We start from the raw sequence: 57,671 nt of genomic DNA on the forward strand, positions 1-57,671 counted from the left end.
CCCATACCGAACACGGAAGTTAAGCTCTTTAGCGCCGATGGTAGTTGGGGGCTTCCCCCTGTGAGAGTAGGACATCGCTAGGCACAAACAAAGGTCTGAGAATTATCTCAGGCTTTTTTCTTTTGCTATTATAAAATTATCTATATAATAAGTGTGAAATTCTTCCGATTTTATGTTGAAATATCGCTGAAGTGTAAAATATCGTCATGTATGAGGAGAACAATATGAAGAAGCTACTAACAGGAATCCTAATAATGGTTATTGTATCAACCTTAGTAGGCTGTGATCAAAAATCAGCCCCCAATGATAAATCTAAAGAAGAGATAGAATTTATCGAACCAGAGTCATCCTCTTGGGTGAACTATACTAAGCCAATTAGAGAGTATATGTATTATAGAACCCAGGCAGTCATAAATGATGATATCAATATTTTATGGAAAAGATACCCTGAATTAAAGAATAGTATAGACCGTAATCTAGGGATTAATGTAGAAAAGTATGAGGTTGAAACTTTAAATAAAGATTTTGAATTAATTGACGCTAATTACAATATAGAAGCGTATGAACGAATTAAAGTACAAACAATAAATGAAAATGAGATAATAGTTCTTGTTCACGGAGCGGTTACGTATTTACGAAATGATTTTGATGAGTCTGGGGGAGAACATCTAATTAAGATTTTCTTAAAGCGAATAGAGAATCAATGGACTGTTGTGAAAACGGACGAATATACACAAGAGGAATACAAGGAATGGTTAAAAGATAACTAAAATGGAAACCTTTTCGTAAGAACCTACTACAAAAGTGTAATCAAATATATATTTGATTATGCTTATTTTTTTATAAATCAGGCTCTTGATGCATGGAATGAAAATGTAAAATTAAAATGATTAGTCGTTTCATATTGTTTTTATGCCTTTTAGGAGAGTAAGCTATAGTAAAAGAGACTGGAGGGGAATGAAATGAAAGCGGTAATTCAGCATGAGTTTGGTAATGTAGATGTTCTCTTGTATACGGACATTGACAGGCCAGCTATAGGTGAAAACGAAGTACTAATAAAAGCAGCATACACAAGTGTAAATTATGCAGATATTAAAAAACGTATCGGTAATAAGGGAAAGGGTCAATTCCCACTCATATTAGGTTTAGATGTTGCTGGAACAGTTGAAGAGACGAATGAAAATAGCTCATTTAAAAAAGGTGATCGTGTAATTGCCTTTCCGAAGAATGGATCGTATGCGGAATATGTTGTTGCGTCCGAGCAATTAGTCTATAAAATACCGGATAGTTTAACATTCGAAAGGGCAGCAACCTTTCCAACGGTTTCGATCCTATCATATATGCTTATCCATGAAATAGGGCAGATAAAACCAACGGATGTAATTGTCATTCATAGTGGGGCTGGCGGTGTAGGCTCCATGCTTGTGCAACTGGCAAAGCTTGCCCGTGTGAAACAGATTATTACAACAGTAGGCAACTTAGAAAAAGCACAATATGTAAAAGATTTAGGAGCAGATGTCGTATGTACGTATGACACATTTGTTGAGGAAGTACTGAAACTCACGAATAATGAGGGGGCAGACGTTATATTTGACTCTGTTGCAGGTGATGTTACATCAAAAAGCTTACAATGCCTGGCTCTCTACGGGACTCTTGTGCAATTTGGAAATAGCAGTGGTAGAGCAGGGACCTTTAAAACAAGTGATGTGCATAGCAGCTGTCAGAATGTAAAAGGCTTTAGCTTAGGAACGACAAGAAAGCATGATCCCAACCGATTGGCTCCCGTTGCAGAAAAAGTCATTGAGTTGTTTACTGAAAATAAAATTATGCTTCCTGTCGCAGCCATTTTTGATTTAAGTAATATAGCACAGGCTCATCAATTAATTCAAAGCCGAAGTTACGAAGGAAAAGTGTTAGTTAAAATATCGGAAATGTAAACGGGGGAATGTGAGAATGGAATTTTTTGAGCTACGAAGAGGCGAAGGGATTCAAGTTACACATTTTAATTCAAACTTTTGCATAAATCAATTTATTCAACTAAAAGAAGAAGCCAAAATTAGTTTGATTACTTTAAAGGAAAATGGCATTATCGGCTATCATCAAGCAGTTGTTCCGCAATTATTGTATATCCTCCAAGGAGAGGCGTTAGTCAGAAATGAGGATAATAAGCTAATACCTTTACACGAAGGTGAGGCTGTTTTGTGGTGTAAAGGAGAATGGCACGAAACGGTATCTAAAAAAGGAATAACAGCTATAGTAATTGAGAGTAAGGAGTTAAATACTAGCCATGTATTACTACCGAGCATGGAAATGAAAAAGTGAAAAAATATTTTATTGAATAATAGATAACTGTGACGAATCGTTCACAATTTTCTCACTATAATTTATTACGATTTAGAGAGAACATGTTATAGTAATAGCAACCTTTAGTGTGAGGAAGGATGGGCATATTTGTCAAAGAAACAAGTTTGGTATGAAGTACAAGAAAATGAAACAATCGAGCAATGTTTGGAACGAATGAAGAAGGACGGTTATATGGCATTCGGTCGAAAAGAGGAGCCGGTGTTTCACCTTGTGGACGGAGAACCGACGTACCTTCGTCAAAAAATTAAATTTAAGGCTATATTAATAGAAGATTAAATGTAAATGAATGAAAATCCGAACAATACCGTTTTCTGAAAATTTATCGTTCGCATTTTAACATTGATTTTATTGGGTTCCCTTGTTAAAATGTGAAAAGGAAAAACATTTATAACCCACATATATGCTAGAGAATATGGCTCTAGTGTCTCTACCCGGTACCGTAAATTCCGGACTATGCGGGAAAGCAACTTTAGGAATGATGAGAAAAGGGTGTGGAATCGGATGCTTTTGTCTACATATTCTTTTAATTTAAGTCCTCGAGTAAACTGCTTTCTTATGCATAGAGAGTAGTTTATTTGGGGACTTTTTTCATTATTAAATGAAATAATGCGCAATGAAGAAGATGTTTAAAAGGAGCGAAACCTATGAATCCGAAAATTGGCGTTATAATGGGCAGTTCTAGTGACTGGGAAACAATGAAGCATGCATGTGATATTTTAGATGAATTAGAGGTACCATACGAAAAGCAAGTCGTTTCAGCACACCGTACACCTGATTTAATGTTTGAGTATGCTGAGGCTGCTCGCGGTCGAGGTATTAGAGTAATTATTGCAGGTGCTGGAGGTGCGGCTCATTTGCCAGGTATGGTTGCAGCGAAAACGACATTACCTGTCATTGGTGTTCCAGTTCAATCTCGAGCATTAAACGGTTTGGATTCACTTCTTTCAATCGTACAAATGCCTGGTGGAGTTCCAGTAGCAACAGTAGCTATCGGAAAAGCAGGTGCAACAAATGCAGGCTTACTGGCAGCACAAATTTTATCGACGACAGAAGAGGGATTAGCCTCAAAGCTAGACGCTCGTCGGGAAGCAACGAAGCAGCAAGTATTGGAAAGCACAGGTGACTTAGTGTGACGAAAATGATTTATCCAGGTCAAACAATAGGGATTATCGGTGGCGGTCAGCTTGGACGTATGATGGCAGTTGCTGCGAAGGAAGCAGGCTATAAAATTGCCGTACTAGAGCCAGCGATGGATTCGCCATGTGGACAAGTTGCAGATATTCGTATTGTCGCACCATACGATGATGAAGCAGCCCTAGAGGAATTAGCAGAAGTAAGTGATGTTATTACTTACGAATTCGAAAATATTGACTATGAAGGCTTGAAGCGTTTAACAGAAATAGCGTATGTGCCTCAAGGTGCTGAATTAGTTCGTATAACACAAAACCGTGTGACAGAGAAAGCGGCGATTGTCGAGGCTGGTTGTCCAGTAGCTCCATATGTTGTAGCGGCGAATTATGAGGAGCTTGTTGCGAAAATTGACGAAATCGGTTTCCCATGTATTGTTAAGACAGCACGTGGTGGCTATGACGGTAAGGGACAGCAGCTACTAAAAGCAAAAGAAGATTTACCGTTAGCACAAGAGCTTTTTGCACATTCTATATGTATTGCTGAAGGCTTTGTACCTTTTACAAAAGAAATATCGGTGATTGTTCAACGAAACGGAAATGGCGAGACATACTGCCTACCAGTAGGGGAGAACATTCACGTACATCATATTTTACATGAAACAATTGTACCGGCTCGTATTGGAGAGCAAACGGCTGCCCAAGCAGAGCAGGAAGCAGCGAAAATTGCGGATCACCTCGATTTAATCGGTACATTAGCGGTAGAGATGTTTGTGCTAGAAGATGGCAGCATCGTCATCAATGAATTAGCACCACGACCACATAACTCAGGTCATTATTCTATTGAAGCTTGTAATATTTCACAATTTACACAGCATATCCGTGCTGTGTGCGGGTGGCCACTACGCAAGCCAAAGCTATGGGCACCATCTATTATGGTGAACGTACTAGGGCAACATGTAGTGCCATTGACAAACTCTATTTCGAAGTATCCTGATTGGTCGGTTCATTTATACGGAAAAGCTGAAGCAAAGGTAAACCGTAAAATGGGTCACGTCACAATTATGACGGATGATGTAAATACTACACTAAAACAAATCAAGGATTCTGGTATCTGGCCAGAGTAGAAGGAGCACATACTATGATCGAACGTTATACACGACCTGAAATGGGTGCTATTTGGACTGAGCAAAACAAGTTTCAAGCATGGCTGGAAGTCGAAATTTTAGCTTGTGAGGCTTGGGCGGAAATCGGTGACATTCCGAAAGAGGACGTAGCGAAAATTCGCGCGCATGCATCCTTCGATGTAGACCGTATTTACGAGATTGAGCAGGAAACTCGCCATGACGTTGTTGCGTTTACACGTGCAGTATCGGAAACACTTGGTGAGGAGCGCAAGTGGGTGCACTACGGCTTAACTTCAACTGACGTAGTTGACACGGCGCTGTCATACTTAATCAAACAAGCAAATGATATTCTTCGCAAAGATTTACACAACTTCATAGGCATCATTCGTGAAAAAGCCTTAGAGCATAAATACACAGTAATGATGGGCCGTACACATGGCGTACACGCAGAGCCAACAACATTTGGCTTAAAGCTTGCCCTATGGTACCAGGAGATGCAGCGTAACTTAGAGCGCTTTGAAGGGGCAGCGAAGATTATTGAAGCAGGTAAAATGAGCGGCGCAGTTGGCACATATGCAAATATTGATCCTCGTGTAGAGGCATACGTATGTGAGCACTTAGGTTTAGAAGCAGCACCCATTTCAACGCAAACATTACAACGTGATCGTCATGCACAGTACATGAGTACACTTGCATTAATTGCGACATCGATTGAAAAGTTTGCAACAGAAATTCGCGGTCTTCAAAAGTCAGAGACACGCGAAGTCGAGGAAGCGTTCGGTAAAGGTCAAAAAGGCTCTTCTGCTATGCCGCATAAACGTAACCCAATCGGCTCTGAAAATATGACGGGTATGGCTCGTCTAATTCGAGGTTACATGATGACGGCATTTGAAAACGTAGCCCTATGGCATGAACGTGATATTTCACATTCATCTGCAGAGCGCGTTATTATTCCAGATGCAACGATTGCTTTAAATTATATGTTAAATCGATTTGGTAACATCGTGAAAAACTTAACTGTATTCCCTGAAAATATGAAACGTAATATGGATCGCACATTTGGACTTATTTATTCGCAGCGAATCCTACTTGCGTTAATCGATAAAGGTTTAGTACGTGAAGAAGCGTATGATACTGTGCAGCCATTAACAGCGCGTGCATGGGACGAGCAAACACAATTCCGACCATTAGTAGAGGCGAATGAAAAAATTACATCGCTGCTATCAAAAGAGGAACTAGACGATTGCTTTGATTACAACTATCACATCCAAAACGTCGATCTTATCTTCGAACGTTGCGGTCTAAACTAATCTAGGGGGAACATGTCATGAATAAAGGTCAACTTTTGTACGAAGGTAAAGCGAAGCGATTATACTCTACGGAGGATCCAGAAATCCTTTTTGTAGAATATAAGGACAGTGCAACAGCATTCAATGGTGAAAAGAAGGAAGATATTGCGGGTAAAGGTGTGCTAAATAACCGCATTACAACGCTAATATTCGAAAAATTACAAGGAGCCGGAATTGTGTCACATTTCGTGCAACGCATTTCTGATCATGAGCAGCTTGTCAAAAAAGTCGATATCATTCCAATCGAGCTTGTCGTTCGTAATATTGCGGCAGGCTCACTCGCAAAACGATTAGGGCTAGAAGAGGGCACACCACTGAAGCGTCCGATTGTAGAGTATTACTACAAAAATGATGATTTAGGGGACCCACATATTACGACAGAGCATATCGATGTGCTCGGTCTTGCGACTCAGGAAGAGGTACAAGCACTATACGACGGAGGTCTTCGCGTCAACGAAGTGCTCCGCCCAATCTTTTCTGAGGTAGGGGTAGAGCTCATCGACTTTAAACTTGAGTTTGGTCGTGATGCCAATGGAAATGTGTTACTTGCTGATGAAATTTCACCAGATACTTGTCGTCTTTGGGATACCAAAACGAAGCAAAAGCTTGATAAAGACGTGTTCCGCCGTAATCTTGGCAGTTTAACAGAAGTTTATGAAATCATACTTACTAGACTTGGAGGAAAATAGACAATGAAAAAAGTTAAAGTTTACGTAACATTAAAAGAAAGTATTTTAGATCCACAAGGTTCAGCAGTAAAAGGTTCATTAGAGAAAATCGGTTATGGTGAAGTAGCAGATGTTCGTATCGGTAAATACCTTGAAGTTACAATCGCTGATACAGACCGTGATATCGATACAATCGTTAAAGAAATGTGTGAAAAAATGTTAACAAACACGGTTATTGAAAACTATCGCTACGAAATCGAGGAGGCATAATACTATGAAATTTGCAGTACTCGTTTTCCCAGGGTCTAACTGTGATATCGACATGTATCATGCGATCAAAGACGAATTAGGTGAAGAAGTAGAATACGTTTGGCATACAGAAAGTAGCTTAGAGGGCTTCGACGGTGCATTAGTACCTGGTGGCTTCTCTTATGGTGACTATCTACGCTGTGGCGCGATGGCTAACCAATCTAACATTATGACGGCATTAAAGAAATTTGCAGCAGAGGGCAAGCCAGTACTTGGTGTTTGTAATGGATTCCAAATCCTAACAGAGGCCGGTTTATTACCAGGTGCACTACTACGCAACAAAAACTTAAAATTCATGTGCCGTACAGTACAGTTAAAAGTTGAAAATAACAACACATTATTCTCAAATCAGTACGAGCAAGATGAAGTGATTAATATTCCAATCGCACACGGTGAAGGTAACTACTACTGTGACGAAGAAACGTTAGCAGCTTTAAAAGCAAACAACCAAATCGTATTCACTTACTCAGGTGAAAATCCGAACGGTTCTTTAGAGGATATTGCAGGAATTATTAACGAGCAAGGTAACGTGCTTGGTATGATGCCTCACCCAGAGCGTGCAGCGAACGAAATCGTTGGCGGTGCTGATGGTCTAAAATTATTCAAATCAATTGTGAAGCAGTGGAGGGAACAACATGTCAACAAATAATTTCGAGCCAACTCCGGAGCAAATTAAAGTCGAGCGTCTTTATGCGGACATGGGTATGACAGATGAGGAATACGATTTAGCGGTAGAAAAATTAGGGGGACGCAAGCCTAATTGGACGGAAATCGGTTTATTCTCAGTAATGTGGTCAGAGCACTGCTCATACAAAAAATCAAAGCCAGTCCTACGCAAATTCCCAACAAAAGGTCCTCAAGTCCTACAAGGTCCTGGTGAGGGTGCGGGTATCGTGGATATCGGTGACGAGCAAGCGGTAGTATTCAAAATGGAATCTCACAACCACCCATCAGCAATCGAGCCTTACCAAGGTGCAGCAACAGGTGTTGGTGGTATTATCCGTGATGTGTTCTCAATGGGTGCACGCCCAATTGCGATGCTAAACTCCCTGCGCTTTGGCGAGTTAAAATCAGCTCGTGGTAAATACTTATTTGAAGAAGTTGTTGCAGGTATCGCAGGTTACGGTAACTGTATCGGAATTCCAACAGTAGGTGGCGAAATTCAGTTTGACCCTTGCTACGAAGGCAACCCACTTGTAAACGCAATGTGTGTAGGTTTAATCGACCATAAGGACATCCAAAAAGGTGTTGCTGCTGGTGTAGGTAACACAGTAATGTACGTTGGGGCAAAAACAGGTCGTGACGGAATTCACGGAGCGACATTCTCTTCTGAGGAATTAAATGATGATACAGAAGAAAAACGCTCAGCAGTACAAGTTGGGGACCCATTCATGGAGAAATTACTTTTAGAAGCATGTCTAGAAGTAGTGAAATCAGATGCCCTTGTTGGGATTCAAGATATGGGTGCTGCAGGTCTTACTTCATCTTCAGCAGAAATGGCTTCTAAAGCTGGCACTGGCGTAGAGATGAACCTTGACTTAGTTCCTCAGCGTGAAACAGGCATGACAGCTTACGAGATGATGTTATCTGAATCTCAAGAGCGTATGTTAATGGTTGTAAAAGCTGGTCGTGAAGATGAAATTAAAGCAATCTTCGATAAATATGATTTAGATGCTGTAGCAGTAGGCCGTGTTACAGATGACAAAATGCTACGTTTAATCCACAAAGGTGAGGTTGTAGCAGAGGTTCTTGCTGATGCACTTGCAGAGGACGCACCAGTTTACATTATGCCAGATGCTGAGCCGGCTTACTTCGCAGAGTACCAAGCGATGGAAAATGCTGAACCAACAGTAACAGATTATAAAGAAACACTAACAGCTCTATTACAAGCACCTACTGTAGCTTCTAAAGAGTGGGTATATGATCAATACGACTATCAAGTACGTACAAACACAGTTGTAGCGCCAGGCTCTGACGCAGCGGTGTTACGTGTACGTGGTACAAATAAAGGATTAGCGATGACAACAGACTGTAACTCTCGCTATATCTACTTAGATCCAGAAACTGGTGGTAAAATCGCAGTTGCTGAAGCGGCACGTAACATCGTATGTTCAGGTGGGCAGCCACTTGCGATTACAGACTGCTTAAACTTCGGTAACCCAGAAAAACCAGAAATCTTCTGGCAAATTCAAAAGTCAGCTGATGGAATTTCAGCGGCATGTTTAGCATTAGATGCACCAGTTATCGGTGGTAACGTATCTATGTACAACGAGCGAAGTGGTGAAGCGGTTTACCCAACACCAACAATTGGTATGGTTGGTTTAGTGAAAGAGCTTGAACACGTAACAACACAAGAAGTGAAGCAAGCTGGAGATCTAGTATATTTAATCGGTGAAACAGCGACAGAATTCGGTGGCTCGGAGCTTCAAAAATTAATCGAAGGTCAAATTTCTGGTAAAGCACCTGCAATTGACCTAGACGTGGAAGCAACTCGTCAAGCAGCAATTTTAGCAGCGATCCGTGCTGGTCTTGTTCAATCGGCACATGACGTTTCTGAGGGTGGTGTAGCCGTTGCTCTTGCAGAAAAAACGTTTGCAGCTAACGGCTTAGGCGTGAAAGCGAACTTAACAGGATCAGCCGTTACTGCTCTATTCGCCGAATCACAATCTCGCTTTATCCTAACAGTAAAAGAAGAAAATGCAGCCGCATTTGAGGAAATCGTAAAAGACGCACAAAAAATCGGTGTCGTAACAGAAGATGCAACATTAACTATTAACGGTGACAACGGTGTGCTTGTAGAAGGTACAGTGGAGGAATTCCGTTCTGCTTGGAAAGGAGCAATCCCATGCTTGCTGAAATCAGAGGCTTAAACGAGGAATGTGGGGTTTTTGGTATTTGGGGACACTCAGATCCAGCACAAATTAGCTATTACGGACTTCATGCATTACAGCATCGTGGACAAGAAGGCGCAGGTATTGTCGTTACAGACGGCTCTACTCTGCGCGCCGTAAAAGGCGAAGGACTTGTTAATGATGTGTTTAACGAAGAAAAGTTAAGCAAGGTGAAAGGAAAAGCGGCGATTGCGCATGTTCGTTATACAACGCAAGGCGGTGCTGGTCCTCAAAATGTCCAGCCTTTACTTTTCCATTCATCAACAGGCAGTTTATCAATCGCGCATAACGGTAACCTTGTAAATGCGAATCACTTAAAACAATATTTAGAGCGCGGAGGGAGTATTTTTCACTCTTCTTCAGATACGGAAGTATTAGCGCATTTAATTAAAAAATCAACGCATTCACCATTCCGTGCAAAGGTGAAAAATGCATTGTCCCTATTAAAAGGTGCATTTTCATTCCTAATTATGACAGAGGATACGATGATGGTTGCGCGCGACATGCACGGTTTACGCCCACTGTCATTAGGCAAATTAGGAGACGGCTGGGTCGTTGCTTCTGAAACATGTGCATTTGATTTAATCGGTGCAGAATATGTACGTGAAGTAGAGCCAGGTGAATTAATCATTATTAACGATAAAGGCTTAGAATCGGATCGTTTCGTAGCGAAAGATAATCGCGCGATGTGTGCAATGGAATATGTGTATTTAGCACGTCCCGATTCAGATATCGACGGTATTAATGTACACATGGCGCGTAAACGTATGGGGAAACAGCTTGCTAAAGAATGTGCCGGTATCGAAGCAGATGTTGTAACAGGTGTCCCTGATTCAAGTATTTCTGCAGCTATTGGTTTTGCTGAGGAAAGTGGCATTCCATATGAGCTTGGTTTAATTAAAAACCGCTATGTGGGCCGTACATTTATCCAACCAACACAAGAGCTACGTGAGCGCGGTGTAAAAATGAAGCTTTCTCCGGTTCTGCAAGTAGTAAAAGGCAAACGTGTCGTAATGGTCGATGATTCAATCGTGCGCGGTACAACATCTCGTCGAATCGTCAAAATGTTAAAGGATGCAGGGGCTACAGAGGTGCATGTTGTGATTTCATCGCCACCAATGACAGATCCATGCTTCTACGGCATCGATACATCGACACATGAAGAGTTAATCGCGTCGAGTCATAGTGTCGAAGAAATTCGCGAAGCAATTGGTGCAGATACGATAACATTCCTTTCAGCAGAAGGTATGATTGAAGCGACTGCACGTCCATTCGAAGATGAAAACCGTGGCTTATGTATGGCTTGCTTCTCAGGAAAATATCCAACAGAAATTTTCCCAGATACAGTCCTACCACATGAAAAAGAATGTTAAAAGGTTTATTAAGGAGGAGCTAACGACTTATGTCAAAAGCATATGAACAAGCAGGGGTAAATATTGAAGCGGGTTATGAAGCAGTGAAGCGTATGAAATCACATGTTGAACGTACAAATCGTTTAGGTGTGATGGGAACATTTGGTGGCTTCGGCGGGATGTTTGACCTGTCTACGTTAAACTTAAAGGAACCTGTTCTTATTTCAGGTACAGACGGTGTTGGTACAAAATTAAAGCTTGCTTTTATGGTCAATAAACACGACACAATCGGTATTGACTGTGTTGCAATGTGTGTCAATGATATCGTCGCACAAGGTGCAGAGCCGCTTTATTTCCTTGATTATGTAGCGGTTGGAAAGGCTGAGCCTGCTAAAATCGAGCAAATCGTTAAAGGTGTAGCGGATGGCTGTGTGCAGTCTGGTGCAGCCTTAATCGGTGGCGAGACAGCAGAAATGCCGGGTCTTTATGAGGAAGATGAATACGATTTAGCTGGTTTTGCTGTAGGTGCTTGTGAAAAAAAGGACATCATTACAGGTGAAAAAATCGTAGAAGGCGACGTACTAATCGGTCTTACTTCAAGCGGTGTGCATTCGAATGGCTATTCTTTAGTGCGTAAAATCGTATTCGCGGATAATGAATTCGCAGTCGATCAAGTAGTAGAAGGCTATGAAGACTTAGGTCCAATCGGTGAAGCGTTACTACAACCAACAAAGCTTTATGCAAAACCAGTACTTGCTATGCTTAAAGCAGGCGATGTGCATGGCTGTGCACACGTGACGGGTGGTGGCTTCTATGAAAACCTACCACGTATGATGCCAGCAGGTCTTGCGACAGAAATCGACTTAGGCACTTGGCCAGTACTACGCATCTTTGAATTCTTAAAAGATAAAGGACAGTTAGCGGACAAAGACTTATACAACGTCTTCAACATGGGTGTTGGTTTTGTAGTGGCTGTGCCTGAAGCGGACGTAGAAAAAGTAATCGCTGCGGCAGAAGCAAACGGTGAAGAGGCTTATAAAATTGGTCGTGTTGTAAAAGGTGAAGGTGTAATTTTCAACGGTGAGCATGACGGGAGTTTAGTAGAATGACGACGAAAATTGCAGTATTTGCTTCTGGAAGCGGTAGTAACTTCCAAGCGATTCAAGAGGCAATTGAGCGTGGAGACTTACATGCAAGCATTGAGCTTGTTGTAACAGACAAGCCGGGTGCATACGTCGTCACACGTGCAAATAACTCTAATATCCCAGTACTAGAGCTCTCACCAAAAACATTCGAATCAAAAGCAGCATATGAAGAGGCAATTATCGCTGAATTACGTGCGCTTGGTGTGGAGTGGGTTGTGCTAGCAGGCTATATGCGATTAGTGAGTGATGTGCTACTGAATGCGTATTCGAATCGCATTATTAACATCCATCCATCCTTATTGCCTTCATTCCCTGGCAAGGACGCGATTGGTCAAGCACTAGAGCATGGGGTGAAAGTAACCGGTGTGACAGTTCACTATGTAGATGCAGGCATGGATACAGGTCCAATTATCGCACAAGCAGCAGTAGAAGTTGTAGACGGTAACCGTGAGGCGACAGAAGAACGTATTCATAGCGTAGAGCATGCACTTTATACAAAAACATTACAAAATTTATTCAGTAAATGATGTACTAGTTTATTAGTATACCAGGTGTGTTGATTATCGAAATATTTCCTTTATAGAAGCCTGTTTTTGATAAAAAAGTGATTAAAAATGGATTCCCAGTTGATTGAAGTGGAATCGGCGAGACTCCTACGGGAATAGCAATAAAGGAACGAAGGCTAAAACCGTCACGTCCTGTGACAACGCCTTCGTGACCAACATCGTGTTGGCCTGAAGACCCCGCAGGAAATTTATTTGCGACGAAAGCGCAGCGACAGGAGCACCGAGGTACGAGCGACGAGGAGGCTGAAGCCATGCCCGTGGAAAGCGAGCCGAATGGAGCGGAAATCAACGTATTACACGTTTCTATTAACGATTAAAGTTAATTCGACACGCTTGTTAGTATACTAACTTTTAAAAGAGCGCAGGCACTGCCTGTTGTGAAAATGACAAAAAAAGCTATTGAGGCTTATAACATATTGGAGGACGTTATTGTGACTAAACGTGCACTAATCAGTGTTTCGAATAAAGAGGGTATTTTAGAATTTTCAAAAGAGCTTGTTGGATTAGGCTACGAGGTTCTTTCAACTGGCGGTACAAAAAAATTACTTCAAGATAACAATGTACCTGTTACAGCTGTTGATGAAGTTACTAAATTCCCTGAAATTTTAGATGGTCGTGTCAAAACATTAAACCCAATGATTCACGGTGGATTATTAGGGAAATTTGATGAGCCTAGCCACGTGGCGCAAATGCAAGAGCACGGCATTGAGCCAATAGAAATCGTTTGTGTGAACCTATACCCATTCGTTGAAACCATTTCAAAGCCAAACGTATCATGGGACGATGCTATTGAAAACATCGATATCGGTGGTCCAACAATGCTACGTTCAGCAGCGAAAAACCATGATTATGTAACAGTTATTGTGGATGCAAACGACTATGAGGGCGTACTTGAAGAGTTAAAAGCAGACAGTAAGACAACGATCGAAACACGTCGTCGTTTAGCAGCAAAAGTATTCCGTCATACTGCTGCATATGACTCTTACATTTCAAATCATCTAACAGATGCGATTGGTGAAGAGTTCCCAGAGAACTTAACGTTAACGTATGAGCTAAAGCAAAACTTACGCTATGGTGAAAACCCACACCAAAAGGCTGCATTCTATCAAAAACGTCTTGGCTCTGATTTCTCTATCGCGTATGCAACTCAGCTACACGGGAAAGAGCTTTCTTACAACAATATTCAAGATGCAAATGCCGCACTTCAAATCGTAAAGGAATTTGAAATGCCAGCTGCTGTAGCTGTGAAGCATATGAATCCTTGTGGTGTTGGTACGGGTGTAACAATCGAAGAAGCATTCAATAAAGCATATGAAGCAGACCCAACATCGATTTTCGGTGGGATTATCGCACTGAATATGGAAGTAGATCAAGCAACAGCTGAGAAGCTTTCAGGTATTTTCTTAGAAATCATCATCGCACCAAGCTTCACAAAAGAGGCGCTTGATATTTTAAAGGCTAAGAAAAATATTCGACTAATGACAATTGATTTCTCACAAGCAAAACAAGATCAGTTCAATGTTGTTTCTGTTGAAGGTGGCTTACTTGTTCAAGAGCCGGATCGTTTAGGATTTGGCAATGCTGATATTAAGGTTGTAACAGACCGTGAACCGACTGAAGAGGAATGGAATGCATTACAGCTTGGTTGGTCGGTTGTAAAGCATGTAAAGTCGAATGCTATTGTAGTATCGGATAGCAGAATGACACTTGGTGTGGGTGCTGGTCAAATGAACCGTGTTGGCGCAGCAAAAATTGCTTTCGAGCAAGCTGGTGAAAAAGCAAACGGTGCAGCACTAGCATCTGACGCATTCTTCCCAATGAGCGACACAGTAGAAGCTGCAGCAAAAGCGGGGATTAAGGCAATTATCCAACCAGGTGGCTCGATTAAAGACCAAGATTCAATCGACATGGCAAACAAATATGGCATCGCAATGGTATTCACAGGCGTACGTCATTTTAAACATTAATTTGATATGGAAAAACCGTTGATCTCCGTGAAAAGCGGACGCTTTCCGCGGGCGAAGCGCTGAGCCTCCTCGTCGCAAGGTGCTCCTGCGGGGTCTCATCACTCCGCTTTCCCGCAGGAGTCGCCGCTTTTCACTCCAATCAACTTAAATCCTACTGTTACAGATTCGGATGAAAAATAAATCATCTTAAGGATTTTGACAAATCGTTCAGAGATTCCAGAATACGCAACATTGTTTTCGTAGTCCTTATCTTATTTTTTAACCTATGCCTGTAATAGAGTAAATCGATGTTAAAAAAGTTAATAGTGTTTATTCACCATTACTACATGGCACATTGTGATAAAAATCTATTGGAGAATACCATTTTAAATTTCTTTCCAATGTCTATTACAAAATGATGCTTGTTGATTGGAGTGGAGGTTAGGCGACTCCTTGGGGATTAGCGTCCCAGATGAGACCCTGCAGCGAGCATTACGAGTGAAGCGGCTCATCGGGCGCCCCCAGGAAAGCGCCTAGCCATAACGGAAATCAACAATTAACTAACAATATAAAAGGTGTATTTTTACGTCATTTCAAACATTAATAAAAAAAGCTTGGTTTACTCGTCTATGTAACGCTATAATAGAATAATGTTTCGCTATTACTCTGGCCGGGTAGTAGCAGAAGCGTTTATACATGAGGGTGATGATATTCTTTCTGGTCGGAAGAATATCCATCCCAATCGGTAGCATGGCTTTGGCCGGACATGCTATCAAATATATATGCAGGAATCATCCACTTTGGCCGGGGGATGAGGAAGGCAACCTATTATGAAGTAAGGCTGTATGACTATTCTGGTCGGATACAATTACAGGAGCTTCATAATAAAAAACGCTCGCTTAATGTTGGTTAGGCGAGCGTTTTTTTACTAAAATAAATGAACATCATTGTGCCTATATAAAGGGTAAGAGGTGTTTATTAATACATAGACGAGATTTACCAATTATAAAATTTTCCTATCTGGAGGGTATTAAATATGAAGATTCTTGTAATCGGTAGTGGTGGTCGTGAGCATGCGATTGCAAAGCAATTTAGCATTGCGCCATCCGTAGAAAAAGTTTTCGTAGCACCTGGTAATGACGGAATGCGCGGAGATGCCGAAGTTAGAGCAATCGATGGGCTTGACTTCGAAGCGTTAGTCTCTTTTGCAAAGGAAAACGAGATTGACTTAACATTCGTTGGTCCTGAGCAGCCACTTGCAGCAGGAATTGTGGATTACTTCCAAGAGCATGGGTTAACGATTTTTGGTCCTACTAAAGCAGCGGCAAAAATTGAAGGCTCAAAATCATATGCTAAGGAAATTATGAAAAAATACAATATTCCTACGGCTGCTTATGAAACATTTACAGAGGCAGAGCCAGCGATTTCTTATATTAAAGAGCAAGGAGCACCAATCGTTATTAAGGCAGACGGTTTAGCTGCTGGTAAAGGTGTAATTGTTGCGATGACAGAGCAGGAAGCAATCGATGCAGTAAATGATATGATTGGTAACCAACGTTTCGGCGATTCTTCTTCACGAGTTGTTATTGAAGAATTCCTAGATGGTGAAGAATTCTCATTCATGTCATTCGTGCATAACGGACAAATTTATCCAATGGTTATTGCACAGGATCATAAGCGTGCATACGATGGCGATAAAGGTCCAAATACGGGTGGTATGGGCGCTTATTCACCAGTGCCGCAAATTTCTCAAGAAGTGGTATCACGTGCTTATATTGAAATTGTTGAGCCAACAGTGAAGGCAATGGAAGAAGAAGGCGTTTCGTTTACAGGTATTCTTTATGCAGGTTTAATCTTAACAGAAAAGGGACCAAAAGTAATCGAGTTCAATGCGCGCTTCGGTGACCCAGAAACGCAAGTAGTACTTCCACGTATGACTTCTGATTTCGGTTTATTTATGAAGGCGTTAATGGAAGAAAAGTTCTTTGATCTACAATGGTCTAATGAGGCGATGCTAGGTGTTGTTGTTGCAGCTGAAGGCTATCCAGGTGATGTGGAGAAGGGTAATCCACTTCCAACACTAGATGACCTTGGTTTACCTGTTTATCATGCAGGCACAAAGCTAGTAGACGGTACGTATGTAGGGAATGGTGGACGTGTATTACTTGTTGCTGCAAAGGCGGAAACATTAAAAGAAGCACAGGAAAAGGTATACGAAGCAATCGATACAAAGGAATGGGATAAATTCTTCTTCCGTAAAGATATCGGCTGGCGTACATTTCAATAATTAAAAAGAGGCAGTCGCGTTGGTTTGCGACTGCCTACTTTTTTGTAAAGTGTTATATCTAGTCCATCATACTTTCCATCGGATCTTTTTTATCCATTAGTGCGACAAGGGGACAATATTGATACATGCCTTCTGCTACCTTCATAGCTCCAGCAACAATCATTGCCTTGCCGATCATGCAGCTAGAATCATTCACAATTCTTGCTGTTCCGAATGAAACCATCGAAACGCCACATATTAAACGTATAAAGGCATTTTTTTCTGAAATGTTGTCTTCTAGCACAATTATCACCTCCCCAATAAAGTAAAATAATCCCTTTGAAGTACTTTGCTTTATGAAAGTGCTATGTTACGATAAAATCGTCTAAGCAAGGAGCAAGCTATCAGCTTAGAAAACATTCGTAGTATACGCTGTTTACAATCTGCTATACGTTTAATCATTTTTGAATTGGAAGGGGTGTTCGAATATGCCTGAAATAAAATGGAAAATACAAAATATTCGTGAGCAAGTAGCTGTTATAGATGGAAAGAGAGCACCGTCCATCGTGTTAAAAAACGCTCGTTATTTGCATAGCATTTATAAAAAATGGATGCTGGGGAACATTTGGATTTTAGGAGATCGCATTGTTTATGTAGGACAGGAAATGCCGGTCAATACGAGCAGAACTGAAATCGTTGATGTAGAGGGTAAAACGATTGTTCCGGGCTATATCGAGCCACACGTGCACCCATACCAGCTATATAACCCACAATCATTTGCGCAATTTGCAAGTCAAACAGGTACGACAACATTTTTATCTGATAATATGACGTTTGTTTTATCATTTCAAAATAAGAAAGCGTTTACAATAATCCAACAATTGAATGAACTGCCATTTTCATTCTACTGGTGGAGCCGTTTTGATTCTCAAACGGAGCTAGAAAATGAGGATGAGTTATTTTCAAATGCCTCTGTTCTAGAGTGGCTAGATCGCCATGATGTCTTACTTGGAGGAGAGCTAACGGGCTGGCCACGCTTATTGCGCGGTGACGACCAAATGCTCTATTGGATTCAATCAGCAAAGCATAAAGGGAAAAAAATTGAAGGTCATTTTCCGGGTGCCTCCGAACGAACATTAGTTAAGATGAAGCTTTTAGGAGCGGATGGCGACCATGAGGCGATGACTCTTGAGGAAGTTGAAAATCGTATCTTGCATGGCTATGCAGTGACGTTACGTCATTCATCCATTCGACCAGATTTACCGAATTTATTAAAAAGTATCGTAGAAAAAGAACATGCTATTTTTGATCACTTAATGATGACTACAGATGGCTCAACGCCAAGCTTCCACCAAGACGGAGTGATGGACAAATGTATTCGTGTGGCGCTAGATGCAGGTGTCTCTCCAATCGATGCCTACCAAATGGCAAGCTATAATGTAGCGCGCTATTATAACATGTCCGGCTTACATGGAATGATTGCAACTGGTCGATTTGCCACATTAAATATTTTAGCCGACGAGCTCACACCAACTCCTGAATCGGTACTATCAAAGGGAGTTTGGTTAAAGAGGGATGGTGCTCAGTGCTATACATTCCCTAAAATGGACTGGTCTCTTTTTGGAAAGCTGGATCTTGACTTTGATCTACAAGAGGATGATTTCCAATTTTCAATGCCAATCGGAATCGGGATGGTAAATGATGTGATAACAAAGCCTTATAGTGCTAAAATTCACGCAAATACTAGCATGCTATCAGAAGGAAGCGATGAAAGCTATTTAATGCTCGTTGATCGTAAAGGGAGATGGCGCGTTAATACGATGATAAAAGGATTTGATACGGGCGTAAAAGGGTTTGCATCCTCCTATTCGAATACTGGCGATATCATTTTAATTGGGAAGAGCATTCACGATATGGCATGTGCATTCCAAGAACTAAAGAGCATGAATGGAGGCATTGTGCTAGTAGAGGATGGACAGGTTGTTGAAAGCATTCCATTAACAATTGGCGGATCCATGTTTGAAGGGAATGTGGAAGAGCTAATACAAAAAGAGGTAGCGCTAAAAGAAGCCCTCCAAGCACGTGGCTATAAACATTGTGATGCAATTTATACACTACTATTTTTACAATCAACACATTTACCATACATTCGTATTACACCACGGGGGATCTTTGATGTCATGAAAAATGCAGTGATGATTCCGTCTGTAATGCGCTAAAGAAGGGGATAGATCCTATGGTCAAAAAAAGAATGTTGTTCGCATTATGCTCGATATTACTTCTGACAGCTTGTAATGATGAAAAAGATAAAGCAGTCCAGGATGAAAGAGACGACGTAGAGGAGGCTGGAGTGGCGGAGAAGCTTCCTTATACGACGCCTTTTACAGGGGAAGCCGTAGCGGAAGAGCCAGTACTTCGCCCTATACTTGTTACGGTTAATAATCATCCCGATGCGCGTCCTCAATCGGGTATTGCCTATGCTGATGTTGTTTATGAAATGCTAGCAGAGGGGGATGTCACACGCTTCCTCGCTCTGTACCAATCCCAATTGCCGTCAAATATTGGTCCGGTACGTAGTGCACGTTCTTATTTTATTGATATTGCAGAAGGGCTGGATGCCTTTTATATTGCACATGGCTATAGCCCAGAAGCGAAGTCGATGCTATCAAGTGGTGTAGTTGATAATATAAATGGGATGCAGTATGATGGGACTCTCTTTAAGCGATCGTCTGAACGAAAAGCACCACATAATTCCTATATTGAGGGTGGAGATATTACAGCTGCTGCAGAAAAAGTAGGGGCTTCATTAGTTTATCAGAAAAAAATATCATATTCGTTTTATGAAGAGCAAGATAGTGTTAAAATAGGGTTGGATGCAAATCAAGTAGCAATGAATTATGGTAAAAATACTACGTTTAACAGTGTTTATACGTACCATAAAGAATCCAACACTTATGGTAGACAATCAGCGAATAAGGACACAGTTGATTATTTAACCGGGGAGCCAGTAGCACTATCAAATGTGCTGTTCTTTGAAATGGCACATCGTACAATTGATCGCGAAGGTAGAAGAGAGATCGATATTACTTCTGGTGGCAAGGCCTATGTTGTACAGCAAGGTATGTTACGCGAAGTAAATTGGAAAAATAGAGATGGTTTACTCGTAGCAGTTGAAGATGACGGTAGTGATGTGAAGCTTGTTGCAGGGCAAACATGGATTCATTTTGTACCAACATCTCCTGGTCTAGCGTCGAGTGTGACATATTCAGAATAGTGAGGAAAGGGTGAGTTTAATGCAAATCGAAAAAATTCGTGGACATCAAACAGATCAATTGTTTAAAGCGGTATTGGAGCTAAAAGATATTGAAGAGTGCTACAAATTTTTCGATGATTTATGCACAATTAGTGAGATCCAATCACTAGCACAGCGCTTTGAAGTGGCACATTTATTACGTTTGAAAAAAACATATGAAACAATCAAAAAAGAAACAGGTGCTTCTACAGCGACAATTTCGCGAGTACGCCGCTGTTTTGATTATGGAAATGATACGTACGATGAAATGCTTGGTCGCTTATATCCGGACGAAAAACCGTTCCAAGCTCCGAAGTAATGAATCTACATACGAAAAGTTGTATGGCTTGAGGCTGGGCAGTTCACTGCTCAGTTTTTTTCATTCTTATTACTTTACGCTATACTTGAAGCAAAAGATTTTTTTGAATGGTAGGGGGATCTTATGGATTACTTAAATTGGAAGCATGTATTTAAAATTGATCCGGCAAAGGAAATATCTGATGAGGCGCTAGAGCTTGTTTGTGAATCCGGCACAGATGTCATTCTAGTAGGAGGAACAGATGGTATCACAATAGATAATGTCCTTGATATATTAGTTCGCGTTCGTCGTTATTCTGTTCCGGTTGCACTAGAAATCTCAACAATAGATTCGGTTACACCGGGCTACGATTATTATTTTATCCCTTCTGTGTTAAATAGCACGGATACGAAATGGGTGAAGGATTTACATCACGAGGCGATTAAAGAATACGGTGAAATTATGGTATGGGAGGAGCTAGTTGCTGAAGGCTATTGTGTATTAAATCCAGATTGTAAAGTTGCACAGGCTACAGAGGCAAAAACGGACCTTTCAGAGGATGATGTGATCGCTTATGCTCGCCTAGCAGAGAACTATTTTAAGCTACCAATTTTCTATATGGAATATAGCGGCACATACGGCGATCCAGCCTTAGTAGAGTCGGTAAAGGAAGTATTGAACGATACAAAGCTATTTTATGGTGGTGGGATTACGAATGCTGAACAAGCTGCAGAAATGGCTCGTTGTGCAGATACAGTAGTTGTTGGAAATATTATATATGACGACTTGCAGGCAGCTTTAAAAACAGTTGAAGCAGTTAAGGGAACTATGCTTTAATAATTAATATAAGAACAAGAGTTCGCTTTAAGGTGGTGCGTTATGAAACAAATTACGAATAATTTACTAGTTGGTATGAATCCTCAGCAAAAAAAAGCTGTGGAGACGACAGAAGGACCCTTATTAATTATGGCGGGTGCTGGCTCTGGAAAAACGCGTGTGCTGACACATCGTATAGCGTATTTAGTCGTTGAAAAGGAAGTATATCCATCCAAAATTTTGGCGATTACCTTTACGAACAAGGCAGCGCGAGAAATGCGTGAGCGAATTGACGCCATTTTAGGAAATGGCACGTGTGAAAGCATGTGGGTATCAACGTTCCACTCGATGTGTGTCCGTATACTCCGACGCAATATTGACCGCTTAGGCTATTCAAAAAGCTTCTCCATTTTAGATAGCTCAGACGGGCTGACGGTGATTAAAAATTTATTAAAAGAGTATAATATCGATCCGAAGAAATATGAGCCACGTGCGATTTTAAGTACAATTAGCTCCGCTAAAAATGAATGCATCACAGTAGATGGCTATAAGGCGAATATGAATCCTAACAACCCGTTTGAAAAGGTTGTTGCCCAGGTGTACGAGGGCTATACAAAGCGCCTTCGCTTAAACCAGTCGCTTGATTTTGATGATCTCATAATGATGACGATTACATTATTCGAACAAGCACCAGATGTACTCGAATTCTATCAAAATAAATTCCAATACATTCACGTGGATGAGTATCAGGATACGAACCACTCTCAATACAAGCTAGTACAAATGCTAGCAAAGAAGTTCCGCAATATTTGTGTAGTAGGGGATTCTGATCAATCGATTTATCGCTGGCGCGGGGCGGATATATCCAATATTTTATCGTTTGAAAAGGATTATAAGGATGCCAAGGTGATTATGCTGGAGCAAAACTATCGCTCAACAAAGCGTATCCTACAAGCTGCAAATGATGTGATCGAAAAAAATTCAAGCCGCTATCCGAAAGTGTTACGCACCGATAATGATGAAGGCGAAAAAATCGTTTATTACAAGGCGTACAACGAGCAGGAAGAGGCACAGTTCGTTGTCCAAACCATTCAGCGATTAATGGAAAAGGAAAATCGTAAGCTAGATGATTTTGCCATCCTATATCGTACGAATGCACAGTCTCGTGTGATGGAGGAAGTGCTCGTCAAATCGAGTATGAACTATCAAATCGTAGGTGGCACAAAATTCTATGACCGCAAAGAAATTAAGGACTTACTTGCCTACCTCCGCCTCATCGCAAATAACGATGATGATTTATCGCTAGCGCGGATTATTAACGAGCCAAAGCGAAGCATCGGTGCTACATCATTTGATAAAATGCTAAGTTATGCCATTGAACAGGACCGCTCTGTCTTTGATGCCATGAAGGAGCTTGTTTTTATCGGCTTAACAGGGAAAGCAGCCGCTTCGGCAGAAAGATTTTATGCGATGATTGCGGATTTAACAGCAAAGCAGGAGGAATTGTCCGTAACAGAGCTTGTAGAGCAAGTGATCGAGCGTTCAGGCTACAGAACAATGCTACAAAATGAAAAGTCGATTGAAGCAGAGAGTCGACTAGAAAATATTGAAGAATTTTTAACTGTTACAAAGGCATTTGAAGAGCGTAGTGAAGATAAATCGCTCGTTGCCTTTCTAACAGACCTTGCGCTAATTGCCGATATCGATTCTTTAGACGAAGAGGAGAAGGCAAAAGGTACCATTATACTAATGACGATGCATGCAGCAAAAGGACTTGAATTCCCTGTTGTATTTATTATCGGGATGGAAGAAAATATTTTCCCGCATTCTCGTACGTTAGATGATCCTGAAGAGATGGAGGAGGAGCGCAGGCTTGCATACGTGGGCATAACGCGTGCAGAACAACGGTTATATTTATCGAGTGCTCAATCTCGTACAATCTTTGGTCGCTCAAGCTTCAACGCACCTTCTCGATTTTTACGAGAAATTTCAGACGACATCCTTGAGCATGTATCGAGAGCTGGAGGTCGTTCACTGGCACAAGAGAGTTTACCATTTGGCTCCAATCGTTCCGGCTACCAGGATCGCATGCCGTATCGCTCACAGGGAGTGGTAAATAAAAGGACGGAGCCTGTTACAAAACCACAGGCAGCAAGTACAGCTAATCTATCTTCTTGGCGGATAGGTGATAAAGCCCTACATAAAAAATGGGGTAAAGGTACAGTTGTAAGTGTGAAGGGAGAAGGTGATGGCCTTGAGCTTGATATCGCCTTCCCGAATGAAGGCATTAAACGATTACTCGCAAAATTTGCGCCAATCACAAAGGCGTAATGGAGGTATTTTATGAATGAAACGGAACAACGCGTCGCAGAGCTAAATCAGTTATTGCATGAATATGGCTATGCCTATTATGTGTTAGACAAGCCGATCGTACCCGATGCTGTTTACGATGAACTTTTACATGAGTTAATTGCATTAGAGAAGGCCAATCCTTCTTTAATATATCCCGATTCCCCTACACAGCGAGTTGGGGGAGCTGTGCTTGAAGGCTTCCAAAAGGTTACACATCAATACCCGATGCTAAGCTTATCTAACGCCTTTGATGAAGGAGATTTACGTGATTTTGACCGTAAAATCCGCCAAGCAATTGGAGATAACTTTTCCTACGTTTGTGAGCTTAAAATTGATGGTCTTGCCATTTCCCTACGCTATGAAAACGGTGTGTTTGTGCAGGGTGCTACTCGTGGAGACGGCTCGGTAGGCGAGGATATTACGGCAAACTTAAAAACGATTCGCGCGATTCCCCTTCGATTAAAGGAGCCAGTTACAATCGAAGTCCGTGGTGAGGCATATATGCCAAAAAAATCGTTCGAGTCTTTAAATGCAGCGCGTGCCCAACGAGGCGAGGAGCTTTTTGCGAATCCGCGAAATGCAGCAGCAGGCTCGCTTAGACAGCTTGATCCTAAAATAGCTGCGAGCCGTAATCTTTCTACATTTATTTATTCGATTGGTGGAGATGGCGAGGCGTATGGTATTGATTCGCATGGAGAAATGCTAGATTACCTGCAGGAGCTAGGCTTCCCATCAAACCGAGAAAGACAGGCCTGTGCAACTGTTGAGGACGTATTAGCGTTTATTACTAAGTGGACGGAAGAACGCCCAAATTTACCTTATGAAATTGATGGTATTGTAATAAAAGTAAATCGATTCTCTCATCAGGATGAGCTAGGCTTTACAGCGAAAAGTCCTCGCTGGGCGATTGCCTATAAGTTCCCAGCCGAAGAGGTTGTCACAAAGCTACTTCATATCGATTTAACAGTTGGTCGTACAGGTGTGATTACACCAACAGCCATTTTAGAGCCAGTACAAGTAGCAGGAACAACAGTTGGTCGTGCCTCACTGCATAATGAAGATTTAATTCGTGAAAAGGATATTCGTATTGGTGATAAGGTCATTATCCGAAAAGCAGGAGATATTATCCCGGAGGTAGTGGGAGTGATTTTAGACCAGCGACCTGAACATACAGAGCCATATAAAATGCCGGAGCACTGTATTGCCTGTGATAGCGACCTTATTCGAATCGAGGGGGAAGTGGCCCTTCGATGCGTCAATCCAGCCTGCCCTGCACAAATTGCAGAGGGCATTAAGCATTTTGTATCGCGTAATGCAATGAATGTAGATGGGCTAGGCGAGAAGGTCGTGGAGCAGCTACTACGTGAGCGCTATATTGCCAATGCAGCGGATTTATATTTATTACAAGTAGAACAGCTTGTACAGCTTGACCGAATGGGACAAAAATCGGCAACGAATTTAGTGGAGGCATTAGAAAAATCAAAAGAAAATTCACTGGAACGACTGTTATTCGGCTTAGGTATTCGTCATGTAGGTGAAAAGGCAGCCAAAATTCTTGCCGAGCAATATGAAACGATGGATGCACTAATGGCAGCAACGAATACGGAGCTGACAAACATTCACGAAATCGGGGATAAAATGGCGGATTCAATCGTTGCGTACTTTGATAATGAGGAAGTTAAACTACTCATTCAACGACTACAAGGTGTTGGCGTCAATATGACCTATAAAGGTAAAAAGGTGGTTGTAGAGGCGGGTGCGAATCCGTTTGCTGGAAAAACAATCGTACTAACAGGAAAACTTGCCCAATTGACACGTAACGAAGCAAAAGCGAAAATAGAAGAGTTAGGCGGAACTGTATCAGGGAGTGTTAGTAAAAAAACAGACCTTTTGATTGCAGGTGAGGATGCTGGCTCAAAATTAGATAAAGCACAAAGCTTAGGCATCGAAATTTGGGATGAAAACCGTCTAATCGAACAACTACAACAGTAAAGGGGCTCACGTTAAGATGAACCGATTTCGCTGGATTCCGGCAATAATTGCCTTTGCGATGTTAGCTGGATGTGCACCGTCTATAAATCCAGACGGAGAAGTACTACATGAAACAGACCAATCAGAAGAAGTGGAAACGACAATTATCCCTAACCTAAAATTGAGTGATAATTATTACCGAACGTTAATTCCATATAAAGAAAGTGCGAGTCGAGGCCTAGTCGTATCTAATATTTCAACCAAATACGACATGAGAGAAGTGGAGAATGGGTTGATGCGCATTTCCCAGCATGAGTTCGATACAGAAAACTACTTCTTCCAAGAAGGGCAATACTTAGATAAGGAAACGATAAGCTTTTGGCTGGCTCGTAAAAACCAAACGAAGGATGAGGAACCAGAGCTACAAGGTCTAAATCCTTCCAGTATAGATAAAGCGACTGGACAGGAAATGGAGCCTACAGTCAAGGCAGATAAAGCACCCATTTATTTAGCTCATATAGTTGAGCAAAATTACTTGGTTAAAACGGACGAAAATAAAGTAAAGCTAGGCGGATTGTCGATCGGACTAGCCTTAAATTCTGTTTATTATTATCAAAAGGAACAATATGGGGAATACTTTGAGCAAGGAATTACAAATGCCGATTTAGTCAAGGCTGGTAAGGAAATGGCACAAGAGATTATTAACCGTCTTCGTGCTCGTCCAGAACTTGCTGATGTACCAATTGTTATTGCTCTATTTAAGCAAGAGGCACGAAATTCCATTGTTCCAGGTACTTATTTTGCCTATAATGTGTCCGATAAGAACGAAACCAAATTAGGTGAATGGGTTAATGTCGAAGAAAAATTTGTCACGTTCCCAATGTCTTCTCCGGAAGATATTTATCGTGAAATGAATGACGATTTCCAAAAATTTAAGCAAGATATTGATAAGTATTTCTCTAATTTTACGAGTGTTATTGGGACTGGCTTTTATCAAAATAAAGATATTGCAAGCTTAGAAATTGAGGTGCCGATTCAATTTTATGGAACAGCTGAAATAATAGGCTTTACGCAATATTTAACAGGTGTTATGTTAAAGCAATTCCCAGAGGATTTAGCGATTACAGTCAACATTACATCTGTAAACGGAGCAGAAGCACTGATTAAGAAAGAGCCAAACAGTGATGATCCCTTTGTTCATATTTATGAATAAAAACTAGCGTCGCAGTTAGCGACGCTGTTTTTCTAAAGAATGAGTTCTTTACACTTTAGTGTGCTAAATGACGAGAATTTTACGGTAGTCTTATAGAAGTTGGGTTATTTTTATCAAAGTTGTGATTTTTATATTGAAAAATGGTATTATATTGGGCATGGTTAACGAATTCGGAGGTGTATTAAATGGCGAAATTATCAAAAGAAGAGGTAAAGCACGTTGCACATTTAGCGCGCTTAGCTATTACAGATGAAGAAGCAGAAAAATTTGCTGAGCAACTAGGAAAGATTACAGATTTTGCTGAGCAGTTAAATGAACTAGATACGATAAATGTTCAACCAACATCACACGTGTTACCACTTGTAAACGTACTACGTGAAGACGTAGCGGGCGAAGGGTTACCACGCGAGAAAATGATGTTAAACGTGAAAGAGCAAGAAGCTGGTCAAGTAAAAGTACCATCAATTTTAGACTAATCAATAGGAGGCGCACCGCATGACATTATTTGAGCGTTCAGCGAAAGAATTGCAAGAAAGCCTACATAACGGTGAACTAACAATCGCTGATTTAACAAAAGAAGCATTCGGCCGTGTTGAAGCATTAGACGGCGATGTACAAGCGTTTTTAGCATTAAATAAAGAGCAAGCAACAGCACAAGCTGCCCAATTAGACAAAGTACCTTTTGAAGAGCGTGGACCACTTTTCGGTCTTCCAATCGGGGTAAAAGATAATATCGTAACAGAAGGCATAGAAACAACATGTGCTTCTAAAATTTTAGAAGGCTTCATGCCAATCTACGATGCAACGGTTGTGAAAAAACTGCGCGAGGCAGGCATGGTAACAATCGGTAAATTAAACATGGACGAATTTGCGATGGGTTCTTCTAACGAAAACTCAGCATACAAAACAACAAAAAATCCTTGGCATTTAAACCACGTACCAGGTGGTTCTTCAGGTGCATCGGCAGCAGCTGTAGCAGCAGGTGAAGTACCATTCTCACTTGGTTCAGATACAGGTGGTTCAATCCGCCAACCAGCAGCATATTGCGGTGTTGTAGGAATGAAGCCTACATACGGTCGTGTATCTCGTTTTGGTTTAGTAGCGTTCGCATCTTCACTTGACCAAATCGGACCAATTACACGTAATGTACGTGACAATGCTTTACTATTAGAAGCGATTTCGGGTGTAGATGAACACGACTCTACTTCAGCAAATGTACCAGTGCCAAACTACGCAGCAGCGCTAAACGGCGATATTAAAGGTCTTCGTATTGCCGTACCAAAGGAATTCCTTGGTGAAGGTGTTGGCGAAGCAGCGAAAAGGTCTGTGCTAGATGCTTTAGAAGTATTAAAAGGACTAGGTGCAACAGTAGAAGAAGTATCACTTCCACATTCAAAATACGCACTTGCTGCTTACTATATTCTGTCATCTTCAGAAGCTTCATCTAACCTTTCTCGCTTTGACGGTATCCGTTATGGCTTCCGTGCTGAAGGCGTGAAAAACCTAATGGAGCTGTACAAAGAAACACGTGCACAAGGCTTCGGTGATGAAGTAAAACGTCGTATTATGCTTGGTACTTACTCACTTTCTGCAGGTACGTACGATGCATACTACAAAAAAGCACAACAAGTTCGTACACTTATTAAGCAAGACTATGACAAAGTGTTCGAGGACTATGATGTAATTATTGGACCAACTGCTCCAACACCAGCATTTAAAATTGGTGAAAATGTAGATGATCCGTTAACAATGTACGCAAACGATATTTTAACGATTCCAATCAACTTAGCAGGTGTACCAGCTATTTCGATTCCATGTGGCTTCGAAAACGGTTTACCACTAGGCTTACAAATTATCGGTAAACACTTCGATGAAGAAACTATTTACCGTGCAGCATATGCTTATGAGCAAGCGACAGACTTCCATAAGCAAACTCCAGCTCTATGGGAGGGGAAATAATAATGAACTTTGAAACAGTCGTTGGTTTAGAGGTACACGTTGAGCTAAAAACAAACTCAAAAATCTTCTCATCTTCACCAAATCACTTTGGTGCTGAGCCAAATGCAAACACAACAGTAATCGACCTTGGTTATCCAGGTGTCCTACCTGTGTTAAATAAAAACGTTGTAGATTTCGCGATGAAGGCGTCTCTTGCTTTAAACATGGAAATCGAGCAAGAAACAAAATTCGATCGTAAAAATTACTTTTATCCAGATAATCCGAAAGCATACCAAATTTCTCAATTTGATAAGCCAATCGGGAAAAATGGCTGGATTGAAATCGAAATTCCAGCTAAAGGTGATACACCAGGCTATACGAAAAAAATCGGTATTACACGTCTTCACATGGAAGAGGATGCAGGTAAATTAACGCACGGTGATGGCTATTCATTAGTAGACTTCAACCGTCAAGGTACACCACTTGTTGAGATCGTATCTGAGCCGGATATCCGCACACCAGACGAAGCGTATGCATACCTTGAAAAACTAAAAGCAATTATCCAATATACAGGCGTTTCAGACTGTAAAATGGAAGAGGGCTCACTACGTTGTGATGCGAACATTTCTTTACGTCCTTATGGTCGCGAAGAGTTTGGTACAAAAACAGAGCTGAAAAACTTAAACTCATTCAACTTCGTACGTAAAGGCTTAGAGCACGAAGAAATCCGCCAAGCAGAAGTGTTAATGGCTGGTGGTGAGATTGAGCAAGAAACACGCCGTTTCGATGAGAAAACAGGTAAAACAATTCTGATGCGTGTAAAAGAAGGTACGGATGATTACCGTTACTTCCCAGAGCCAGATTTAGTACGCCTTTCAATTTCGGATGAGTGGGTTGAACGTATTAAAGCGTCGATTCCAGAGCTTCCAGATGCTCGTAAAGCACGCTATGAATCAGAGCTTGGTTTAACTGCTTATGATGCTGCTGTCCTTGTTATCAATAAAGAAATCTCAGACTTCTTTGATGCAATGGTAGCTGCTGGTGCAGATGCAAAGCTTTCTGCTAACTGGTTAATGGGTGACGTTTCTGCTTACTTAAACGCAGAGCAAAAAGAGCTTGGTCAAACAGCTCTTACACCAGAAAACCTTGCAGGCATGGTGAAATTAATTTCTGACGGTACAATCTCTTCTAAGATTGCGAAGAAAGTTTTCACTGAGCTCGTAACAAATGGTGGAGACGCAGCGAAAATCGTAAAAGAAAAAGGTTTAGTGCAAATTTCTGATCCAGCTGTCATTCTTGGTTTCGTAACAGAAGTGTTAAATAACGATCCAAAATCAGTAGAAGACTTCAAAGCAGGTAAAGACCGTGCAATTAAGGCATTACTTGGCCAAATTATGAAAGCGTCTAAAGGTCAAGCAAACCCACAATTAACGAACCAAATCCTTATGGAAGAAATTAATAAACGCTAATAATGCTGTACACGGCTATCGGTATTAATCGGTAGTCGTGTTAGACTGTAAGCAAACTTTATTAGTTCCATAGAAATCAGCAAGCCCCGCCACTCCGCTTTTCGTGGGCGAGCGCCGAGCCTCCTCAAATTTGCACGAGTGCAAATTCTGCGGGGTCTCGACTGTCTCGCTTTCCCACAGAAGTCTACGTGGCGGGGCTTGCTTTGTTTTTTTATCATAGGGTGGGATGAGCATGAGCTGAAGATCCTGCCGCCTAGCATTTGCGAGTTGAGGACGCTGAATCCAAGTCCTCGAAAACATACTAACATTAGTAGGAGTGTAGAAAAGCCGTGCGCACGTATCGGAATATGCGGTTAAGTGTTGATGAAGAGCTAGGGCAGTAGTAACGGGACCCAAAATGGCTAATAGAATCAGAAAATTGGCGAGTATTTACCTTTAAAGGCTAGTAATATTTTTGCCCCGTTTTACATTGGCTAGTAAATTTGAAATTTTGGCTAATATTTTAAAAAATATGGCTAGTATTTTCGAATTGTTGGCTAGTATTTTGAAAAATGTGGCTAGTAACCTTGGACTCCATTAGAAAATCTCATCACGCCCCAAAATAAGGCTGATGATATTTTATCGTCACGTTCTGTCACATCCATCGCCTTCGTGACCACAAATCGTGTAGCAGACGCTTGCATTTCGCTACAAGAAACATCTGTTAGCTTCTGGCGCTGGCATAAATCAACATTAGCAATACTTATACATGGGCATTAATTTATCACCTCCACCTTTATGCCAAGTTCAAATAGTTGTGAAAAAGGGGCTCAAGTTGCACAATAAAAGGAATAGGGGGGATTATAAATGAAAACAGAGCAACAATATTTTGAAGAGAGTATGCCAATTTCAGACTATATGGATGGCATGACTCAGCTGAAAGAAAGCAGCCTTGCGATTTATGAGGCATTTAAAGTACCACAGGACGATTTTATTGCGAAATTGAAAACCAGTGGGCTACATATTTTAGCTATTACCGAGGATTGGTGCGGCGACGCTATGCTAAATAATCCCATTATCCGAAAAGTAGCTGAGGCTGCAGATTTGGAAATGCGTACTGCCCTACGTGATGCCGATACAGAGCTGATTGATCGTCATTTAACGAATGGTGGTCGTGCCATTCCGATCTACTTGTTATTAAACGGAGCAGGGGAGATTGTCGCGAAGTGGGGCCCACGTGCACCACAGTTGCAGCAAATGGTCGAAGAGGCACGTGCAGGTCTACCACAAAAGGACGACCCAGCCTTTGAAGAAGCGCAAAAGGAATTATATAAAAATTTATTAGAACAATACACAAGCGATGCCAAGCTTTGGACTTATGTATATGAGGATTTCAAAAAACGAGTAACAGAAGCGTTAGCATAATGAATGGGGGTGTCCAGAAAGTAAAAACTTTCTAGACACCCCCATTGTATTAACTCCACCGTTTAATCTGCTCCTCTGACCCATACACAAAATGCTGTGGACGCACCTCATACATGCTTTCCATTGCAGTCGTTTCTTCATGCTCGTATGGAATGCGTTGACGACGTTTTTCTAACAATGGATTTGGCTGTGGCACAGCTGATAATAGTGACTTTGTATAGGGATGAATCGGCCCATGATAAATTTCCTCTGCAGGGCCTAGCTCGATTATTTTACCTCTATACATCACGGCAATTCGGTCACTAATATACTTCACCATAGAAAGATCATGTGCAATAAATAAAAACGTTAATTTAAGCTCCTTTTGAAGCCTCTTTAATAAATTAACTACTTGAGCTTGAATCGAAACATCGAGTGCTGAAATCGGCTCATCTGCAATAATAAAGCTAGGATTCAAGCTAAGTGCACGAGCAATCCCGATACGTTGCCGCTGTCCACCAGAAAACTCATGTGCATAACGGTTCGCATGCTCACGATTTAACCCCACAGCCTCTAATAGGGACACAATTTTTTCAGCACGCTCTTTTTTATTCCTATAAAGTCGGTGAATATCGAATGCCTCACCGATTATTTCACCCGCTGTCATACGGGGGTTTAATGATGCATAAGGATCCTGAAAAATCATTTGCATTTCACGATTAAACTGCCGTAATTCTTTTTTAGAAGAAATATCACTAACGTTTTTCCCTTTAAAAATAATTTCTCCCTCTGTAATATCGTAAAGATGAACGATAGAGCGGCCCGTTGTAGATTTACCGCAACCAGATTCACCTACAAGCCCGAGTGTCTCGCCTTCAAACACATCAAAGCTAATGCCATCAACAGCTTTAATCGGCTGCTTCCTTGTCCCAAAATATTGCTTTAAATTTTTGACCTCTAATATTTTATTTGGCATAGAGTTTCTCCTCCTGCAAATAGCCCTGGATTCGTTTAGAAACTAAAGGCGGAACTGGAATCTTTGGTGCATCCGGATGTAATAACCATGTTTTGGCAAAATGAGTGTCCGACACCTGAAACATTGGTGGCTCCTGAACATAATCAATAGCTAGTGCAAACTCATTACGTGGAGCAAAGGCATCTCCATTAGGTGGATCAATCAGGTTAGGAGGGGAGCCTGGAATCGCACGTAGGAGCTCATCGCTATCATTATTTAAATCAGGCATTGAGCCGAGCAAACCCCACGTGTATGGATGCTGCGGGTTGTAGAATATTTCATTTACGGTACCGTACTCCACAATTTGCCCAGCATACATAACAGCTACACGGTCTGCAACGTTCGCCACAACACCTAAATCATGTGTAATAAAAATAATCGACGTATTATTCTTTTTTTGGATATCCTTCATCAGCTCTAGTATTTGCGCTTGAATTGTCACATCAAGTGCTGTAGTCGGCTCATCGGCAATTAATAGCTTCGGATTTGCTGCTAATGCTATCGCGATTACCACACGCTGACGCATCCCCCCGCTTAGCTCATGCGGAAATTGGCGAAAACGTTTTTCTGGGAGTGGAATTCCAACCTGTGCTAATAATTCAGTGGCACGCGTTTTCGCAACACTACGCGATACCTTCTGATGCTTTAATATCACCTCAGTAATTTGGCGACCAACACGCATTGTAGGATTTAGCGCTGTCATTGGGTCCTGGAAAATCATCGCCATATCATTTCCGCGAATTTTGGACATTTCCTTTTCCGTAAGTTGAACTAAATCTCGTCCTTGGAATACGATTTGTCCTCCTTTATAAAAACCAGGTGGCTGAGGAATTAGCTTCATTAGAGCGTTACTCGTTACACTTTTTCCAGAGCCCGATTCACCTACAATGGCAAGGGTTTCTCCTTCATATAGCTCGAAATTGACACCACGTACGGCCTGAACGATACCTGCAAAGGTTTTAAAATGGATGTGCAAGTCTTTTACTTCAAGTAGCTTATTCATAGCAAGCCCCCCCTTATTTTCGTAATTTCGGATCAAGTGCATCTCGAAGGCCATCTCCAACTGCGTTAAATGCAAAAATGGTTAACGAGATAAAAAGAGCAGGGAATAAGAGCCGCCACGGTGCCGATCTAAGCGCCTTACTACCTTCAGATGCCATCGTTCCCCAGCTCGCCTGAGGTAGGCTAACACCTAAGCCTAAGTAGCTTAAAAAAGCCTCTGTAAAAATGGCAACAGGTACTGTTAATGTCATCGTCACGAGAATTGCCCCGAGTGCATTGGGAATTAAATGCCGTTTAATTAAATGCCACTTTCCAGCACCTAACGTACGCGCCGCTAGCACATATTCTTGATTTTTAATCGACAAAACCTCGCCCCGTACGATACGCGCCATATTAATCCAGCCTGTAATCGAAAGAGCGATAATCATCGGAATTAAACCTGGCTTCATGACGACGAGTAGAATAATCACAACAAGTAAATAAGGGACAGCCGTTAATACATCTGCAATACGCATCATAATATTATCTACACGACCACCAGAAAGGCCTGCAATACTACCCCATAAAACACCGATAATTAAATCGATTAAGGCAGCAGCTAAACCGATGAATAAAGAAATACGCGCCCCGTACCATACACGAACAAACATATCGCGAGCTAAATCATCCGTACCGAACCAATGGATAGCAGAAGGGGCAGTATTATAAAGCCCTAATTGATCACTATATTTATACGGAGAAAAAATAGGAACGAAAATAGCCATTAGCACAATAATTACTAATAAGATTAACCCTATAATAGCAAGTTTGTTTTGAGAAAAACGAAGCATAACTTCCTTCCAAAAGGACACCGATTTATCGGAAAGCTTGTCTGCTTCATTCGTTCGACTACCGACAACGTTAAACATCTCTCGGGATAGGTTATCAGTATAAGGATCGTTTTTAGCCATTATTTTTTCGCTCCCTTCAGTTTAATTCGTGGATCGATGACGCTATAAAGGATATCAATGATCAGTACACAGAACAGAAGAATGATCGAGTAAAAAACAGTCGTGCCCATAATGACGGTGTAATCACGATTCGTAATACTCGTTACAAAATGACGACCGAGTCCTGGAATCGCAAAAATTTGTTCAATGATAAAACTTCCTGTAACGACAGCAGCCGTTAATGGTCCTAAATAAGTGACAACAGGTAATAAGGCGTTACGAAGTGTATGCTTGAAAACCGTTGTCCATTTACCAAGCCCCTTTGCACGGGCGAGTTTTACATAATCACTATGAGTATGCTCTAGCATGCTGGAGCGAGTTAGCTTCGCAATAAAGCCTGCCTGAGTAAGAGCGATTGCTGAAGCAGGTAAAACACTGTAAATAAATCCTTTCCAACCACTCACAGGGAATAATTTTAGTTCAAAGGCTAAATAGTATTGTAATAATCCAGCTAATATAAATGACGGAACAGAAATTCCAAAAATGGCGATAATGGTCGAGATGTAATCAGGGATTTTATTATGATACAGTGCCGACACGATGCCTAAAAATACGCCAAATGAGATTGCGAGCAGCATCGCTTCAATACCGAGCGTTAACGAAATAGGAAAGCTTTCAAAGATGATGTCATTTGTAGAGCGGCCTGTATATTTTGTAGATTCACCAAAATCAAAAGTAAGTGTCGAAATTAAGTAATCCTTATATTGAATATACCAAGGATTATCTAAACCATATTTGGCCATTAATTGAGCTTCAATTTCGGGAGGAAAGTTTTTTTCGCTTGCAAAAGGACTACCAGGGGCTAATTTCATTAAGAAGAATGTTGCCGTAATAATTAACAGTAAGGCTATTAAAATATAAACTAGCCGCTTCAAAATATAATTTAGCATTCTATAACCTCCTCGCTATTTGATTTGAATAAGTACCTAAAAATGAGAAAAAAACAAACGTTTATTTGTATATAACAGAATGGCTATTACCTTCCGCTTCGGCACTCGTTATCCTTCAGGAAGCTTTACACCTACTGCTTCACTTCCGGTGCAAAAAAACATTACTCTGTAGCGTTCTAAATAAATTAACGAAACCCCTTTAGTAAAAATCATTTTTCATCCGAATCTGAGACAGTTGAATGTAGTTGACTGAAGTGGAAGGCGGCGACTCCAGCGGGAAAGCGTCCGCCTATAACGGAAATCAACGATCTACAATCCACAGTGACAACCAAAAAGTGATCATATTAAGAAAACAAGAAAGGCTGCATGAACCGATCTCTCGATTATTCGCAGCCTTTCTGTACTTATGACACGTTAATGATTATTTTGTTACATCAACGTATTTTAAGTTAATATTGCCTAATGCATCAGGCTTCATATTTTGTACATAATCTTGTTTAACATAAAGGTTCGTATAGTAATAGATTGGTGCTACAGGCAATTCAGTCATGAAAATTTCTTCTGCCTTTTGTAACATCTCTAAACGTTTTGCCGCATCAGTCTCAGTTCTAGATTGATGAACTAATTTTGTATACTCTGGGTTTTCCCAGCCTGTATCGTTGTTACCGTTTTTAGCTGAATCATATTGCTCTAAGAATGTGTAAGCATCGTTATAATCAGCAATCCAGCCTAAACGACCAACTTGATAATCAAGGTTACTTAGCTTATCTAAATACACTTGCCACTCAGCATTATCTAAATTCACTTTAATGCCTAAGTTTTTCGACCAGCCCTCTTGAATGAATTGTGCAATGGCAGAGTGGGCTTCACTTGTATTGAACGAAAGCGTAATTTCTAGTTCACTTGGATTAGAAATACCAAGCTCCTTTAAGCCTTCTGCTAAAGCTGCTTTTGCCCCTTCAATATCATTGTCCTTGTAGAAGCCAGCATCATCACCAAATCCTTCAACTGAACTTGGAACTAAGCCTAGAGCAGGTACTTGCTCACCCTTAGTAATATTTTTTAGGAGGCTAGCACGGTCAATTGCTAGTGTTAAAGCTTTACGGATATTCGCATTTGACATCACTTTATCTGTCGTATTGAATTTGTACATATAAACACCCGTATAGTCAGCGATTTGTAATTTATCCTCAGATTTTAAACGCTCGATAGCATCTAAGGAAATCGAGCCGAAAGAAGTACCTAAGAAATCAATTTCGCCTGAATCAAACTTCGTAATTTGCGTTACTTCGGACTCTACCATTTCTAGATTTACTTGAGAAAGCTTCACATTTGCTGCATCCCAATATTGCTCGTTTTTCTTTAACGTAAGTGAACCGCTATGCTGCCAATCAGCTAAAGTAAAGGCACCATTTGAGATAAAGCCATCTGCTTCTGTATACCATTTTGGATTCGATTCAGAAGTTGCTTTGTGAATAGGGAAGTACGTTTTGAATGCCACTAATTCTAAGAAATAAGGTGTTGGAGCCTCTAAAGTAACCTCAATCGTTTTTGGATCGATAACTTTGATCGCTACATCTTCAGCCTTGCCTTGTCCTAAGTTGTAAGCTTCAGCTCCTTTAATGGCATAAAGGATTGACGCATATTCTGATGCATTTTCAGGATTTAGTCCAAACATCCAAGCATACGCATAGTCCTCAGCCGTTACTGGATCGCCGTTCGACCATTTTGCATCACGTAAAGTGAATGTATACGTTAATAAATCATCACTAACCTTAACATCTGAAGCACCAGTTAACTCGGGCTTACCATCAATCATTGTCACTAATCCTTCAAATGTGTTTTGTAAAATCGCCCCTGAAGTTGTATCCGTCGCCAACTGTGGATGTAGGTCTGGTGGCTCTGATGCTATTAATAGGTTCAATTCTTTTGCTGCAGGTGCTTCAGTTTTACCATCATCTGTTTCGTCTTCCTTGTCTGTTGTCTCTTCTCCACCAAAGTTACAGGCTGCGAGAATGACGGCAAAGGCTAGTACCATAAACATCATTAAAAACTTGTTCCATTTCATAGAATGCCCTCCTTAAAATTTGTGTTCCTATCAATTTTCAGAAATTTGACAACGAAATAGATTCAAATCTCTAAAAAGTAAAGCTAGATTGATTAAATATTCCAAATACTAGATAATGTAAAAGATAGTGAAAAATATTCCCCCATTCTTCATAAAATATTTTAAAATCCCCATAATATAAAAATGTATGGTACTAAAATTAATTGTATTACAGTAAAATGTAGATTATGAATAGAGTGCAACTTTTTTTGTAAATTATCGTAAATAGTAAAAGAAAAAATAAACTTGTAGGATGATGAAAATGAAAAAAGCTAGAATAATTTATAACCCTACATCTGGACGAGAGGCGTTTAAAAAACATTTGCCAGAAGTATTGGAAAAACTAGAGGTAGCAGGCTATGAGACATCCTGTCATGCGACAACATGTGAGGGCGACGCAACTAATGCAGCAAAAATCGCAGTTCAACGTGGATTTGATATTATTATTGCAGTTGGTGGAGATGGGACGCTAAACGAGGTTGTATCAGGCGTAAGCCAATTTGAAAATCGCCCCAAAATTGGTCTTATTCCAATGGGTACAACAAATGATTTTGCACGTGCTGTACATATTCCGCGAAATGTGGGAGAAGCCATCGATATTATTATTCAAGGGGATACAATACCGGTAGATGTTGGTCTACTTAATGGAGAACGCTATTTCATTAATATTGCTGCTGGCGGGCGAATCACAGAGCTCACATATGAGGTACCAAGCAAGATGAAAACAGTGCTTGGTCAGCTAGCCTATTATTTAAAGGCAGTTGAGATGATTCCATCCATTCGTGCATCCCATATGCGTATTGAATACGACGGCGAAGTGTTTGATGGTGATGCCATGATGTTCTTATGTGGCTTAACAAATTCGGTCGGTGGCTTTGAAAAGCTTGCTCCCGATGCAAGTATCAATGACGGCAAGTTTACATTAATTGTGCTGAAAAAAGTGAGCTTACCTGAGTTTGTTCAGCTTGCTGCCTTGGCCCTAAAAGGTGAGCATTTAAAGGATGATCGTCTAATCTATAAAAAGGCAAGCGTAGTAAAAGTGACATCACAAGATGAGGTTCATTTAAACCTAGATGGTGAATATGGTGGAGACGCGCCAGCAACGTTTGAAAACTTAAAACGACATATCGATATTTTTGTGCCACTAGCAAAAATTCGTGACGAAGATCGAGTGGAAATGGCTTCAGAACAGCATTTGTGAAATGTATGAGAAAAAACTTTGGCAATTATGCGTATATTCATTGAACAAAAATCGAAACCTTTATAAATAGGCTGATATTTCAGTCCATTATAAAGGTTTTTTTCATTGTTATAGTGGAAAATAGGGATATCAGTAAGAGAAGGAAGTGTTGCGATTGTACAAAACCCAAGAACGAAAGCTCATCCTGTTAAGTTTTGGTGTTGGAATTATTATGCTACTCTCCATTCTTGGAAAAGTATTTAGCGGTTAAGGAGGATTAACAAATGGTGAATGAATCAGCAGTTTTTTGGAGTAGAGTTTTAACAGAACTGACGTTATCATTCCATATTATTTATGCTACTATTGGCGTCGGTGTACCGCTAATGATTATGATTGCTCAGTGGACGGGATACAAAAAGAACGATGAGCACTACATTTTAATGGCTAGGCGCTGGGCGCGGGGATTCGTAATAACAGTAGCAGTAGGTGTTGTAACCGGGACAGCAATTGGTCTGCAATTATCCTTGCTATGGCCAAACTTTATGAGGATGGCAGGTCAAACGATCGCCCTGCCGCTATTCATGGAAACCTTTGCGTTTTTCTTTGAAGCAATCTTTTTAGGGATTTACCTATACACTTGGGATCGATTTGATAGTCAGAAAAAGCACATGCTTCTGCTTATCCCAGTTGCAGTTGGGGCCTCGATGTCGGCCGTATTTATTACGATTGTGAATGCTTTTATGAACTCACCGCAGGGCTTTGATATTGTTAACGGACAGCTAGTAAATATTCAACCGTTTCTAGCGATGTTTAACCCCTCTATGCCGACAAAGGTGGCGCATGTGCTCGTAACAGCGTATATGACTTCTGCTTTTGTGCTAGCATCTATTGCAGGCTATCGAATGCTAAAGGGCTCGGATCATGTGTACCATAAAAAGTCTTTATTCTTACTCATGAAAATTGGTTTGATCTTTTCTATTGCAGCAGCCGTTATCGGGGACTTTTCCGGAAAATATTTAGCAGAATATCAGCCAGAAAAATTAGCTGCAGCAGAATGGCATTTTGAAACAGAGGATAAAGCGTCGTTAATCTTATTCGGGATTATGCAAGATGGGGAAATAAAGTATGAAATTAGAATTCCTTATGCCCTAAGTATTTTAGCGCATAATAATCCGAATGCAGAGGTAATCGGTTTAGATCAATTCCCAGAGGAAGATCGACCGCCGCTGTATATTCATTATTTATTTAATATTATGGTGTTTATCGGCATGTTTATGGCGCTCGTTTCAATCCTGTATGTTGTTGGAAAAGGGCGAGGCTGGCAGTTCATTCATAGTCGTTGGTTCCGTTGGATAATCGTTGCAGGTGGCCCGCTTTCAATTATTGCGATTGAAGCCGGCTGGTGGCTAGCAGAGGTTGGGCGACAGCCGTGGATTTTATATGGTCTTATGCGAACATCAGAGGGTGCTACGACAAGCGATCATGTAGACTGGATGCTGGTATTATTTGCAGGCGTCTATTTAGTTCTAGGAATAGGCAGTGTTGTTGTATTAACTCGAATGTTTAAAAAGAATCCTATTGAACGAGAAATTGCCGATCGTCATTCAGAAAAAGGCGGTGATATTTTATGACGTTAGAAATATTAGGAATTTCAGTGCTCTGGATTTTCTTATTTGGCTATGTCATTGTCGCTTCCATTGATTTTGGAGCTGGCTTTTTCAATGCTTACAGTTTACTCGTCGGTAAAAACCATATTTTAACGAATATTATTCAACGCTATTTATCACCAGTATGGGAAGTAACGAATGTCTTCCTAGTGTTCTTTTTTGTTGGAATTGTTGGCTTTTTCCCACAAACGGCCTTTTACTATGGCACGATTTTACTTGTACCGGTGAGCATTTCACTTGTGCTACTAGCCATTCGAGGATCGTACTATGCTTTTGAGGCTTACGGCTCGCGCGGACATATCGGCTACACGTTGACGTATGGTGTAGCAGGCTTACTCATTCCAGCTTCTCTTTCTGTCGTATTCGCGATCGCAGGTGGTGGCTACGTTGATATCGTCAACGAACAGCCGGTATTAAATTATTGGACGCTGTACACGAGTACATTTGCATGGAGCATTGTTGTTCTTAGTATCGCCGCAGTGCTCTATATTTCAGCTGTATTCCTAACGTGGTATGCACATAAGGCAAATGATAAAGAGGCGACAAGCCTTATGCGAAAATACGCCCTCCTATGGGCTGTGCCTTTAATGGTTGCTGCACTTGGGATTATGTATGAAATGAAATCCATCAACCGGGAAAGCTATGAGAGTATGGTGGACCTGTGGTGGATGTTCGCGATTTCAGCAGTGCTTTTTGTTATTACGATTGGTCTCCTATGGATGCGTAAAAAATATGGTTTAGCGGTAGGTCTATTAATTGCCCAATTCGCCTTTGCCTTTTTCGCCTATGGCATCGCGCAATACCCATATTTACTGTATCCGTATTTAACGATTTATGATAGCTTTACGAGTAAGCAAATGGCGATAGCCCTAGTGGTCGTGTTTATATTAGGTTTAGGCTTACTACTACCATCCCTATATTTACTGCTGAAGCTATTCCTGTTTAACAAAAATTACGTTACAGGAAAAGAAGACAATCATGCGTAAAAGGAGGCGCTAGCAATGGATGCATTTATTATGTTCTATGCACCGTTTATCGTTGTGATTATTGGTATTGTCCTAGCTTTCTTATGGGCACCGATGGATCGACAAGTTACTAAAGAAAAGAAATAAAATAAGTCTCTTCACCCAAATGTGTACTAGATGGCACATTCCGTTACGGGCGGACGCTTTCCGCGGGCGAGGTCGAGCCTCCTCGTCGTTCATGCTTCACTCCTGTGGGGTCTCGACTTTCTCGCTTTTCCCGCTGGAGTCGCCGCCCTTCACTTCATGTGCTTTAAAGAGTCTTGTCCATTTTATATAAAGAATATTTTTATGAAAGTGGCTGGACTTAAAAAATGCAACTTCGTATATCTCGAAGTGAACTGCCCCCAATTGTTAGACACTATAACAATTGGAGGTGCAGTTTTTTTAATAGCTAAGTGCACTGCGAGCTGATAACTTTGTCTAAATTACAGCTTAAACTTCTTCGCAAGTACTTGGAGCTCTTGGGCGTTATTGCTGAGGTCTAATGATACGTCATTGATTTGGATTGTTTTGTCTGATTGCTCATCTGTCGTCTCAGCTATTCTAGTAAAGTTAGATGACGTTTGTTCTGTGTTATACGCAATTTCATTGACGGATGCTAATACTTCTTCAGCACTTGCTGAAATTTGCTCCGATGTTGCTGAAATTTCTTCGATTTGATTTGTAATCCCGACAATATTATTAGCAATTGCCGTAAAAGTCTCTCCAGCATGTTCAATAATATGGACACCCTCTGAAACGGAGTGTAAGCCATCCATCACGGCTTTTTCCACATTCTTCGTATCATTTTGTATTTCTTCAGTGAGTTGAACAATTCGAGTAGCAGAATCCTTCGATTGCTCGGCTAGTTTTTTTACTTCATCAGCAACCACAGCAAAGCCTTTGCCGTGTTCACCTGCTCGTGCTGCCTCGATAGCAGCATTTAAAGCAAGAAGATTAGTTTGATCAGTAATGTCTGTGATTACCTTTGTCATACTATTAATTTCCTCTGACTGCTTACTAAGCTTCGTTGTTAATTCTGAAATAAGCGTCGTTGAATCAGAAATAACGCTCATTTGAGTTTGAGCTTTCTCAACTGTTTCTACACCAGTATGAGCTGAGGCTGTTGAATTCAGCGCATTTTGGTGAAGAAATTGCGTAGCCTCTGCAATTCGCTGGACACCCGTTGCCGTTTCTTCCATCGCAATGGCACTTTCTTTAGCTGCCGCTGTTGTACGACTGGCCATATCCGATGTTTCGTTTACACGCTGAGCGATATCCATCGAAGAGGCGGACATTTCCTCTGTACTTTTAGAAAGCTGAGCTGCAGAGGCCGATAAATGATTTGTATTCGCTTGGATGCTCTGTAAAATATTCAATAAGTTATGCTTCATTGTATTAAAGGCAAGGGATAAATCACCAATCTCATCCTTTTTCGAATAATTAGTGTCTTCAACCGTTAAATCCCCATCTGCTATGAGTTTAGCCGCCGCTACTACTTTGTGAAGTGGACCCGTAATTTCTCGACGAACGTAAATCATTAGGAATGAAGAAATAATAATTGTCACAACAATACAGCTAATCGCTAATAAGGTAGAGATAGTAGCGGTCCTTTTTGTACTAGCTGCAATTTCATCGAGCTTACTTTGCTGATAATCGATTAATTGTACGAGAGTAGCATGCATTTCTTCATAGGCTACTGAAAAATTAACATTCATTAGGGAAATAGCCGTATTTAATTCACTTTTTTCTACCTTATCTTGAACCTCTAGAAGAATCTGTTGAACTTCTTTGTTTTTTTCAGTTAGCGAATTTGCATAACCCTTTACCTCTTTAGAAGAAGCGATTTCTGTTAGGCTTAGAAGAGAGGCCTCCAACTGCTCCTTGTGAGAATCTAGTAATTGTAGGTTATCCTGTGATTGCTCCTGAATAAAGGCACGGGCGTACATACCTTGAGAGATGAGCTCGTTTTGTATATCTTTACCTATTTGTAGCTGAACGATTCGAGAATCTATCGTTTCCTCTACTTTTTCACTGACTCTGTAAAATTGAACAGACATGATGATTAGTGAAATGTATACAATCGATGATAGTACTAAAAACCCTATATTCAATTTTTTTCGAACAGACATAAAAGGTGTCTCCTTTCCTAGTTCCTATTATTTTTTTACTATGTTTACTATTGATTGTAAATAATTTACCTGATAATGACAAATGAATTATTGCTCATTTTTTCACGAATTAACTTTAATGAGTAGTTTTTTGCCAACACATGCTACAATAAAAGAATTGAAATGGAGGACAAAACATGACTGTACCAATACAAAAAAATGAACGTGCCATTGTTTATATAGAGGATTTAACACATGACGGAAATGGTGTCGCCAAAATAGATGGCTATCCATTATTTATCCAAGGTGCATTGCCGGGAGAAAAAGTGGAAGTGCATGTTTTAAAAACATTAAAAAACTACGGCTTTGCAAAGGTTGTTGAAATAATCGAGCCATCACCGGATCGTGTAGAAGCGCCTTGTGAATATTTTAAGCAGTGTGGCGGCTGTCAATTGCAGCACTTATCATACGAGGGGCAATTGAAGTGGAAGCAAAAAATGGTTCAAAATGTGATGCAGCGCTTAGGGAAGATAGATGCACCCGTGTTACCTGTAAAGGGTATGGAGCATCCGTGGAGCTATCGCAATAAAGCACAAATTCCATTCGCTCAAGGCGAAGAGGGTGCCATTGCGGGATTTTATAAAACGAAATCACATAGCATTGTCGATATGGAGCGCTGTTTAATCCAAACAGGTGAAGCGGATGCAGTTTTAGCAGGACTAAAAGGGGAGCTGACGAAGCTAGGTCTCCAGCCTTACAATGAGGCCTCTCATAGTGGCCAGTTGCGCCATGTTGTTGTTCGAAAAGGTCGTGCAACAAATGAAGTAATGGTTGTGCTTGTGACAAAATCACGCAAATTGCCACAAAAAGACGCCGTGGTCGGAGTGATTCAGCGCCTTGTGCCGAATGTTGCGTCGATTGTCCAAAACGTAAACGGCGAGAAAACCAACGTCATCTTTGGCGACACAACGATTACACTATGGGGCAAGGATACGATTGAAGATAAGATCGGCGACGTACGCTTTGAAATCTCAGCTCGCTCATTTTATCAAGTAAACCCTGAGCAAACGGAGGTGCTGTACAAGCAGGCACTCGACTATGCAGGACTTGAAGGAAATGAATGTGTGATCGATGCATACTGTGGCATCGGCTCCATCTCGCTCTTCCTAGCTCAAAAAGCCGGACATGTGATGGGCGTAGAAATCGTCTCACAAGCGATTGAGGATGCAAAACGCAACGCCGAGCTGAACGGCTTCACCAACACTTACTTTGAAGCAGGCGCGGCCGAAGAAGTCATTCCACGCTGGTACAAGGAAGGCAAGGAAGCAGACGTCCTCGTCGTCGATCCACCACGCAAAGGCTGTGACGAAGAGTTACTTCGCACAATTATCGAGCAAAAGCCAAAACGTGTTGTCTACGTATCCTGCAACCCAGCCACACTAGCCCGCGACCTCCGCATCCTAGAGGACGGCGGATACAAGACGCAGGAAGTTCAGCCAGTGGATATGTTCCCGCATACGACGCATGTTGAGACCGTCTGTCTGCTGACAAGAAAATAGTGAATAGAATCAAGGGTTTCAGCCTATACTCACTAGATGCTTTCGTGTGTTTCTAGTCTGTGGAAAAAGAAATAGTATTTTTGATAATCTGATCAAAGTGCGTTTTTCGAAAATGGTTGGACGATTTAACAAAAGGTAAGTTACTGATGAATAGCTCACGTGTTAAGTTGAATGCTATGTTCAGAATGAGCTAATATTAAGTAACAGTGTAGACTTTTTAATGAAGCAATGAACTTATTAAGAAGGGGAAGTTGATTATGAAATATTTAGGATCATGCCTTTGTGGTGAAATTACTTACCAAATAGAAGGAGATTTTGAAAATTTTTATCTTTGCCATTGTGAGCGATGTCGCAAAGATACAGGTTCAGCGCATGCAGCCAATCTATTTTCTTCTACAGCCAAGCTAAGGTGGCTGTCTGGTCAAGAAAAATCTAAAACTTTTAATTTTCGTTCAGAAGGGCACATAAAAAGTTTTTGTACTAATTGTGGATCGGCTTTGCCAAATATACAAATGGATGGAAAATTACTGGTCGTGCCTGCAGGAAGTATTGACAGTGATATAAACATAAAGCCGCAAGGACATATCTATTATGCAAATAAAGCAAATTGGGATGCTGAGCTTGAGAAAGTACCAAAGTTTGAAGAACTCCCAAATGAATGAAGATAAGAATCATTATTCCTCATTAGCGTTTTACATTTTGATAACAATTGGTAAGAAATCATCAATAGAACTGACACTTTAGTTTCATGGGGCATAGGAAATAAGTATTTACCCCTGCAACGTTGAATTTGTCAAATTGTATAAGACTAACGTGATACTATATTGTGAAGCGGTTGCGTGGTTGGAGTTAGTTGACTAATCTCTGCAACTTACTCTTTATAAGGATGGTCTTTGGTATATCTAATTTAATATTGTATGAAACATAAAAAGCAGACGGTTTAGAAGTGAGATAATGCACTTCTAATTGGCCGTCTGCTTTTATTGTTATTTAGTTAATGAAACGAGCTAAGATTGTAGGTGTAAGCTCTGTGAGTGGTTGTTCTGGGTTTAACTGACTAAGGATATATGCTTTTAATACATCCTTATCCACAAGGACTTCTACTTCTTCATTTTTTATTATATTTAGCTGCTGTACTAGTGTTTCAATTTTAGAGCTAGGACTCTTAAATAATTGCAATGCAAATATTTATTGCCCTAGCTTTAATCCCGTAATAAGATACTCACCATCGATTAATTTCACTGTGTAAATCGATTTTTGTTTAACTTCTTTTGGGTTAGCATCTGGTTTGATAATCGTGTAAAGCTCGTCTACTGTAACTGTATAGCTTCCACCACCATTTTCTTGAACGCTTACAATATCGTACTCATCAATTTCTGCTTGTGTATTTTTATCAAGAAGGCTTTGTAAATATTTCGCTTGTTGCGCGTAAAATGCTGAGTCTGTTGAGATTACCGTATTTAAAGCATCCACATAGCCGTACGAATAAATAGTTAAGTAGTTTTGAATTAAAGATGAAATTTCTGACTCAGCCACTTGCTTGGCATATTCTTTCTCACGTTCTAACTCCTGTTTGGCCGCTTCTAGTTCAAGCTTTTGCTCGTATTTTAGGAAGCTAAACTCCGGATAAGCACTACCATTAATTTGTACTGGTTCTGACTCGTATAAAACACCGTTTTCTTTAAAAGTAGCGACTAGCTTAAATTCCACACCTTCTGGCACAACAAATCGACCATCGACTATGTATTTCTTTAAGTTAAGCTGCTTGCCATTAATTAAATAGTTCCATTCATCGTATGGTCCGTCGATCAAATCGACTTCATACATTGGCAAACTACCATCTAACACGTTGGATTCACTCGGCCAAATATCAACTTGACGCTCTACTGTTACCGAGCCAATTTCAGTCTCCCATAACACTGTATATGGATATTTTCCAGGTAAATATTTACTGATACTTACGCTTTCGTCTGTTGATAACCTCTTGTTTTGACCATCTATACTTACTTCAATCGCATTACTATTTGTTTCTGCAAATACTTTAAACTTAATAGGCTGAATTTCGTAAGAATTGAACAACCCGAATTTTTTTATTTTAATAACTTTAAATTGGTCAACCTCTGAATCTTCCGTTGCAACTTGTGTTAATAGCTGATCGCTCTCGTGTAATACGCTAATCGATTTTACTAATGTATTTGCGATTTCACTAACATCATTTTCTTTTAAATACTGTTTGTATGCTTTTTTCTCTACGTCCGAAGCATCATTAATTGTTAACGCTTCATAAAATTTGTCTGCGTCGTCTGACACTACCACTTGCTCTAATGTTGCTATTAAACTATCTTTGTTACTAAATGTTTTTTCTAAAATCCAATAGCTACCAAATAACACGACTAAGAGCGCACCTAACATAATCAACAACTTCTTATTAAGAAACGAAGGAGATTTCTTCTTTTGAATAGGTGGTACTTGGTCACTACCTTTAGGTTCATGATTTGTTGCCGTGGCTGAAGGCTCCAAGTCATTTACAAAGGGTTCTCCGCACTTTATACAAAATTTCCCGTTTCCGTTATTCTCGTGCTCACATACTTCCGTTCCTAAAAGTGTTGCTGGTACCGGTGTAGATGTAGATGCGCCATTCGTTGTAAACAGCGCTCCACATTGTACACAAAAGTTCGTGTTGGCATCATTTTCGTACTGACATGCGTTGTTTTCACATATTTTTTTCTCTTTCATCCTAATATCCATATCCTTTTTATGTAATAGTTATAGGAACTTAAATGTTAGTTTTCCCCTCCAAAATATGTAGTACTTTTTGTGGAGGGGTTTATAATTACGATTTAAATTCCATAAAACGAGCATATAACAACTAAATTTTACCATGATTTAGCTGTATATTAGAATAGCATTCTTTTTATATTTTATTAAAAGTCTTTTAGCTAAGGAACTGTGAGTAAATTATGTAGTGCTTATCATTTTTATGCAAATATTAAAATGTGATTGCAACAGAAGAAATGATAAGAAACTATATTGCCAATCAATTTAATGAAGCTAAAAATGACATTTTCAATATTGAAGAATGAGTTTACTTTAAGGCAAATCTCATTTAACCCTTAATTCCGCTATTGCTTCCCATTGTTCCACAAATTTGGCCATTGATTTCTCCACTTCATCCTCACTCGGGATATGGCTCAGTATTTCCTCTTGTGTATAAGGTTTACCGCCTTTTACAATGATATGGATATCCTGTGTATGTTGGATGTTCTCTAATGGATCTTCGTTTAAGATAACTAAATCAGCGATAAATCCTTCTTTAATTACTCCAATTCCATCCAGATGAATCGATTTTGCCGCATTGACTGTCGCTGCTTGTAAAGCTTCCAATTCTGTAAAGCCAATTTCCACAAATATTTCGAGTTCACGGTGTAAAACCATACCAGGGTATGTGTATAATAGGCCAGGCGTATCCGTTCCCGCAACTACTGTTCCGCCCATATCATAGTATATTTTAGCAATGGCTTTATCTAAGTTATGTGTTTTGGCATTATATTTTTTTATCGACTCTACATGTTCCGCTTGTTGATTCCAATATTCCGCAATGAAATTTATCTTTGAAGCGGATTCTATAACAATATTTTTAGGAGACCAAAACTCAGGATATTTGATAGATTGATCGTAAATAACCATTGTTGGGCATAATTTCACATTGTAAGCCAACATTTTTTCGCAAAGGTCCTTAATTTTTTCTTGATCAGGGTTTTCCCAATCGATATGACCCCATTCCTCATGGTCAACAAATAAATTCCACCCTTTATACATCTCATGGGCAAAACCCGATGTATGTTCAATCCAAGTAACCCCACACTCAGCTGCATCTAGAGCAGTTACATCTTTCGAATTCACCAAATCAATGGCAACTTCCAAGTTATACTTTTTCGCCTCATCTACAGCTGCTGCCATCACATCTCTTTTAATCCATCCATACAATTTAACAAACTTTGCGCCCACTTCTACTTGTCTACGAACTTCCTTCCTCGCTTCTTCTGGGTCGTCTGTTACGAGAGCACCATAGCTTGTTGGACCCCATTGACCAGGTGTTCCGTCAATCATTCTATCAGATGCGTACACTCGTGGTGTTGGTGCATCATCCGGTTGTTCAATTAAGTTTTTTAGTAAAAGAACATTACCAGCAGTATTACGTATTGTTGTTACTCCTGATGCAACGAAATGGGGAGCAAATCGCTCATTAATATGACAATGCATATCGATTAAGCCAGGGATAATATATTTACCTTCAGCATCAATCGTATATACCCCTTCTGGTAACACATCATCACTTTTGAATATTCTTTTCACCAGATTACTCTCTACTTCGATCGTACCTACATAAGACACTCCATTTTCCACATCAATGATTGTTCCATTTTTAATAATTAAATGACTCATTTTTTACCTCCTTAAACTTTTATGTAATGCATTATGAAGAGCTGGAGGCATGATGTATTATAGGTTGGATTTTTTTTACATACCTCATTGCGTTTATTATGTCATTAAGTGTAATAATGCTCAAGGAAGTTTCCACACTGTTGAAGCTGTCGCATGGTTAGAGTCAGCTCCATGCCATGAAAAATAGCTGTGCCGAAAATCCGGTTTTCATTGGGAATTTCGGCACAGCATTTTGGATTGTAGTTAATGCAAAAAGATCGTAAATGCGAATACATTTACGATTTTTGAATAGGTTTATTTTTAGTTTTCGGATAACCGATGAGGATCGCAATGACTCCGCAGACTCCTACTAAAAGGGAGTAATACGAATATTGCATAATTAAAATAGGGGAAATGCCGGCGATACTGGCAGCTGCTAAAAATTGTGCACCGTACGGAATGATACCTTGAACGACACATGAAAAAATGTCGATGATGCTTGCTGATTTACGTGGCTCAATATCGTATTGATCGGCAATTTTTTTTGCTAATGGTCCAGCAATCATAATGGCAATCGTATTATTGGCAGTTGAAAGGTCGGTTAAACCAACTAAACCTGCCATTGCAAATTGAGCATCCTTCTGCGACTTAATTTTACGCGTTGCAACACTTACGATAAAATCAATGCCTCCATTATACTTAATGACCTCGACCATACCGGCAATTAACATCGCTAAAAACGCCATTTCAAACATATTGCTAGTACCGTTTCCAATTGCGTTGATAAATGACATCACCTCATAACTACCATCAATTAAGCCGATAGTTCCAGCGAGGAGGATCCCACTACCTAATACGGTAAAGACATTTACGCCAATCAAAGCAAAAACAATGACAAATAAATAAGGAATCAATTTGTACCAATAGAAGCTAGCATGTGTTACTTGGGCTGTGGAATTTAGCGTCAAAAAGGCTAAAATAACACATGTGACAATTGCTGCTGGTAATACGATGAAAAAGTTAACCTTAAATTTGTCTTTCATTTCTGCGCCTTGTGAGCGGACAGATGCTATAGTTGTATCCGAAATAAATGATAAATTATCGCCAAACATAGCCCCACCAATAACAGTTGCCATTAATAGCGGTATTGAAAGTCCTGTTTGCTCCCCGATCGCTAAACCTATTGGGGCGAGGGCAACAATCGTTCCAACTGAAGTGCCCATTGCTAAAGATATAAAACAGGCGATTATGAATAAGCCAACAACTAATAAGTTTTGTGGCAGGATGGAGAGTGCAAAGTTTACTGTTGCTTCAATAGCACCCATTCCTTTTGCAGTTTCCGAAAATGCACCGGCAAGTAAGAAAATAATCACCATTAACATGACGTTCGAATTCCCGGCGCCGGTCGTAAAGGTTTCAATTTTTTTTGTGATCGTTTCTTTGCGGTTCATGAAAAGGGCAACAGTGCTTGCAATCGAAATGGCAACGATTACAGGGAATGCATAAAAATCATTTAATACAATTCCTGAGCCGATAAACAAAATTAAAAATACAACAATTGGAATTAATGCCCACGGATTTCCTTTTTGCATTTCTTCCTCCTTTATCAGTTAACATACAAATAAGCCCTCTTCTAAAATGAATAAGAAGAGCCACCACCTATGCTAGAATGCATGTATTTATAGAGAAAATTTTGTAGGGCTGAGCATAATATCTACTACTTCAATGAAAAGCGTTCATTATGGCATCCCACAATAATCAAATAAATTTTAGAATATAAGAAAGTTGGTGTTAAGTCAATTTGTTTGTTATTTCAGAATAATATAAAAGCGAAGTTACTTTTAGGCTAAAATAGACTTTGACAAGTGTATAAAATTATAATGTCCAAAAAGCAATAAAACGAAGAAACACCTCCAGCTCATTACTTAGCCAAAGGTGTTTCTATTTGTTAAAAGACTATACCTACTACAGGTTACTCAAAAAGTGGTAGCTTTTCTAAGAAGATAATGTCGTCGCGATTTGCTGCGTCGCCTTCTGCTAAAATCGCTGCTTGTGCGACGATATTTGCGCCTGCACTTTCAACAAGCTCTGCAAGGGCGCGAAGGGATTCACCACTACTAATGACGTCGTCAATTAATGCAACGCGTTTGCCTTTAATGAATTCTGCATCCTTTCGATCAAGGCAGAGAAATTGCTCTTTTTGTGTTGTGATTGAATTGACTTCTCTAACAAGGGGGTCTTCCATATACGCTTTGATTGACTTTCTAGCGACAATATAGCGCGGCATGCCCAAATACTTCGCTAATTCATGAACGAAGGGAATCCCTTTTGCTTCAGCTGTAATTAAAACATCAACTTCTGGTAACTTATCAGCAAGCATAGGTGCTGTCACGCTGACGATTTCCGTATCACCAAGAATAACAAAGCTAGCAATACTTAACGAATCAGAGATAGGTATAATCGGGAGCTCTCTTGTTAAAGAGCCGATAGTCAATGTATATGTGTTCATAGTATGAATCCTCCATTAAAATCCGAATAAAGACATAAGAAATTGTACAATGATTCCTGACACCATACCAAGGAATGGATCGGTAATCGCAGTAACAACCATCGTAACACCGCCAACAATTCCATTTCCAGCACCTTCGCCTGTTAATGCCATTGCAGCATTACCTGGTAAAGTAACAATTGCACCTAAGACGAATAAGAAACCAGCGATAGAAGAGCTTGGTACATACTTTCCGATTTTAGGAAGAAGCCCTGTAATTAGAACGATGGCCATTAATACCATCATCAAAACACCTGACCAAACAGCATGAGGTGCACTTGCAGTTGCTGAAATGACAATTTCAACAGGGGCTCCACCGAATAATGAAGAAACCATATCTGCTAAGCTACTAATTACCGTTAACGTATCTACATTAACATCCGTATTGGCGATTTCACCGTTAATTTTACCGAACGCTATATTTGCTCCGATATTTAAACATACCATTGCTAAGGCTCCACGAATAACCATTGGGTTGACAATTAGTTTTTGTAAATGAAACCCTTCTTTCACTGCAGGGCGTTCGGCAAGATTGTTGCCTTCTTTTTTAGTAAATGCATACACAACACTAGATAAAATAACAGATGCTGTGATTGTGTATACTAAGTCCTTCGTTGCAAAGTACACGACGAAAGCACTTAATATCGAAGCGATACCGACGATGCGATCACTTTTCGCCATGTCCCATGCTACTTTAGAAAGCATAAGTCCAACACCGGCCATCATACCTGCCGTAATGATAGGTCCAATCCAGTCAATAATAGTTTCTAAAATACCAAAAAGACCGATAACTAATAAAATGGCAGCTCCAAAGAAAATCATGGAGAGTCGTTCCCTCATGTTTTTCCCCATTGTACCAGCTAATGTAATGGTTTCAGCCTGATACGAAATCACTGCGACACTACTCGTCGCTGCATTACCAAACGCACCAACTATAAATGCAAGTGCAGTAGGAATTGAAGCGAAACCGAATGTAAGTGCGAGCAGACCCTGTGGTAAAGCATTTAATACGCCACTAAGTGCTGCTAATATGTCCTTCCAAATGTCCATCTTGTTCTCCCCTCAACACGCCACCATATGCGGAGCAACAAACGACACTATTCGTGATACAAAACCTCATGAAGATAAAGGCCCAATAAAGTAATTGAAATGCGATCTATATAAAATAAGAAATGCTCTCGATACAATAAAATAATGCGCTCTATACAATAAAAGAAATGCACCAACCATAGTAGAGCAATTAAGGTTGCTCCATAGAAACTCCTGAACCATATTATCAGGATTATACGGGGGTGATTGAATTTTTTTAGCAAATAATAAAATAACATATTTGAACCTATTTCACAATTGCAAAAATAAATAAAAACGAATAATAATATATTTCCCTAATATTATCGTTCGTTAATATAGTAAAATGTGCTCGATATTCACATTGCGGGTTAGTGTGAATAAATATTTTTACGAACAAATGTAAAGGGGGAGTGGGCGGGTAATTGTTAAATGGTGTAAAAAATTATTGTAAGAAGATGAATGTTTAAATTTCAATAATGTACTTATTCCTTTTTGACTTTTGTACATCAAACAGTAAATTAGCTATATAAAAAACAAGTAAAAGCGTTCAGATTTCTGAGCGCTTTTTGGTAAAATAATTTACTATACTTATTGAACTAAAGCCCCCGTTAGTTCAACAAGATTTTAGTATTTTTTCAAGTACAATAGGACCCGTTTTCTTTGTCGCTGTATTGACTGTCCGAACTTTGATACGAGTAGGTCGCATTCCAGGAGAAACTTCATCCAAATTCCCAGCCCAAGTAGTTTCTCCGTATTTAGTTACAGGGGACAACGTGAAAATCCAACTTATTTCTTTCGGGATATATGCTAATACTTCATAAGCATTATAATCCCCGAAACTAGATGGTTTTGGTAAATGAAGTGCGTGAACACTGAGACTTGTTCGTTCATCATTAAACTGTCTTTCAATATTATAAATCAGTACTACTCCTCTAGCATTGTTAGGTATGTTTTTTGTTGGTTCAAGTATTGCTGAACAAGGTGGAAACTCTTCAACAATATTCTCAGAGTGTGTTTGCGAGGGAAGAATGACTAGAACGAAGATAAGGTTAAAAAGTAATTTTTTCATTTCCGATTCTCCTGAAATTTGATTAGTATGATTATGCCCCAAAACTCTATATTTATTATATTTCAATCGCTCCTTGTTGAACTATCCTGCCCCTTTAGTTCAATAAAAAAAGAGCTGCCTACCAGCTCAATGATCTTCAACAAATAAAGCCTCTGTTAATTGAACAAGCAAATTACAAATCGCAACTGTCATTCGTATTATTTCTCTTCTTTTTCTCACCTAAATACGTCCATAGATGGTATGTCGACCAAAATAAAGCTATAAACATAATTATAAAAATTGGTAAAAAATATGATTTTTCAACAATATAATTAGGGGTAAACACAGCGAACAAGACCAAAATAGTTATAGCTGGAATCAAAAGAATCCAATAACGTTTGTCTTTTAAAGTGCTAAAACTCCACATACAATCCCCTCCTATACAGACATGTGATTTTTAAACTAAATATATCCATTTATTATATAACACTGTTCAACTAAACTGCTCTGCTAGTTAAAGAACTTCATCTCACAATAATTAATTTATTTGAGCATCTTTCTAATATCCAATTAGCAAGTTTTTTAACAACGGAAATAACAAAGGCTCATAAATTTATGCGCTACTGCTAATTCTTGTGCCGATCAAGGTACCATTTCATTGATATAAGGCGTCAAAATGTTGATACAACAAAAACAGGGACACAGATTCATATGCGAATTGTGTCCCTGAACACGGTTCTCCATTAACCGAACTCTTGCCTATATTACTGTTCCTTTTTCGCCATTAAATTTCAGCACACCATAGTTCAATTTCTATTTTTAGTTCAGGTAATCCTAATGCTGATATATATGCAATTGTCATAGAGGGGTATTCATTCTGAAATAACTCATTCCATTTAAGGTCGAAATAATCCCAATCTATTTCTTCAGTCGCCCAGATATTCACCTTAATAACATTCTCTTGAGACAACCCCTCTGATTCAAGAGCCTTTTTCATGTTTACAAAAGTATTACTTATTTGGTCGTTTAAACTTTCCGGAACATTGCCTTTCATATCTGTTCCAATTTGCCCTGATGTTACGATTAAGGCTGCCCCCTGAGGCACTCTAGTGATATGACTATAGTCGCCCACTGGATTCGGCATTAGCTTAGGGTTTTTTCTAATAATGTTTTTCATAATATTACCTCACTCATTATAAATTTTCTGCATCTCTTCTAAAAAAAGGCAGACTCCACCAATTTCTATTTTTCTAAAAGAAAACTGCAGTTGAGTACCCATAGCCCATAGATAAAAGCATAAGTATTCTCTTTTTCATGGTATAGACACTCCCTTTCTTTATTGTGTAAGTGGAAACGGCATTATAAAATTGGTAATATTTTATAGATTGATGTTACCATACTAGAGTACATAATTGAACAGTTTGAAGACGATAGCATCAACAGCAGGTTTTACTTGAAGATTGTTGAGCTTTATATAATAACGATAGGTGGCTAAAAATAATGAATGGAAAAGAGATATTGAATAGATTTGGATTTACAGCTGCAGAAGAGCCTGTAAGCATTTATCCATATTCTCCAGTGTATCGAGTGAAATATGGTGCTAAGGATGTTGTTGTAAAACGTACGCAAAGTAGAGTAAAGAATGTAATAGCGTATACCCATATGCTAAAGGATAAAGGGGTAAATGTTGTAACACCTGTTAAGTTACAAGCCGATAATCCACAAAAATTTGAGGATACAAATTATGTTGTTTATCGGTTTATAGAGGGCGAGAAATACTCTGGCAAAGAAAAAGAAATCTACGAAGCTGGAAAAATGCTGGGACAAATTCATAGTTTTTCCCCTCCTTCAAATGTATACCATCTTCTTGAATACGATGTGTACGATTTTAATCAAAGTGAAGTAGAAGAGAGTATGGCGGCAATTATAGAGCATGCAGACAAAGCCGGAGTTGCAATTGATCCAAGGTTAAAAACAAAGCTACTTGAAAGTGTTGAGCGTCAACAGGAAATTTACGATGCAGGCTTACCCCATGTTGCAACGCCACATGATTATAAAGCGAATAATTTAGTGTTAATCCCTGAACCATATTTAATTGATCCTGATAATGCTGCTTGGGTACCAAGAATCTTTGACCTAGCACTGGCATTACTACTATTTCATAATGAGCACGAAGAAGCCCCAAACCGAGTTTTTACAATAGATGAATGGGAATTATTTTTATCAGGGTATGGGGAATATATTGTATTAACCGATCATGAAAAAGCCTATTGGAAAAAGGCAAAACAACACGTTTTTCTCGATGAAGTAATGTGGTTAATGGCTGAGTATGAAGAGGATTGGCAAAATGCTTCTCAACAAAAGTTATTTAACAGCTTGATCCATGTTGTGATTGATAGCGCTGGCTATAAACTAATATAAGAAGTTTGAAAAAAAGCTCACTATAGTTTATATCATGCTTATTGATTTTGTTGAAGTTATTGAACTAACGGGGCAGGTTTGTTGAAGAATGAAGACTACGGAAAGGGTGGGGGTAAATGGTAGTAATTAAGAGGAAGAAGAGAATTGGAAAAGTGAAAATTATTATTATCTTGGGCGTATTATTATTTATTTTTCTTTATAATTACTATGCCTCAACTACCTATTTCGGAACAATAGAAATTAGAGAATTAAAACAAGATAATAATGAATATGTTGTCGTTGTAGAAGGATACTTTGGCGTTAAAGAATCTAATTTTAACGAAAAAGATACATTTAGCATAGTTGAAAACGAAGAATACAGAGAGGGGAATATTACTGAAATTTGGAATGACTTATCAGAAGATAAATCAGTTTTCGTACGCTTAAAGGTTTATGAGAATCGTAATGATTTTACTTTAGAAAGAATCTATCTTGATTAAGTAGTTTATCGATCGGGTGCACTAGTTGAACAATTAATAGTAGTTGATGAATAACATGCCACACATAGTGGATTAGTTTTCTGAATATTCCGATGTATAATTCCACCTTTTAGTGTATATTTAAAATAAATACTAATAATTAAGTACACAGGAACGGCTGTGGCACTTGGAAGGGATGTACAATGAGAAGGATTATTTTTTCGACAGAGAGTGGAGCGGATTTACCGAAAGACCTGGTTGAAAAATATCAAATTAGGGTCGTACCGATGCACGTCATCATGGATGGGAAGGATTACTTAGACGGTGAGCTATC

The 57,671-nt window shown here is 40.0% G+C and carries 52 protein-coding genes, 1 rRNA gene and 2 riboswitches (1 of these 55 running past the window's edge); of the genes, 38 read left to right on the forward strand and 15 right to left on the reverse strand.

The window, feature by feature from the left end; genetic code table 11:
- From rrf to purD, 18 genes are all read left to right on the forward strand, one after another.
- Window positions 1-83: ribosomal RNA gene (gene rrf / locus V4T18_RS01790) — 5S ribosomal RNA — on the forward strand; the annotation flags it as partial.
- 141 nt (window positions 84-224) lie between these two features.
- Entirely contained in the window at window positions 225-770 is a 546-nt protein-coding gene (locus V4T18_RS01795) for an LptM family lipoprotein (protein ID WP_332645909.1), read from the forward strand.
- 192 nt (window positions 771-962) lie between these two features.
- Complete coding sequence (locus V4T18_RS01800; RefSeq protein ID WP_332645911.1) at window positions 963-1,937, forward strand: quinone oxidoreductase family protein; 975 nt, start codon at window positions 963-965, stop codon at window positions 1,935-1,937.
- 16 nt (window positions 1,938-1,953) lie between these two features.
- A complete protein-coding gene (locus V4T18_RS01805) occupies window positions 1,954-2,322 on the forward strand; it encodes a cupin domain-containing protein (protein WP_332645913.1) in 369 nt (122 codons plus the stop codon).
- Between the two features lie 129 nt (window positions 2,323-2,451).
- Entirely contained in the window at window positions 2,452-2,640 is a 189-nt protein-coding gene (locus V4T18_RS01810; protein ID WP_332645915.1) for an NETI motif-containing protein, read from the forward strand.
- Window positions 2,641-2,738: 98 nt separating this feature from the next.
- Window positions 2,739-2,838: riboswitch (purine riboswitch) on the forward strand.
- Window positions 2,839-3,008: 170 nt separating this feature from the next.
- A complete protein-coding gene (purE, locus tag V4T18_RS01815) occupies window positions 3,009-3,497 on the forward strand; it encodes a 5-(carboxyamino)imidazole ribonucleotide mutase (protein WP_332645918.1) in 489 nt (162 codons plus the stop codon).
- On the forward strand, window positions 3,494-4,618 hold the full coding sequence (gene purK / locus V4T18_RS01820; RefSeq protein WP_332645920.1) for a 5-(carboxyamino)imidazole ribonucleotide synthase: 1,125 nt from the start codon (window positions 3,494-3,496) through the stop codon (window positions 4,616-4,618). Before purE ends, purK begins: the two co-directional genes overlap by 4 nt.
- Before the next feature lie 14 nt (window positions 4,619-4,632).
- Window positions 4,633-5,928 (forward strand): adenylosuccinate lyase, encoded by a 1,296-nt coding sequence (gene purB, locus V4T18_RS01825; RefSeq protein WP_332645922.1) that lies wholly within the window; start codon window positions 4,633-4,635, stop codon window positions 5,926-5,928.
- A 17-nt stretch (window positions 5,929-5,945) separates the two neighbouring features.
- Complete coding sequence (gene purC / locus V4T18_RS01830; protein ID WP_332645925.1) at window positions 5,946-6,656, forward strand: phosphoribosylaminoimidazolesuccinocarboxamide synthase; 711 nt, start codon at window positions 5,946-5,948, stop codon at window positions 6,654-6,656.
- A gap of 3 nt (window positions 6,657-6,659) precedes the next feature.
- Window positions 6,660-6,905: a phosphoribosylformylglycinamidine synthase subunit PurS gene (gene purS / locus V4T18_RS01835; RefSeq protein WP_332645927.1), complete on the forward strand. Its 246-nt coding sequence runs from the start codon at window positions 6,660-6,662 to the stop codon at window positions 6,903-6,905.
- 4 nt (window positions 6,906-6,909) lie between these two features.
- Entirely contained in the window at window positions 6,910-7,593 is a 684-nt protein-coding gene (gene purQ / locus V4T18_RS01840; RefSeq protein ID WP_332645929.1) for a phosphoribosylformylglycinamidine synthase subunit PurQ, read from the forward strand.
- Window positions 7,580-9,814 (forward strand): phosphoribosylformylglycinamidine synthase subunit PurL, encoded by a 2,235-nt coding sequence (gene purL / locus V4T18_RS01845; RefSeq protein ID WP_332645932.1) that lies wholly within the window; start codon window positions 7,580-7,582, stop codon window positions 9,812-9,814. Before purQ ends, purL begins: the two co-directional genes overlap by 14 nt.
- Window positions 9,790-11,208 (forward strand): amidophosphoribosyltransferase, encoded by a 1,419-nt coding sequence (gene purF / locus V4T18_RS01850; protein WP_332645933.1) that lies wholly within the window; start codon window positions 9,790-9,792, stop codon window positions 11,206-11,208. Before purL ends, purF begins: the two co-directional genes overlap by 25 nt.
- Before the next feature lie 29 nt (window positions 11,209-11,237).
- The gene (gene purM, locus V4T18_RS01855) at window positions 11,238-12,296 is read left to right on the forward strand and encodes a phosphoribosylformylglycinamidine cyclo-ligase (RefSeq protein WP_332645935.1); all 1,059 of its coding nucleotides are present in this window, start codon (window positions 11,238-11,240) and stop codon (window positions 12,294-12,296) included.
- A complete protein-coding gene (gene purN / locus V4T18_RS01860; protein ID WP_332645937.1) occupies window positions 12,293-12,859 on the forward strand; it encodes a phosphoribosylglycinamide formyltransferase in 567 nt (188 codons plus the stop codon). The genes purM and purN overlap by 4 nt, the downstream gene beginning before the upstream one ends.
- A 470-nt stretch (window positions 12,860-13,329) precedes the next feature.
- Window positions 13,330-14,865 (forward strand): bifunctional phosphoribosylaminoimidazolecarboxamide formyltransferase/IMP cyclohydrolase, encoded by a 1,536-nt coding sequence (purH, locus tag V4T18_RS01865; protein ID WP_332645940.1) that lies wholly within the window; start codon window positions 13,330-13,332, stop codon window positions 14,863-14,865.
- A 745-nt stretch (window positions 14,866-15,610) separates the two neighbouring features.
- The gene (locus V4T18_RS01870) at window positions 15,611-15,757 is read left to right on the forward strand and encodes a hypothetical protein (protein WP_332645941.1); all 147 of its coding nucleotides are present in this window, start codon (window positions 15,611-15,613) and stop codon (window positions 15,755-15,757) included.
- 123 nt (window positions 15,758-15,880) lie between these two features.
- Entirely contained in the window at window positions 15,881-17,131 is a 1,251-nt protein-coding gene (gene purD / locus V4T18_RS01875; RefSeq protein WP_332645942.1) for a phosphoribosylamine--glycine ligase, read from the forward strand.
- Window positions 17,132-17,189: 58 nt separating this feature from the next.
- On the opposite strand, the gene V4T18_RS01880 is transcribed toward purD, so the two are convergent.
- Window positions 17,190-17,414 (reverse strand): YgaP-like transmembrane domain, encoded by a 225-nt coding sequence (locus V4T18_RS01880; protein WP_332645943.1) that lies wholly within the window; start codon window positions 17,412-17,414, stop codon window positions 17,190-17,192.
- 184 nt (window positions 17,415-17,598) lie between these two features.
- Here V4T18_RS01880 and V4T18_RS01885 point away from each other — a divergent pair, with 184 nt between their 5' ends.
- The 11 genes from V4T18_RS01885 (at window position 17,599) to V4T18_RS01935 (ending at window position 31,863) form a co-directional block, all read left to right on the forward strand.
- On the forward strand, window positions 17,599-19,329 hold the full coding sequence (locus V4T18_RS01885; RefSeq protein WP_332645944.1) for an adenine deaminase C-terminal domain-containing protein: 1,731 nt from the start codon (window positions 17,599-17,601) through the stop codon (window positions 19,327-19,329).
- 17 nt (window positions 19,330-19,346) lie between these two features.
- Window positions 19,347-20,384 carry a DUF3048 domain-containing protein gene (locus V4T18_RS01890; RefSeq protein WP_332645946.1) on the forward strand — a complete coding sequence of 346 codons (1,038 nt, stop codon included), beginning with the start codon at window positions 19,347-19,349 and terminating at the stop codon, window positions 20,382-20,384.
- Between the two features lie 19 nt (window positions 20,385-20,403).
- Window positions 20,404-20,721, forward strand: coding sequence for a YerC/YecD family TrpR-related protein (locus tag V4T18_RS01895; protein ID WP_332645947.1), 318 nt, complete (start codon window positions 20,404-20,406; stop codon window positions 20,719-20,721).
- A gap of 123 nt (window positions 20,722-20,844) precedes the next feature.
- Window positions 20,845-21,537, forward strand: coding sequence for a heptaprenylglyceryl phosphate synthase (locus tag V4T18_RS01900; protein WP_332645949.1), 693 nt, complete (start codon window positions 20,845-20,847; stop codon window positions 21,535-21,537).
- A 42-nt stretch (window positions 21,538-21,579) separates the two neighbouring features.
- Window positions 21,580-23,847 (forward strand): DNA helicase PcrA, encoded by a 2,268-nt coding sequence (gene pcrA, locus V4T18_RS01905; protein ID WP_332645951.1) that lies wholly within the window; start codon window positions 21,580-21,582, stop codon window positions 23,845-23,847.
- 12 nt (window positions 23,848-23,859) lie between these two features.
- Window positions 23,860-25,860, forward strand: coding sequence for an NAD-dependent DNA ligase LigA (gene ligA, locus V4T18_RS01910; protein ID WP_332645953.1), 2,001 nt, complete (start codon window positions 23,860-23,862; stop codon window positions 25,858-25,860).
- A gap of 16 nt (window positions 25,861-25,876) precedes the next feature.
- Entirely contained in the window at window positions 25,877-27,052 is a 1,176-nt protein-coding gene (locus V4T18_RS01915) for a CamS family sex pheromone protein (protein ID WP_332645955.1), read from the forward strand.
- Window positions 27,053-27,237: 185 nt separating this feature from the next.
- A complete protein-coding gene (gene gatC, locus V4T18_RS01920) occupies window positions 27,238-27,528 on the forward strand; it encodes an Asp-tRNA(Asn)/Glu-tRNA(Gln) amidotransferase subunit GatC (RefSeq protein ID WP_332645957.1) in 291 nt (96 codons plus the stop codon).
- 19 nt (window positions 27,529-27,547) lie between these two features.
- Entirely contained in the window at window positions 27,548-29,011 is a 1,464-nt protein-coding gene (gene gatA, locus V4T18_RS01925) for an Asp-tRNA(Asn)/Glu-tRNA(Gln) amidotransferase subunit GatA (RefSeq protein WP_332645960.1), read from the forward strand.
- A 2-nt stretch (window positions 29,012-29,013) separates the two neighbouring features.
- Window positions 29,014-30,459 carry an Asp-tRNA(Asn)/Glu-tRNA(Gln) amidotransferase subunit GatB gene (gatB, locus tag V4T18_RS01930; RefSeq protein WP_332645961.1) on the forward strand — a complete coding sequence of 482 codons (1,446 nt, stop codon included), beginning with the start codon at window positions 29,014-29,016 and terminating at the stop codon, window positions 30,457-30,459.
- A gap of 846 nt (window positions 30,460-31,305) precedes the next feature.
- Entirely contained in the window at window positions 31,306-31,863 is a 558-nt protein-coding gene (locus V4T18_RS01935) for a thioredoxin family protein (protein WP_332645963.1), read from the forward strand.
- Window positions 31,864-31,912: 49 nt separating this feature from the next.
- Here V4T18_RS01935 and V4T18_RS01940 read toward each other — a convergent pair whose 3' ends face one another.
- From V4T18_RS01940 to V4T18_RS01960, 5 genes are all read right to left on the reverse strand, one after another.
- A complete protein-coding gene (locus tag V4T18_RS01940) occupies window positions 31,913-32,818 on the reverse strand; it encodes an ABC transporter ATP-binding protein (protein ID WP_332645965.1) in 906 nt (301 codons plus the stop codon).
- Entirely contained in the window at window positions 32,808-33,860 is a 1,053-nt protein-coding gene (locus V4T18_RS01945) for an ABC transporter ATP-binding protein (RefSeq protein WP_332645966.1), read from the reverse strand. Before V4T18_RS01945 ends, V4T18_RS01940 begins: the two co-directional genes overlap by 11 nt.
- Window positions 33,861-33,873: 13 nt before the next feature.
- Window positions 33,874-34,767: an ABC transporter permease gene (locus V4T18_RS01950; protein WP_332646283.1), complete on the reverse strand. Its 894-nt coding sequence runs from the start codon at window positions 34,765-34,767 to the stop codon at window positions 33,874-33,876.
- A 41-nt stretch (window positions 34,768-34,808) separates the two neighbouring features.
- A complete protein-coding gene (locus V4T18_RS01955; protein WP_332645967.1) occupies window positions 34,809-35,738 on the reverse strand; it encodes an ABC transporter permease in 930 nt (309 codons plus the stop codon).
- Between the two features lie 421 nt (window positions 35,739-36,159).
- Window positions 36,160-37,806, reverse strand: a complete 1,647-nt coding sequence (locus V4T18_RS01960) for a peptide ABC transporter substrate-binding protein (protein ID WP_332645969.1) — start codon at window positions 37,804-37,806, stop codon at window positions 36,160-36,162.
- Between the two features lie 301 nt (window positions 37,807-38,107).
- On the opposite strand from V4T18_RS01960, the gene V4T18_RS01965 reads away from it, so the two are divergent.
- From V4T18_RS01965 to cydS, 4 genes are all read left to right on the forward strand, one after another.
- A complete protein-coding gene (locus tag V4T18_RS01965) occupies window positions 38,108-39,046 on the forward strand; it encodes a diacylglycerol kinase (protein WP_332645971.1) in 939 nt (312 codons plus the stop codon).
- A gap of 263 nt (window positions 39,047-39,309) precedes the next feature.
- A complete protein-coding gene (locus V4T18_RS01970; RefSeq protein WP_332645973.1) occupies window positions 39,310-40,656 on the forward strand; it encodes a cytochrome ubiquinol oxidase subunit I in 1,347 nt (448 codons plus the stop codon).
- Window positions 40,653-41,678 (forward strand): cytochrome d ubiquinol oxidase subunit II, encoded by a 1,026-nt coding sequence (locus V4T18_RS01975; RefSeq protein WP_332645975.1) that lies wholly within the window; start codon window positions 40,653-40,655, stop codon window positions 41,676-41,678. The genes V4T18_RS01970 and V4T18_RS01975 overlap by 4 nt, the downstream gene beginning before the upstream one ends.
- Before the next feature lie 15 nt (window positions 41,679-41,693).
- Complete coding sequence (gene cydS, locus V4T18_RS18330; protein ID WP_442916886.1) at window positions 41,694-41,804, forward strand: cytochrome bd oxidase small subunit CydS; 111 nt, start codon at window positions 41,694-41,696, stop codon at window positions 41,802-41,804.
- Between the two features lie 338 nt (window positions 41,805-42,142).
- On the opposite strand, the gene V4T18_RS01980 is transcribed toward cydS, so the two are convergent.
- Complete coding sequence (locus V4T18_RS01980) at window positions 42,143-43,828, reverse strand: methyl-accepting chemotaxis protein (protein WP_332645977.1); 1,686 nt, start codon at window positions 43,826-43,828, stop codon at window positions 42,143-42,145.
- A 176-nt stretch (window positions 43,829-44,004) separates the two neighbouring features.
- On the opposite strand from V4T18_RS01980, the gene rlmD reads away from it, so the two are divergent.
- Entirely contained in the window at window positions 44,005-45,366 is a 1,362-nt protein-coding gene (gene rlmD / locus V4T18_RS01985) for a 23S rRNA (uracil(1939)-C(5))-methyltransferase RlmD (RefSeq protein ID WP_332645979.1), read from the forward strand.
- A 257-nt stretch (window positions 45,367-45,623) separates the two neighbouring features.
- On the forward strand, window positions 45,624-46,028 hold the full coding sequence (locus V4T18_RS01990; RefSeq protein WP_332645982.1) for a GFA family protein: 405 nt from the start codon (window positions 45,624-45,626) through the stop codon (window positions 46,026-46,028).
- A gap of 328 nt (window positions 46,029-46,356) precedes the next feature.
- On the opposite strand, the gene V4T18_RS01995 is transcribed toward V4T18_RS01990, so the two are convergent.
- The 8 genes from V4T18_RS01995 to V4T18_RS02030 all read right to left on the reverse strand — a co-directional run bounded on the left by V4T18_RS01995 (window position 46,357) and on the right by V4T18_RS02030 (window position 55,635).
- Entirely contained in the window at window positions 46,357-46,545 is a 189-nt protein-coding gene (locus V4T18_RS01995; protein WP_332645984.1) for a hypothetical protein, read from the reverse strand.
- Window positions 46,546-46,554: 9 nt separating this feature from the next.
- On the reverse strand, window positions 46,555-48,102 hold the full coding sequence (locus V4T18_RS02000) for a TcaA NTF2-like domain-containing protein (RefSeq protein ID WP_332645986.1): 1,548 nt from the start codon (window positions 48,100-48,102) through the stop codon (window positions 46,555-46,557).
- A 366-nt stretch (window positions 48,103-48,468) separates the two neighbouring features.
- Complete coding sequence (locus tag V4T18_RS02005; RefSeq protein WP_332645988.1) at window positions 48,469-49,812, reverse strand: amidohydrolase family protein; 1,344 nt, start codon at window positions 49,810-49,812, stop codon at window positions 48,469-48,471.
- A gap of 275 nt (window positions 49,813-50,087) precedes the next feature.
- Window positions 50,088-51,383 carry a Na+/H+ antiporter NhaC family protein gene (locus tag V4T18_RS02010; protein WP_332645990.1) on the reverse strand — a complete coding sequence of 432 codons (1,296 nt, stop codon included), beginning with the start codon at window positions 51,381-51,383 and terminating at the stop codon, window positions 50,088-50,090.
- A 380-nt stretch (window positions 51,384-51,763) separates the two neighbouring features.
- A complete protein-coding gene (locus tag V4T18_RS02015; protein ID WP_332645993.1) occupies window positions 51,764-52,300 on the reverse strand; it encodes a phosphoribosyltransferase family protein in 537 nt (178 codons plus the stop codon).
- Window positions 52,301-52,315: 15 nt separating this feature from the next.
- Window positions 52,316-53,389, reverse strand: coding sequence for an NCS2 family permease (locus V4T18_RS02020; RefSeq protein WP_332645995.1), 1,074 nt, complete (start codon window positions 53,387-53,389; stop codon window positions 52,316-52,318).
- 159 nt (window positions 53,390-53,548) lie between these two features.
- A riboswitch (purine riboswitch) is annotated at window positions 53,549-53,649 on the reverse strand.
- A 374-nt stretch (window positions 53,650-54,023) separates the two neighbouring features.
- Window positions 54,024-54,479 carry a hypothetical protein gene (locus V4T18_RS02025; RefSeq protein WP_332645996.1) on the reverse strand — a complete coding sequence of 152 codons (456 nt, stop codon included), beginning with the start codon at window positions 54,477-54,479 and terminating at the stop codon, window positions 54,024-54,026.
- A gap of 763 nt (window positions 54,480-55,242) precedes the next feature.
- Complete coding sequence (locus V4T18_RS02030) at window positions 55,243-55,635, reverse strand: RidA family protein (protein ID WP_332645999.1); 393 nt, start codon at window positions 55,633-55,635, stop codon at window positions 55,243-55,245.
- 323 nt (window positions 55,636-55,958) lie between these two features.
- Here V4T18_RS02030 and V4T18_RS02035 point away from each other — a divergent pair, with 323 nt between their 5' ends.
- The 3 genes from V4T18_RS02035 to V4T18_RS02045 all read left to right on the forward strand — a co-directional run.
- A complete protein-coding gene (locus V4T18_RS02035; protein WP_332646000.1) occupies window positions 55,959-56,879 on the forward strand; it encodes a phosphotransferase in 921 nt (306 codons plus the stop codon).
- A 116-nt stretch (window positions 56,880-56,995) separates the two neighbouring features.
- A complete protein-coding gene (locus tag V4T18_RS02040) occupies window positions 56,996-57,358 on the forward strand; it encodes a hypothetical protein (RefSeq protein WP_332646002.1) in 363 nt (120 codons plus the stop codon).
- A 182-nt stretch (window positions 57,359-57,540) separates the two neighbouring features.
- On the forward strand, window positions 57,541-57,671 hold the 5' end (the start) of the coding sequence (locus V4T18_RS02045) for a DegV family protein (RefSeq protein ID WP_332646004.1). It continues 721 nt past the right edge of the window; the window shows 131 of its 852 coding nt (coding positions 1-131); its start codon is at window positions 57,541-57,543; the stop codon falls past the right edge of the window.

This window comes from Lysinibacillus sp. 54212 (assembly GCF_036662795.1).
Lineage (GTDB): Bacteria > Bacillota > Bacilli > Bacillales_A > Planococcaceae > Lysinibacillus_B.

What these genes read in the sequence shown, in the direction of transcription:
- V4T18_RS01795 (WP_332645909.1), top strand. Translation starts at nt 225, where the DNA reads ATGAAGAAGCTACTAACAGGAATCCTAATAATGGTTATTGTATCAACC.
- V4T18_RS01800 (WP_332645911.1), top strand. Translation starts at nt 963, where the DNA reads ATGAAAGCGGTAATTCAGCATGAGTTTGGTAATGTAGATGTTCTCTTG.
- V4T18_RS01805 (WP_332645913.1), top strand. Translation starts at nt 1,954, where the DNA reads ATGGAATTTTTTGAGCTACGAAGAGGCGAAGGGATTCAAGTTACACAT.
- purE (WP_332645918.1), top strand. Translation starts at nt 3,009, where the DNA reads ATGAATCCGAAAATTGGCGTTATAATGGGCAGTTCTAGTGACTGGGAA.
- purB (WP_332645922.1), top strand. Translation starts at nt 4,633, where the DNA reads ATGATCGAACGTTATACACGACCTGAAATGGGTGCTATTTGGACTGAG.
- purC (WP_332645925.1), top strand. Translation starts at nt 5,946, where the DNA reads ATGAATAAAGGTCAACTTTTGTACGAAGGTAAAGCGAAGCGATTATAC.
- purS (WP_332645927.1), top strand. Translation starts at nt 6,660, where the DNA reads ATGAAAAAAGTTAAAGTTTACGTAACATTAAAAGAAAGTATTTTAGAT.
- purQ (WP_332645929.1), top strand. Translation starts at nt 6,910, where the DNA reads ATGAAATTTGCAGTACTCGTTTTCCCAGGGTCTAACTGTGATATCGAC.
- purL (WP_332645932.1), top strand. Translation starts at nt 7,580, where the DNA reads ATGTCAACAAATAATTTCGAGCCAACTCCGGAGCAAATTAAAGTCGAG.
- purF (WP_332645933.1), top strand. Translation starts at nt 9,790, where the DNA reads ATGCTTGCTGAAATCAGAGGCTTAAACGAGGAATGTGGGGTTTTTGGT.
- purM (WP_332645935.1), top strand. Translation starts at nt 11,238, where the DNA reads ATGTCAAAAGCATATGAACAAGCAGGGGTAAATATTGAAGCGGGTTAT.
- purN (WP_332645937.1), top strand. Translation starts at nt 12,293, where the DNA reads ATGACGACGAAAATTGCAGTATTTGCTTCTGGAAGCGGTAGTAACTTC.
- V4T18_RS01870 (WP_332645941.1), top strand. Translation starts at nt 15,611, where the DNA reads ATGCTATCAAATATATATGCAGGAATCATCCACTTTGGCCGGGGGATG.
- purD (WP_332645942.1), top strand. Translation starts at nt 15,881, where the DNA reads ATGAAGATTCTTGTAATCGGTAGTGGTGGTCGTGAGCATGCGATTGCA.
- V4T18_RS01885 (WP_332645944.1), top strand. Translation starts at nt 17,599, where the DNA reads ATGCCTGAAATAAAATGGAAAATACAAAATATTCGTGAGCAAGTAGCT.
- V4T18_RS01890 (WP_332645946.1), top strand. Translation starts at nt 19,347, where the DNA reads ATGGTCAAAAAAAGAATGTTGTTCGCATTATGCTCGATATTACTTCTG.
- V4T18_RS01895 (WP_332645947.1), top strand. Translation starts at nt 20,404, where the DNA reads ATGCAAATCGAAAAAATTCGTGGACATCAAACAGATCAATTGTTTAAA.
- V4T18_RS01900 (WP_332645949.1), top strand. Translation starts at nt 20,845, where the DNA reads ATGGATTACTTAAATTGGAAGCATGTATTTAAAATTGATCCGGCAAAG.
- pcrA (WP_332645951.1), top strand. Translation starts at nt 21,580, where the DNA reads ATGAAACAAATTACGAATAATTTACTAGTTGGTATGAATCCTCAGCAA.
- ligA (WP_332645953.1), top strand. Translation starts at nt 23,860, where the DNA reads ATGAATGAAACGGAACAACGCGTCGCAGAGCTAAATCAGTTATTGCAT.
- V4T18_RS01915 (WP_332645955.1), top strand. Translation starts at nt 25,877, where the DNA reads ATGAACCGATTTCGCTGGATTCCGGCAATAATTGCCTTTGCGATGTTA.
- gatC (WP_332645957.1), top strand. Translation starts at nt 27,238, where the DNA reads ATGGCGAAATTATCAAAAGAAGAGGTAAAGCACGTTGCACATTTAGCG.
- gatA (WP_332645960.1), top strand. Translation starts at nt 27,548, where the DNA reads ATGACATTATTTGAGCGTTCAGCGAAAGAATTGCAAGAAAGCCTACAT.
- gatB (WP_332645961.1), top strand. Translation starts at nt 29,014, where the DNA reads ATGAACTTTGAAACAGTCGTTGGTTTAGAGGTACACGTTGAGCTAAAA.
- V4T18_RS01935 (WP_332645963.1), top strand. Translation starts at nt 31,306, where the DNA reads ATGAAAACAGAGCAACAATATTTTGAAGAGAGTATGCCAATTTCAGAC.
- V4T18_RS01940 (WP_332645965.1), bottom strand. Translation starts at nt 32,818, where the DNA reads ATGCCAAATAAAATATTAGAGGTCAAAAATTTAAAGCAATATTTTGGG.
- V4T18_RS01945 (WP_332645966.1), bottom strand. Translation starts at nt 33,860, where the DNA reads ATGAATAAGCTACTTGAAGTAAAAGACTTGCACATCCATTTTAAAACC.
- V4T18_RS01950 (WP_332646283.1), bottom strand. Translation starts at nt 34,767, where the DNA reads ATGTTTAACGTTGTCGGTAGTCGAACGAATGAAGCAGACAAGCTTTCC.
- V4T18_RS01955 (WP_332645967.1), bottom strand. Translation starts at nt 35,738, where the DNA reads ATGCTAAATTATATTTTGAAGCGGCTAGTTTATATTTTAATAGCCTTA.
- V4T18_RS01960 (WP_332645969.1), bottom strand. Translation starts at nt 37,806, where the DNA reads ATGAAATGGAACAAGTTTTTAATGATGTTTATGGTACTAGCCTTTGCC.
- V4T18_RS01965 (WP_332645971.1), top strand. Translation starts at nt 38,108, where the DNA reads ATGAAAAAAGCTAGAATAATTTATAACCCTACATCTGGACGAGAGGCG.
- V4T18_RS01970 (WP_332645973.1), top strand. Translation starts at nt 39,310, where the DNA reads ATGGTGAATGAATCAGCAGTTTTTTGGAGTAGAGTTTTAACAGAACTG.
- V4T18_RS01975 (WP_332645975.1), top strand. Translation starts at nt 40,653, where the DNA reads ATGACGTTAGAAATATTAGGAATTTCAGTGCTCTGGATTTTCTTATTT.
- cydS (WP_442916886.1), top strand. Translation starts at nt 41,694, where the DNA reads ATGGATGCATTTATTATGTTCTATGCACCGTTTATCGTTGTGATTATT.
- V4T18_RS01980 (WP_332645977.1), bottom strand. Translation starts at nt 43,828, where the DNA reads ATGTCTGTTCGAAAAAAATTGAATATAGGGTTTTTAGTACTATCATCG.
- rlmD (WP_332645979.1), top strand. Translation starts at nt 44,005, where the DNA reads ATGACTGTACCAATACAAAAAAATGAACGTGCCATTGTTTATATAGAG.
- V4T18_RS01990 (WP_332645982.1), top strand. Translation starts at nt 45,624, where the DNA reads ATGAAATATTTAGGATCATGCCTTTGTGGTGAAATTACTTACCAAATA.
- V4T18_RS02000 (WP_332645986.1), bottom strand. Translation starts at nt 48,102, where the DNA reads ATGAAAGAGAAAAAAATATGTGAAAACAACGCATGTCAGTACGAAAAT.
- V4T18_RS02005 (WP_332645988.1), bottom strand. Translation starts at nt 49,812, where the DNA reads ATGAGTCATTTAATTATTAAAAATGGAACAATCATTGATGTGGAAAAT.
- V4T18_RS02010 (WP_332645990.1), bottom strand. Translation starts at nt 51,383, where the DNA reads ATGCAAAAAGGAAATCCGTGGGCATTAATTCCAATTGTTGTATTTTTA.
- V4T18_RS02015 (WP_332645993.1), bottom strand. Translation starts at nt 52,300, where the DNA reads ATGAACACATATACATTGACTATCGGCTCTTTAACAAGAGAGCTCCCG.
- V4T18_RS02020 (WP_332645995.1), bottom strand. Translation starts at nt 53,389, where the DNA reads ATGGACATTTGGAAGGACATATTAGCAGCACTTAGTGGCGTATTAAAT.
- V4T18_RS02025 (WP_332645996.1), bottom strand. Translation starts at nt 54,479, where the DNA reads ATGAAAAAATTACTTTTTAACCTTATCTTCGTTCTAGTCATTCTTCCC.
- V4T18_RS02030 (WP_332645999.1), bottom strand. Translation starts at nt 55,635, where the DNA reads ATGAAAAACATTATTAGAAAAAACCCTAAGCTAATGCCGAATCCAGTG.
- V4T18_RS02035 (WP_332646000.1), top strand. Translation starts at nt 55,959, where the DNA reads ATGAATGGAAAAGAGATATTGAATAGATTTGGATTTACAGCTGCAGAA.
- V4T18_RS02040 (WP_332646002.1), top strand. Translation starts at nt 56,996, where the DNA reads ATGGTAGTAATTAAGAGGAAGAAGAGAATTGGAAAAGTGAAAATTATT.